57 protein-coding genes (2 of these 57 only partly in view) are annotated in these 52,713 nt (G+C 63.9%); 43 read left to right on the forward strand and 14 right to left on the reverse strand.

Annotated elements, in window-relative coordinates; all coding sequences use genetic code 11:
* Both DES43_RS04220 and hslV read right to left on the reverse strand, forming a co-directional pair.
* Positions 1-406: the 5' portion of a GNAT family N-acetyltransferase gene (locus DES43_RS04220; RefSeq protein ID WP_035027160.1), read on the reverse strand. Its footprint begins 128 nt before the window's first position; the window shows 406 of its 534 coding nt (coding positions 1-406); its start codon is at positions 404-406; its stop codon lies beyond the left edge, outside the window.
* Positions 396-947, reverse strand: coding sequence for an ATP-dependent protease subunit HslV (gene hslV, locus DES43_RS04225; RefSeq protein WP_035027159.1), 552 nt, complete (start codon positions 945-947; stop codon positions 396-398). The genes DES43_RS04220 and hslV overlap by 11 nt, the downstream gene beginning before the upstream one ends.
* A gap of 187 nt (positions 948-1,134) precedes the next feature.
* On the opposite strand from hslV, the gene hisB reads away from it, so the two are divergent.
* The 8 genes from hisB to coaA are packed head-to-tail and all read left to right on the forward strand — an operon-like array spanning position 1,135 to position 6,585.
* The gene (gene hisB / locus DES43_RS04230; protein ID WP_035027158.1) at positions 1,135-1,734 is read left to right on the forward strand and encodes an imidazoleglycerol-phosphate dehydratase HisB; all 600 of its coding nucleotides are present in this window, start codon (positions 1,135-1,137) and stop codon (positions 1,732-1,734) included.
* Positions 1,735-1,736: 2 nt separating this feature from the next.
* On the forward strand, positions 1,737-2,219 hold the full coding sequence (locus DES43_RS04235; protein ID WP_035027157.1) for a DUF2628 domain-containing protein: 483 nt from the start codon (positions 1,737-1,739) through the stop codon (positions 2,217-2,219).
* Between the two features lies 1 nt (position 2,220).
* On the forward strand, positions 2,221-2,871 hold the full coding sequence (gene hisH / locus DES43_RS04240; RefSeq protein ID WP_035027156.1) for an imidazole glycerol phosphate synthase subunit HisH: 651 nt from the start codon (positions 2,221-2,223) through the stop codon (positions 2,869-2,871).
* Positions 2,868-3,617 (forward strand): 1-(5-phosphoribosyl)-5-[(5-phosphoribosylamino)methylideneamino]imidazole-4-carboxamide isomerase, encoded by a 750-nt coding sequence (gene hisA, locus DES43_RS04245; protein WP_035027155.1) that lies wholly within the window; start codon positions 2,868-2,870, stop codon positions 3,615-3,617. Before hisH ends, hisA begins: the two co-directional genes overlap by 4 nt.
* On the forward strand, positions 3,614-4,450 hold the full coding sequence (locus tag DES43_RS04250; protein ID WP_035027154.1) for an arginase family protein: 837 nt from the start codon (positions 3,614-3,616) through the stop codon (positions 4,448-4,450). Before hisA ends, DES43_RS04250 begins: the two co-directional genes overlap by 4 nt.
* An 18-nt stretch (positions 4,451-4,468) precedes the next feature.
* Positions 4,469-5,263: an imidazole glycerol phosphate synthase subunit HisF gene (gene hisF, locus DES43_RS04255; RefSeq protein ID WP_035027153.1), complete on the forward strand. Its 795-nt coding sequence runs from the start codon at positions 4,469-4,471 to the stop codon at positions 5,261-5,263.
* Between the two features lie 8 nt (positions 5,264-5,271).
* A complete protein-coding gene (locus tag DES43_RS04260; protein WP_035027152.1) occupies positions 5,272-5,598 on the forward strand; it encodes a phosphoribosyl-ATP diphosphatase in 327 nt (108 codons plus the stop codon).
* A gap of 27 nt (positions 5,599-5,625) precedes the next feature.
* Positions 5,626-6,585 carry a type I pantothenate kinase gene (gene coaA / locus DES43_RS04265; RefSeq protein WP_035027151.1) on the forward strand — a complete coding sequence of 320 codons (960 nt, stop codon included), beginning with the start codon at positions 5,626-5,628 and terminating at the stop codon, positions 6,583-6,585.
* A 111-nt stretch (positions 6,586-6,696) separates the two neighbouring features.
* On the opposite strand, the gene DES43_RS04270 is transcribed toward coaA, so the two are convergent.
* The 4 genes from DES43_RS04270 to DES43_RS04285 form a co-directional block, all read right to left on the reverse strand.
* Positions 6,697-7,308 carry an alpha-ketoglutarate-dependent dioxygenase AlkB family protein gene (locus DES43_RS04270; RefSeq protein WP_035027150.1) on the reverse strand — a complete coding sequence of 204 codons (612 nt, stop codon included), beginning with the start codon at positions 7,306-7,308 and terminating at the stop codon, positions 6,697-6,699.
* A gap of 87 nt (positions 7,309-7,395) precedes the next feature.
* The gene (lysM, locus tag DES43_RS04275) at positions 7,396-7,854 is read right to left on the reverse strand and encodes a peptidoglycan-binding protein LysM (RefSeq protein WP_035027149.1); all 459 of its coding nucleotides are present in this window, start codon (positions 7,852-7,854) and stop codon (positions 7,396-7,398) included.
* Positions 7,855-7,925: 71 nt separating this feature from the next.
* Positions 7,926-8,363, reverse strand: a complete 438-nt coding sequence (gene arfB, locus DES43_RS04280) for an alternative ribosome rescue aminoacyl-tRNA hydrolase ArfB (RefSeq protein WP_035027148.1) — start codon at positions 8,361-8,363, stop codon at positions 7,926-7,928.
* 82 nt (positions 8,364-8,445) lie between these two features.
* The gene (locus tag DES43_RS04285) at positions 8,446-10,056 is read right to left on the reverse strand and encodes a phosphoenolpyruvate carboxykinase (RefSeq protein WP_035027147.1); all 1,611 of its coding nucleotides are present in this window, start codon (positions 10,054-10,056) and stop codon (positions 8,446-8,448) included.
* Between the two features lie 323 nt (positions 10,057-10,379).
* On the opposite strand from DES43_RS04285, the gene DES43_RS04290 reads away from it, so the two are divergent.
* From DES43_RS04290 to DES43_RS04310, 5 genes are all read left to right on the forward strand, one after another.
* Positions 10,380-11,081: a response regulator transcription factor gene (locus tag DES43_RS04290; RefSeq protein ID WP_035027225.1), complete on the forward strand. Its 702-nt coding sequence runs from the start codon at positions 10,380-10,382 to the stop codon at positions 11,079-11,081.
* Positions 11,082-11,105: 24 nt separating this feature from the next.
* Positions 11,106-12,884, forward strand: a complete 1,779-nt coding sequence (locus tag DES43_RS04295) for a sensor histidine kinase (RefSeq protein ID WP_035027146.1) — start codon at positions 11,106-11,108, stop codon at positions 12,882-12,884.
* Positions 12,881-13,351, forward strand: a complete 471-nt coding sequence (locus DES43_RS04300) for an HPr kinase/phosphorylase (protein WP_035027145.1) — start codon at positions 12,881-12,883, stop codon at positions 13,349-13,351. Before DES43_RS04295 ends, DES43_RS04300 begins: the two co-directional genes overlap by 4 nt.
* A gap of 146 nt (positions 13,352-13,497) precedes the next feature.
* Positions 13,498-13,899: a PTS sugar transporter subunit IIA gene (locus tag DES43_RS04305; RefSeq protein WP_035027144.1), complete on the forward strand. Its 402-nt coding sequence runs from the start codon at positions 13,498-13,500 to the stop codon at positions 13,897-13,899.
* Positions 13,896-14,192, forward strand: a complete 297-nt coding sequence (locus tag DES43_RS04310) for an HPr family phosphocarrier protein (RefSeq protein WP_035027143.1) — start codon at positions 13,896-13,898, stop codon at positions 14,190-14,192. Before DES43_RS04305 ends, DES43_RS04310 begins: the two co-directional genes overlap by 4 nt.
* Before the next feature lie 137 nt (positions 14,193-14,329).
* Here DES43_RS04310 and DES43_RS04315 read toward each other — a convergent pair whose 3' ends face one another.
* Both DES43_RS04315 and DES43_RS04320 read right to left on the reverse strand, forming a co-directional pair.
* Positions 14,330-14,887: an HNH endonuclease gene (locus DES43_RS04315; RefSeq protein ID WP_035027142.1), complete on the reverse strand. Its 558-nt coding sequence runs from the start codon at positions 14,885-14,887 to the stop codon at positions 14,330-14,332.
* Between the two features lie 134 nt (positions 14,888-15,021).
* A complete protein-coding gene (locus DES43_RS04320) occupies positions 15,022-15,663 on the reverse strand; it encodes a DNA-3-methyladenine glycosylase family protein (protein ID WP_035027141.1) in 642 nt (213 codons plus the stop codon).
* 91 nt (positions 15,664-15,754) lie between these two features.
* Here DES43_RS04320 and gluQRS point away from each other — a divergent pair, with 91 nt between their 5' ends.
* Together gluQRS and DES43_RS04330 are read left to right on the forward strand one after the other, a co-directional pair.
* Positions 15,755-16,630: a tRNA glutamyl-Q(34) synthetase GluQRS gene (gluQRS, locus tag DES43_RS04325; RefSeq protein WP_035027140.1), complete on the forward strand. Its 876-nt coding sequence runs from the start codon at positions 15,755-15,757 to the stop codon at positions 16,628-16,630.
* A 193-nt stretch (positions 16,631-16,823) separates the two neighbouring features.
* Positions 16,824-17,720, forward strand: a complete 897-nt coding sequence (locus tag DES43_RS04330; RefSeq protein ID WP_035027139.1) for a DMT family transporter — start codon at positions 16,824-16,826, stop codon at positions 17,718-17,720.
* Here the strand turns inward: DES43_RS04330 and DES43_RS04335 are convergent.
* A complete protein-coding gene (locus DES43_RS04335; protein ID WP_035027138.1) occupies positions 17,687-18,541 on the reverse strand; it encodes a YihY/virulence factor BrkB family protein in 855 nt (284 codons plus the stop codon). The genes DES43_RS04330 and DES43_RS04335 overlap by 34 nt on opposite strands.
* Before the next feature lie 74 nt (positions 18,542-18,615).
* Here DES43_RS04335 and DES43_RS04340 point away from each other — a divergent pair, with 74 nt between their 5' ends.
* From DES43_RS04340 to DES43_RS04375, 8 genes are all read left to right on the forward strand, one after another.
* A complete protein-coding gene (locus DES43_RS04340) occupies positions 18,616-19,455 on the forward strand; it encodes an SDR family oxidoreductase (protein WP_035027137.1) in 840 nt (279 codons plus the stop codon).
* Positions 19,456-19,491: 36 nt separating this feature from the next.
* Positions 19,492-19,683 carry a twin transmembrane helix small protein gene (locus DES43_RS04345; protein WP_035027136.1) on the forward strand — a complete coding sequence of 64 codons (192 nt, stop codon included), beginning with the start codon at positions 19,492-19,494 and terminating at the stop codon, positions 19,681-19,683.
* An 18-nt stretch (positions 19,684-19,701) separates the two neighbouring features.
* Complete coding sequence (locus tag DES43_RS04350) at positions 19,702-20,283, forward strand: cob(I)yrinic acid a,c-diamide adenosyltransferase (RefSeq protein WP_035027135.1); 582 nt, start codon at positions 19,702-19,704, stop codon at positions 20,281-20,283.
* Positions 20,284-20,449: 166 nt separating this feature from the next.
* On the forward strand, positions 20,450-21,220 hold the full coding sequence (locus DES43_RS04355; RefSeq protein ID WP_035027134.1) for a rhomboid family intramembrane serine protease: 771 nt from the start codon (positions 20,450-20,452) through the stop codon (positions 21,218-21,220).
* 211 nt (positions 21,221-21,431) lie between these two features.
* A complete protein-coding gene (locus DES43_RS04360) occupies positions 21,432-22,181 on the forward strand; it encodes an electron transfer flavoprotein subunit beta/FixA family protein (protein ID WP_035027133.1) in 750 nt (249 codons plus the stop codon).
* Positions 22,182-22,205: 24 nt separating this feature from the next.
* On the forward strand, positions 22,206-23,135 hold the full coding sequence (locus tag DES43_RS04365) for an electron transfer flavoprotein subunit alpha/FixB family protein (RefSeq protein ID WP_035027132.1): 930 nt from the start codon (positions 22,206-22,208) through the stop codon (positions 23,133-23,135).
* A gap of 102 nt (positions 23,136-23,237) precedes the next feature.
* Positions 23,238-24,116 (forward strand): 3-hydroxybutyryl-CoA dehydrogenase, encoded by an 879-nt coding sequence (locus DES43_RS04370; protein ID WP_035027131.1) that lies wholly within the window; start codon positions 23,238-23,240, stop codon positions 24,114-24,116.
* A gap of 48 nt (positions 24,117-24,164) precedes the next feature.
* Entirely contained in the window at positions 24,165-24,644 is a 480-nt protein-coding gene (locus DES43_RS04375; RefSeq protein WP_133674826.1) for a hypothetical protein, read from the forward strand.
* A gap of 69 nt (positions 24,645-24,713) precedes the next feature.
* Here the strand turns inward: DES43_RS04375 and secA are convergent, their stop codons facing one another.
* A complete protein-coding gene (gene secA, locus DES43_RS04380) occupies positions 24,714-27,440 on the reverse strand; it encodes a preprotein translocase subunit SecA (protein ID WP_035027223.1) in 2,727 nt (908 codons plus the stop codon).
* A 253-nt stretch (positions 27,441-27,693) separates the two neighbouring features.
* Here secA and DES43_RS04385 point away from each other — a divergent pair, with 253 nt between their 5' ends.
* The 6 genes from DES43_RS04385 (at position 27,694) to DES43_RS04410 (ending at position 32,034) form a co-directional block, all read left to right on the forward strand.
* Positions 27,694-28,602 carry a peptidylprolyl isomerase gene (locus DES43_RS04385; protein WP_035027130.1) on the forward strand — a complete coding sequence of 303 codons (909 nt, stop codon included), beginning with the start codon at positions 27,694-27,696 and terminating at the stop codon, positions 28,600-28,602.
* Positions 28,603-28,748: 146 nt separating this feature from the next.
* On the forward strand, positions 28,749-29,990 hold the full coding sequence (argJ, locus tag DES43_RS04390) for a bifunctional glutamate N-acetyltransferase/amino-acid acetyltransferase ArgJ (RefSeq protein ID WP_035027129.1): 1,242 nt from the start codon (positions 28,749-28,751) through the stop codon (positions 29,988-29,990).
* Positions 29,991-29,995: 5 nt separating this feature from the next.
* Positions 29,996-30,763 carry a GNAT family N-acetyltransferase gene (locus DES43_RS04395; RefSeq protein WP_425352090.1) on the forward strand — a complete coding sequence of 256 codons (768 nt, stop codon included), beginning with the start codon at positions 29,996-29,998 and terminating at the stop codon, positions 30,761-30,763.
* A gap of 4 nt (positions 30,764-30,767) precedes the next feature.
* Complete coding sequence (gene mutT, locus DES43_RS04400) at positions 30,768-31,181, forward strand: 8-oxo-dGTP diphosphatase MutT (RefSeq protein ID WP_035027128.1); 414 nt, start codon at positions 30,768-30,770, stop codon at positions 31,179-31,181.
* A 194-nt stretch (positions 31,182-31,375) separates the two neighbouring features.
* Positions 31,376-31,690 carry a hypothetical protein gene (locus DES43_RS04405; RefSeq protein ID WP_035027221.1) on the forward strand — a complete coding sequence of 105 codons (315 nt, stop codon included), beginning with the start codon at positions 31,376-31,378 and terminating at the stop codon, positions 31,688-31,690.
* Between the two features lie 167 nt (positions 31,691-31,857).
* Positions 31,858-32,034 (forward strand): Flp family type IVb pilin, encoded by a 177-nt coding sequence (locus tag DES43_RS04410; RefSeq protein ID WP_084496507.1) that lies wholly within the window; start codon positions 31,858-31,860, stop codon positions 32,032-32,034.
* Between the two features lie 62 nt (positions 32,035-32,096).
* On the opposite strand, the gene yihA is transcribed toward DES43_RS04410, so the two are convergent.
* Positions 32,097-32,780, reverse strand: a complete 684-nt coding sequence (yihA, locus tag DES43_RS04415; protein WP_035027127.1) for a ribosome biogenesis GTP-binding protein YihA/YsxC — start codon at positions 32,778-32,780, stop codon at positions 32,097-32,099.
* Positions 32,781-33,020: 240 nt separating this feature from the next.
* On the opposite strand from yihA, the gene DES43_RS04420 reads away from it, so the two are divergent.
* Together DES43_RS04420 and DES43_RS04425 are read left to right on the forward strand one after the other, a co-directional pair.
* Entirely contained in the window at positions 33,021-34,298 is a 1,278-nt protein-coding gene (locus tag DES43_RS04420) for a polyhydroxyalkanoate depolymerase (RefSeq protein ID WP_035027126.1), read from the forward strand.
* A gap of 243 nt (positions 34,299-34,541) precedes the next feature.
* The gene (locus DES43_RS04425; RefSeq protein ID WP_035027125.1) at positions 34,542-35,159 is read left to right on the forward strand and encodes a transglutaminase-like cysteine peptidase; all 618 of its coding nucleotides are present in this window, start codon (positions 34,542-34,544) and stop codon (positions 35,157-35,159) included.
* Positions 35,160-35,225: 66 nt separating this feature from the next.
* Here DES43_RS04425 and DES43_RS04430 read toward each other — a convergent pair whose 3' ends face one another.
* Positions 35,226-36,098: a methyltransferase domain-containing protein gene (locus tag DES43_RS04430; protein WP_035027124.1), complete on the reverse strand. Its 873-nt coding sequence runs from the start codon at positions 36,096-36,098 to the stop codon at positions 35,226-35,228.
* A gap of 91 nt (positions 36,099-36,189) precedes the next feature.
* Between DES43_RS04430 and DES43_RS04435 the strand changes: the two genes are divergently transcribed.
* The 5 genes from DES43_RS04435 (at position 36,190) to DES43_RS04455 (ending at position 39,532) form a co-directional block, all read left to right on the forward strand.
* Positions 36,190-36,945 carry a ComF family protein gene (locus tag DES43_RS04435; RefSeq protein WP_051520593.1) on the forward strand — a complete coding sequence of 252 codons (756 nt, stop codon included), beginning with the start codon at positions 36,190-36,192 and terminating at the stop codon, positions 36,943-36,945.
* A 29-nt stretch (positions 36,946-36,974) separates the two neighbouring features.
* Positions 36,975-37,235 (forward strand): glutaredoxin 3, encoded by a 261-nt coding sequence (gene grxC, locus DES43_RS04440; RefSeq protein ID WP_035027122.1) that lies wholly within the window; start codon positions 36,975-36,977, stop codon positions 37,233-37,235.
* Between the two features lie 18 nt (positions 37,236-37,253).
* Entirely contained in the window at positions 37,254-38,114 is an 861-nt protein-coding gene (locus tag DES43_RS04445; protein ID WP_035027121.1) for a carbon-nitrogen hydrolase family protein, read from the forward strand.
* A complete protein-coding gene (locus DES43_RS04450) occupies positions 38,111-38,536 on the forward strand; it encodes a DUF1178 family protein (protein ID WP_035027120.1) in 426 nt (141 codons plus the stop codon). The genes DES43_RS04445 and DES43_RS04450 overlap by 4 nt, the downstream gene beginning before the upstream one ends.
* 87 nt (positions 38,537-38,623) lie before the next feature.
* Positions 38,624-39,532 (forward strand): DMT family transporter, encoded by a 909-nt coding sequence (locus DES43_RS04455; RefSeq protein ID WP_035027119.1) that lies wholly within the window; start codon positions 38,624-38,626, stop codon positions 39,530-39,532.
* Between the two features lie 16 nt (positions 39,533-39,548).
* Here DES43_RS04455 and ubiG read toward each other — a convergent pair whose 3' ends face one another.
* Positions 39,549-40,301, reverse strand: a complete 753-nt coding sequence (gene ubiG, locus DES43_RS04460; RefSeq protein ID WP_035027118.1) for a bifunctional 2-polyprenyl-6-hydroxyphenol methylase/3-demethylubiquinol 3-O-methyltransferase UbiG — start codon at positions 40,299-40,301, stop codon at positions 39,549-39,551.
* 198 nt (positions 40,302-40,499) lie between these two features.
* On the opposite strand from ubiG, the gene DES43_RS04465 reads away from it, so the two are divergent.
* The 7 genes from DES43_RS04465 to DES43_RS04495 all read left to right on the forward strand — a co-directional run bounded on the left by DES43_RS04465 (position 40,500) and on the right by DES43_RS04495 (position 51,644).
* Positions 40,500-41,753 (forward strand): aspartate kinase, encoded by a 1,254-nt coding sequence (locus tag DES43_RS04465; RefSeq protein WP_035027117.1) that lies wholly within the window; start codon positions 40,500-40,502, stop codon positions 41,751-41,753.
* Positions 41,754-41,828: 75 nt separating this feature from the next.
* A complete protein-coding gene (ptsP, locus tag DES43_RS04470; protein WP_035027116.1) occupies positions 41,829-44,099 on the forward strand; it encodes a phosphoenolpyruvate--protein phosphotransferase in 2,271 nt (756 codons plus the stop codon).
* Between the two features lie 18 nt (positions 44,100-44,117).
* Positions 44,118-45,194 (forward strand): peptide chain release factor 1, encoded by a 1,077-nt coding sequence (gene prfA, locus DES43_RS04475; protein WP_035027115.1) that lies wholly within the window; start codon positions 44,118-44,120, stop codon positions 45,192-45,194.
* 10 nt (positions 45,195-45,204) lie between these two features.
* Positions 45,205-46,074, forward strand: a complete 870-nt coding sequence (prmC, locus tag DES43_RS04480) for a peptide chain release factor N(5)-glutamine methyltransferase (protein ID WP_035027220.1) — start codon at positions 45,205-45,207, stop codon at positions 46,072-46,074.
* A 342-nt stretch (positions 46,075-46,416) separates the two neighbouring features.
* Positions 46,417-47,208, forward strand: a complete 792-nt coding sequence (locus DES43_RS04485; RefSeq protein ID WP_245264715.1) for a DUF4167 domain-containing protein — start codon at positions 46,417-46,419, stop codon at positions 47,206-47,208.
* Between the two features lie 238 nt (positions 47,209-47,446).
* On the forward strand, positions 47,447-50,056 hold the full coding sequence (clpB, locus tag DES43_RS04490; RefSeq protein ID WP_035027113.1) for an ATP-dependent chaperone ClpB: 2,610 nt from the start codon (positions 47,447-47,449) through the stop codon (positions 50,054-50,056).
* Positions 50,057-50,228: 172 nt separating this feature from the next.
* Entirely contained in the window at positions 50,229-51,644 is a 1,416-nt protein-coding gene (locus DES43_RS04495; protein ID WP_133674827.1) for a L,D-transpeptidase family protein, read from the forward strand.
* Between the two features lie 134 nt (positions 51,645-51,778).
* On the opposite strand, the gene DES43_RS04500 is transcribed toward DES43_RS04495, so the two are convergent.
* A protein-coding gene (locus DES43_RS04500) for a M23 family metallopeptidase (protein WP_035027112.1) crosses the window boundary here: on the reverse strand, positions 51,779-52,713 show its 3' portion. The gene runs 1,033 nt beyond the window's last position; 935 of the gene's 1,968 nt are visible here — the last part of the coding sequence; its start codon lies beyond the right edge, outside the window — the gene reads right to left on this strand; it ends in the stop codon at positions 51,779-51,781.

A 52,713-nucleotide genomic window follows, 5' to 3' on the forward strand; every position in this document is an offset into this window, starting at 1 on the left:
CGATGACGATCGTCCTGTGTCCCTCGTCGTGGAGATGCCGGGCGAAGAGCCTCAGTGCCGCCGAGCCGATGCCTTGCGACAGGAGCGAGGCATCACCGAGCGAAAGGTCAATGCCGATGGTCTCGGGCGGCAATTCCAGCAGCCAGGGATTGTCCCTGGTCCACTCCTCGTTCTGATGGTGGCCGATGAACCAGTACTGGATGTAGCCTACCGGCTCCCCGTCGAGCAGGATCAGGAAAGGCCGGGTGGTATCGCGCCCCTCCACCATGTCGAGGATGAAGCCCAACTCCTCCTCGGGGTCGCCCCACCATTCCCGCATGTGAGGCTCGTGCAGCCATTTCCGCAGCAGAGGATAGTGGTGTGGCGCGACCGGAAAGAAGGCGATCCGGCTTTCTTCAGGCTTCATCGAGCGTTTCGACCACGAAGTTGTGGTTGGTATAGACGCAGATGTCGGCTGCGATCGCCATCGCCTTGCGGGCGATTTCCTCGGCATCCTTGTCGGTGTCCATCAGGGCGCGGGCGGCTGAAAGCGCATAGTTGCCGCCGGAGCCGATGGCCATGACGCCATGTTCCGGCTCCAGAACGTCGCCGGTGCCGGTCAGGGCCAGCGACACGCTCTTGTCGGCCACCAGCATCATGGCTTCCAGCCTGCGCAGATAGCGGTCGGTGCGCCAGTCCTTGGCCAGTTCCACGCAGGCGCGGGTCAACTGGTCGGGATATTGCTCGAGCTTGGCTTCCAGCCGTTCCATGAGGGTGAAGGCGTCGGCGGTGGCGCCGGCGAAACCGGCGATGACGTTGCCGCCCTTGCCGATGCGGCGCACCTTGCGGGCATTGCCCTTCATGATGGTCTGGCCGAGGCTCACCTGTCCGTCGCCGGCGATGACCACCTTGCCGCCCTTGCGCACGGTGATGATGGTCGTGGCGTGCATGGTCAGTTCATTCGACATATGATGCTCCGATATCGCACCGCTCCTTATGATGAAGCGAACGGTGCATGACGAGATGTTTCGCCTGCTTATTTATGTCGCCGCCACACGATTGCAAACGCCGCTTTGGCAACTGGCAATCGCTCCCTCATGCTGCTAGAAGGCAAGCGTTTTCCAGTTTGCCCTTGAGGAAAAGGGAAGAGGTTCCATGGTCGAACGTTCCGCCGAGGTCAGCCGCAAGACGAAGGAAACCGAGATCACGGTTTCGCTCAATGTCGACGGCACCGGCAAATCCGACATCTCGACCGGTGTCGGTTTCTTCGACCATATGCTGGACCAGCTCTCGCGCCATTCGCTGATCGACATGACGGTGCGCGCCAAGGGCGACCTGCATATCGACGACCACCACACGGTGGAGGATACGGGTATCGTCATCGGACAGGCACTGGCAAAGGCGCTGGGCGAGCGGCGCGGCATCATGCGCTATGCCTCGATCGATCTGGCCATGGACGAGACGCTGACCAGCGCTGCGATCGATGTGTCCGGAAGGCCGTTCCTCGTCTGGAACGTCGGATTTTCGGCCCCCAGGATCGGTACCTTCGATACCGAGCTGGTACGCGAATTCTTCCAGGCGCTGTCGCAGCATGCGGGCATCACGCTGCATGTGAACAACCGTTACGGCGCCAACAACCACCATATCGCCGAGACCTGCTTCAAGGCGGTGGCGCGGGCGTTGCGCGCTGCGACGGAGCCTGATCCACGGCAGCCGGACGCCATTCCCTCGACCAAGGGATCGCTGAAGGGGTAGCGATGGCCAGCCATGTCGTGATGCTGCCTGCCGCAGGCAGCCCGCAGAACAGAACCGATCAGGCCGTGCTTGTTCGCGACGGTTTTTCGTGGCCGGCCTTTCTCGTGCCGCCGCTGTGGCTGTTATGGCACCGGCTCTGGGCGGAAGGCATCATCGCCATTCTTCTCATGGGCGCTTTCTCCGGCCTGGGTGAGGTGGCCGGAATGGGCGCTGCGGGATCCCTGTTGGGACTGCTCGTTTCCATCTATGTCGGGCTGGAAGGGCAGGCGATGCGCATTGCGGCGCTCCGCCGTCGCGGTTACCGCCAATGGGGCGTGGTCGAGGGCGGCAATGCCGATGAAGCCTATATGCGCTATGCGCTTGAGGCTGGCGCCGAACCCGACAGGCCGGAACCGGCTGTCGCCATCGTCCCCGCAGAAACGGCAGGGCAACGTCCGGCACGGCCGGCGCCTTCGCTTGGCCTCATTCCATACGGCAGAAACTGACATGCGCGTCGCCATCATCGATTACGGGTCGGGCAATCTGCGCTCGGCGACAAAAGCCTTCGAGCGCGCCGCGCGGGAAGCCGGCATAGCGGCGGACATCGAGCTGACGGCGGATGCGGAACGGGTGCGCGACGCCGACCGCATCGTGCTGCCGGGCGTCGGCGCCTATGCCGATTGCGCGGCCGGCCTGCGCGCCGTTGACGGCATGTGGGAGGCAGTGGAGGAAGCGGCCATCGACAAAGGCCGCCCTTTCCTCGGCATCTGCGTCGGCATGCAGCTGATGTCCGAACGCGGCCTGGAGAAGACCGTCACGCAGGGCTTCGGCTGGATCGCCGGCGACGTGAAGGAGATCATGCCCTCCGATGCGGCCCTCAAGATTCCGCAGATCGGCTGGAACACGCTTGAGGTGACGCGCGATCATCCGGTTTTCGCCGGAATCCCGACCGGGCCGAAAGGGCTGCACGCCTATTTCGTCCACTCCTATCATCTGGAGGCGCAGAAGCCGGAACAGGTCATCGCCGTAACCGACTATGGCGGGCCGGTGACGGCCACCGTGGCGCGCGACAATCTCGTTGGAACCCAGTTCCACCCTGAAAAGAGCCAGACGCTGGGCCTTGCTCTCATCGCCAATTTCCTGAGGTGGAAGCCATGATCCTTTTCCCCGCCATCGACCTCAAGGATGGCCAGTGCGTGCGGCTGAAGCTGGGCGACATGGAGCAGGCCACCGTCTACAGCGACGATCCGGCCGCGCAGGCGCGCGCCTTCGAGGAGCAGGGTTTCGAGTGGCTGCATGTCGTCGACCTCAACGGCGCTTTCGAGGGACAGAGCGTCAACGGCACGGCCGTCGAGGCGATCCTGAAGGCGACGAAGAACCCGGTGCAACTCGGCGGCGGCATCCGCAGCATGGCGCATATCGAAAGCTGGCTGGACAAGGGGCTCGCCCGCGTCATTCTCGGCACCGTGGCGGTACGCGACCCTGAGCTTGTGAGGGAAGCCTGCAAGGCGTTCCCCGGCAGGATCGCGGTCGGCATCGATGCGCGCGGCGGCAAGGTGGCTGTCGAGGGCTGGGCGGAGGCTTCCGAACTCGGGGTCGTCGAGCTGGCGAAGAAGTTCGAGGGCGCTGGCGTGGCGGCCATTATCTACACCGATATCGACCGCGACGGCGTTCTGGCCGGCATCAACTGGAATTCGACCATCGATCTGGCCGAGGCGGTGTCGATCCCGGTGATCGCTTCAGGCGGGCTCGCTTCCATCGCCGATATCGTGCGCATTACCATGCCCGATGCGGCAAGGCTGGAAGGGGCGATTTCCGGTCGCGCGCTCTATGACGGGCGCATCGACCCGGCCGAAGCGCTTTCCATATTGCGCAAGGCGCGGGCGGAGCGGACCTCGCAATGAAGCTTTCCGTCATCCTCGCGCCCTATGACAGCGGGCACTATCAGTCCGGTTTCGGGCAGGGGCCGGACGCGCTCGTCACCGGCGGGCTGATCGAGGCGCTGACGCTGGCAGGGCACGATGTCAGCGTCGAGGACATCGGCAAGGTTGGCGGCGACCAGCCGCGCGAGATCGCCACCGGATTTGCCGTTTGCCGTGCGGTCTCGGCAATGGTGGACGCCGCGCTGGAGGATGGCCGCTTTCCGGTCGTGCTGGCGGGCAACTGCCTGACCACGATTGGTGCGGTGGCGGGCGAGCGGGCCGATTCCGTCATCTGGTTCGACCAGCATGGCGACATCAACACGCCGGAAACATCTGCCCACGGTTTTCTCGACGGCATGGCTCTGGCGACCGTGCTCGGCCTGTGCTGGAAGCCGATCGCGCATACGGTTCCCGGTTTCAAGACCATCGATCCTGCACGCTGCCTGCTGGTCGATGCGCGCGACCTTGACGAGGACGAGCGCAAGCTGCTCGACACGCTGCCGGTGCTGCGCGCCAGTTGTGCGAATGCGGCCGAGCAGGCAGGCAAGCTACAGGGGATGGGGGCGGTGCGCACGCATCTCCACATAGATCTCGACGTGATCGATCCCGACCTGTTGCAGGTCAACCGCTACACGACGCCCGGTGGACCAGGCCCGGACGAACTGGGACGGATCGTGTGCGCCATCGCGCGTTCCATGCCGGTTACAGGCGTGACGCTTTCCGCCTACGATCCGGCTTTCGACCCGCAAGGGGATGTGCCCCCGGTGGCCGGGCATCTGCTGACCGATCTGCTCGCGGCGCTCGAGCGCATCTGACGGACAAGGAATTTTTGCATGACCCTCAAGGCCCGCGTCATCCCCTGTCTGGACGTGAAGGACGGCCGTGTCGTGAAAGGCGTCAATTTCGTCGATCTGGTCGATGCCGGCGATCCGGTGGAGGCCGCGCGCGCCTATGACGCCGCCGGGGCGGACGAGCTTTGCTTCCTCGACATCACCGCTTCGTCCGACAACCGCGAAACCATTTTCGACGTGGTGGCGCGCACGGCCGAACAGTGCTTCATGCCGCTGACAGTGGGCGGCGGCGTGCGGCAGGTGGCCGATATCCGCAAGCTTCTTCTGGCAGGCGCCGACAAGGTGTCGATCAACACAGCGGCTGTGAAAAATCCGGAGTTCGTCGCCGAAGCCGCCGACAAGTTCGGCAACCAGTGCATCGTCGTGGCCATCGACGCCAAGAAGGTGAGCGGTGCGGGCGAGGCCGATCGCTGGGAGATATTTACCCATGGCGGACGCGAGAACACGGGAATGGACGCAATCGAGTTCGCACGGAAGGTGGTGGGCCTCGGCGCCGGCGAAATCCTGCTCACCTCCATGGACCGCGACGGCACCAAGGCCGGATACGACATTGCCCTGACGCGCGCCGTGGCGGATGCGGTGCGCGCGCCGGTCATCGCTTCCGGTGGCGTCGGCAATCTCGATCACATGGTCGAGGGCATTCGCGACGGCCATGCGACGGCAGTGCTCGCCGCCTCGATCTTCCACTTCGGCACCTATTCCATCGCCGAGGCAAAGGCGCATATGGCGGCGGCCGGTATCGATGTTCGACTCGACTCCGACCCGGTTCGGAATTAAACGGCGCCATGGCCAGTTTCACGCTCTCCGACCTGGAAGCAACGATCCGCGAGCGGGCGCGCTCGGGCGATCCCGATTCCTGGACGGCCCGGCTGTTCGCCAAAGGCATGGACAAGGCAGCCCAGAAGCTGGGCGAGGAAGCGGTGGAAACGGTGATCGCCGCAGTCTCGAAAGACCGCGCGGGTGTCGTTTCGGAAAGTGCCGATCTGCTCTATCATCTGCTCGTCGTGCTGGGGATCGCTGACGTTTCCCTCGACGAGGTTCTTGCCGAACTCGAACGACGGACCGGGCAGTCCGGCGTCGCCGAAAAGGCATCCCGGACCCAGCCGGGCTGAGGCCCGAAGTCAAGGGCAGGAGACGCGATGGATCAGCTTGCGCCGACCGCACAATATTCTCCATACCTGTTCTTTTCGGCGCAAGAATGGTCGAAATTCAGGGCCGATACGCCGCTGACCCTTACCGAGGATGAAATCAGCCGGCTGCGTTCGCTGAACGATCCGGTCGACCTCGATGAGGTCCGCCGCATTTATCTTTCGATGTCCCGGCTGCTTTCAGCCCATGTCGAGGCGAGCCAGCTTCTGGCCGCGCAGCGGCGCGTGTTCTTCAACGGCAAGACCACCACAAAGACGCCCTTCATCATCGGCATCGCAGGTTCGGTCGCCGTTGGAAAATCGACGACGGCGCGCGTGCTGAAGGACCTTCTGGCGCGCTGGCCTTCCAGCCCGAAGGTCGATCTGGTGACCACCGACGGGTTTCTGCTGCCCAATGAGGTGCTGCGGCGCGAGAACCTGATGGAACGAAAGGGTTTTCCCGAAAGCTACGATGTCGGCGCCCTGCTTCGTTTCCTCGCGCAGATCAAATCCGGCCAGCAGGACGTGCAGGCGCCACTCTATTCGCATCTGACATATGACGTCGTTCCCGGCGCCTACACGACCATCGACCGACCGGATATTCTCATTTTCGAGGGCATCAACGTCCTGCAACCCGGCAATCTGCCGAAGGATGGGAAGATCGTGCCGTTCCTGTCGGATTTCTTCGATTTCTCGATCTACATCGATGCCGACGAGAAACTGATCCACGACTGGTACATCGCCCGCTTCATGCGGCTGCGCGACACTGCCTTCCGCAATCCGGATTCCTTCTTCCACCGCTACTCGCAGCTATCGGAAGGGGCGGCGCAGGCGATAGCCGAAGGGTTGTGGATGAACATCAACCTGAAGAACCTGCGTGAGAACATCCTGCCGACACGGCCGCGCGCCGATCTCATCCTGCGCAAGGGGGCCGATCATCTGATCGAGGAAGTGGCGCTTCGCAAGCTTTAGAGCAATTCCAGCAAAAGTGCGAAGCGGTTTTGCGTTCGGAATTGCGCAAAAACAAAAGGTTAGAGAAATTCTACGCTTCGAAGAAAGGCGGAAATGATCTAGACGGATCGCTCAGGCGGTCACGCGGCGCAGGGTCAGGTTGATGCGGCCGCCGTTCTTCAGAAGCGGCGAGGTCTGCGAGTAGATGCGATCGACGCCATGATAGGCAAGGCGGCTTTGTCCGCCCAGTACCAGAACGTCGCCGCTGGCCAGCCTGACCGAAGCGGTCGCTCCGCCCCGCTTGGCAGTGCCCACGCGGAAGCGGCAGTCGTCGCCCAGCGAGACGGACACCACAGGGGCGGAAAAGTCGGTCTCATCGCGGTCCTGATGCAGGCCCATGCGGGCCTTTTCATCGTAGAAATTGACAAGGCAGGCCTGCGGCGGCTTTTCGTGACCGGAAACGTCGCGCCAGATGCCAAGCAGGGTTTCGGGAATCGGCGGCCATGGCACGCCGGTTACCGGATGGGTGGGCTGGTAGCGGTAGCCGCGCTCCCTGTCCGTGACCCAGCCAAGCTCGCCGCAATTGGTCATGCGTACGCTCATTTCCTTGCCCGTGCGGGGCATGGCCGGAACGAAGAGCGGGGCTTCCTGCACAATCTGCCTGATCTCGTCGACCAGTGCGGCCTGCCGTTGCGGTGACAGGTAGAGCGGAAAATGGCGCACGCCTTCCGGCAGGGTGGGCATCGGTCTGTCCATGGCCTTCGGTTATGAACCACTGAAAAGCAGAACGGCGACCCGAAAGCCGCCGTTCCCTCAGAGTGTTTTCCGGTCTCAGCCTTCGAGATCGGGAATGCGCAGCACCTGGCCGGGGTAGATCTTGTCCGGGTGCGTCAGCATCGGCTTGTTGGCCTCGAAGATGACGGTGTATTTCGAAGCCTTGCCCTTGCCGTAATGGGCTTCGGCGATCTTGGAGAGATTGTCGCCCTTCTTGACCGTATAGAATACGGCTTCCCTGACCGTCGCGTCCGGCGTCGCAACCGTCAGTTCGTCGGCCTGCACCTTGGAGACACCCAGCGTATTGCCGACCGCGATGATCGCCTTTTCCAGCGCAGACTGGTCCGCGACCTGACCCTTGAGCACCGCGGTGTCGCCCTGGATCTCGATCTTGACGTCATCGGTGCCGAGCTTGTGGGAGTCGAGTTCCTTCTTCAGTGCGTCCGCATCGGGGGTCTCGTCGTCACCGAAGCCAAGCTTGGCGCCGACATTCTTCACGAAGTCGAAAATGCCCATCGGGGTCTCCTTTTATTAACCATCGTTGTCTTCGCAGCTAATTGAGAAAAATGGAAGACGCGCGGGAATTTTCAATCGCTGTCGACCCTGCCCCGCATTTTTTTCACCACCGATCGGCCTGCCTTGGCCTTCAGCCGGCGTTCCACCGACCCCTTGGTGGGTTTCGTCTTCTTGCGCGGCGGGGGTGGCGGTTCGGCCGCTCTGGCGACAAGTGCCGCCAGCCGCTGTCGGGCGTCGGCGCGGTTCTGCTCCTGCGTGCGAAAGCGCGCGGCTTCGATCACGATGACACCGTCCTTGGTGGCGCGCTGTCCGGCGAGCTTCAGGGTGCGCTCGCGCACACGCTCGGAAAGGCCGCGCGCATTGGCGGCGTCGAAACGCAACTGAACGGCGGTGGCCACCTTGTTGACGTTCTGGCCGCCCGGGCCGGAAGCGCGGATGAATGCCTCTTCCAGCTCGTCGGGATAAATGACGGCTTCCCTGCCGATGACGATGTTGTCCTCGAATGCCATGGGCGCACTCATGCGGCCTGCCGATCAAAAAGAAAAGGCCCGATCGAAACCGGGCCCTTCCGCTTTTCTCATCCGTCCGCCCTTACTCGGCGGCTTCCTGCACCCGTGGAGCCGCGCTCCTGACGGTTGCGTCGACATGGCTCTCGAACTTGCCGAAATTGTCGATGAACATACCGACCAGCTTCGCGGCCTGCCGGTCGTAGCCTTCCTTGTCGGCCCAGGTCGAGCGAGGATCGAGGATCGACTGTTCGACGCCCGGCACCGAAACCGGCACCTCGAAACCGAAGTTCGGGTCGGTGCGGAACTCGACCTGCTTGAGCGAGCCGTCGAGGGCTGCCGTCAGCAGGGCGCGGGTGGCCTTGATCGGCATGCGGCTGCCGACGCCGTAGGCGCCTCCGGTCCAGCCGGTGTTGACGAGCCAGCAATCGACGCCGTGCCCTGCGATCAGCTCACGCAGCAGGTTGCCGTATTCCGACGGGTGGCGCGGCATGAAAGGCGCGCCGAAACAGGTGGAGAAGGTCGCTTCGGGCTCGGTCACCCCGCGCTCGGTGCCGGCCACCTTGGCGGTGTAGCCCGACAGGAAGTGGTACATGGCCTGCGCCGGCGTGAGTTTCGCGATCGGCGGCATCACGCCGAAGGCATCTGCCGTCAGCATGATGATGTTCTTCGGGTGGCTGGCGCGGCCGGTGGCGCTGGCGTTCGGAATGAAATCCAGCGGATAGGCGCAGCGCGTGTTCTCGGTGCGCGATCCGTCGTTGAAGTCCGGCACGCGCTTGTCATCGAGCACGACGTTTTCAAGCACCGTGCCGAAGCGGCGGGTGGTGGCGAAGATTTCGGGTTCCGCCTCGGCGGAAAGACGGATGGTCTTTGCGTAGCAGCCGCCCTCGAAGTTGAAGATGCCGTCCGGGCCCCAGCCATGCTCGTCGTCGCCGATAAGCGTGCGCTTCGGGTCGGCCGAAAGCGTGGTCTTGCCGGTGCCGGAGAGGCCGAAGAACACGGCGGCGTCGCCATCCGGTCCTTCATTGGCCGAGCAATGCATCGGCATGACGCCCTTGGCGGGCAGGATGTAGTTAAGAGCGGTGAACACCGACTTCTTCATCTCGCCGGCATATTGCGTGCCGCCGATCAGCACGATCTTGCGGGTGAGGTCGACGGCGATCAGCGTCTCGCTGCGGCCGCCGTGGCGGGCGTTGTCCGCACGGAAGGACGGCAGGTCGATGATGGTCATTTCCGGAGCGAAACCGGCAATCTCCTCGTCGGCAAGACGGATCAGAAGGTTGCGGATGAACAGCGAATGCCATGCGAACTCGGTGACGACGCGGGTGGGCAGGCAAAGCGAGCGGTCCGCACCGCCGATCAGGTCCTGCACGAACAGGTCCCTGCCGGCGGCGTGCTTCAGGAAATCGGCATAAAGCGCATCGAACTGCGCCGGGGTCATGGCGTTGTTGTTGTCCCACCAGACATGGGCCTCGGTGTTCCCGTCCCGGACGACGAACTTGTCCTTCGGCGAACGGCCCGTGTACTGGCCGGTATCGGCAACCAGCGCGCCATGGGCGGTGAGGCGGGCTTCGCCACGGCGCAGCGCTTCCTCGTAAAGCTCCGCCGGCCCGAGATTGTAATATACCTTGCCGGAGGTGCGAAGGCCGAGCGCATCGAGCCCGAGTGCAGGGTTGCGTTTGCCGATTTCCGACATGGAAGTCCTTTCAATGTCCGCAGATGCGATGAGCGCAAGGCCACCACCACCGAGGCCTTTTCCGGTCAGAAACAGAAAATCCGAATAATATCAAATAATTAATCGATTTAAAAATTTTGAAAGTTGTTTAAATCGTTTAGATGTGTGTAAAACCGTGACGGTGCGCCAGGGTGCGGACCGCTCGTGCCGGATTTTTGCCGGCTGCAAGCGGATATGGCGGCATGGCGCGGTTGAATGGATGCGCCACATTTTGTACCTAATTTGTCCGGCACAAGCCCTTCTGCTTTAGGAAGGGACAACCGCCCATGAGGGAGCCGCTCGAAATGGCAACGATCGCGCTTGTCGACGACGACCGCAACATCCTGACCTCGGTCTCGATAGCCCTGGAATCCGAGGGCTACCGGGTCGAGACCTACACGGACGGCGCGTCGGCGCTGGAGGGGCTGGCCGCCCGTCCGCCGAACCTCGCCATTCTGGATATCAAGATGCCGCGCATGGACGGCATGGAGCTTCTGCGCCGGCTGCGCCAGAAGACCGATCTGCCGGTGATCTTCCTGACTTCCAAGGACGACGAGATCGATGAATTGTTCGGCCTCAAGATGGGCGCCGACGATTTCATCCGCAAGCCGTTCTCGCAGCGGCTGCTGGTCGAGCGCGTCAAGGCCGTGCTGCGCCGCGCCGGTGCGCGCGAAACCGCTGCGAAGTCTCCCAACCAGCAGACCCGCTCGCTGGAGCGCGGCCAGCTCGTCATGGACCAGGAGCGCCACACCTGCACCTGGAAGGGGCAGCCGGTGACGCTGACCGTGACCGAGTTCCTCATCCTGCACTCGCTGGCGCAGCGGCCGGGTGTCGTCAAGAGCCGTGACGCGCTGATGGATTCGGCCTATGATGAGCAGGTCTATGTGGACGACCGCACCATCGACAGCCACATCAAGCGGCTGCGCAAGAAGTTCAAGGCGGTGGACGACGATTTCGACATGATCGAAACGCTGTACGGTGTCGGCTACCGCTTCAAGGAAGCGTAGCACCGCAACGGGGGCCGCAGGGCCATGGCCATGGAAGCACAACTGAGGAAGACGGCCGGCACCGCAAGGCGTCCGGCCCGTCGTCTTTCGGTTCTGTCGCGGGTGACGGTGCCGATTCGCCGCTTCCTCGGCCATCATTTCTTTTCCAGCCTCACGCGCCGCATCCTGTTCGTCAATCTCGCGGGCCTCGCGGTGATGGTGACGGGCATCCTCTATCTCAACACTTTCCGCGACGGCCTGATCGACGCGCGGGTCGAAAGCCTGATGACGCAGGGCGAGATCATCGCCGGCGCCATCGCCTCTTCGGCCACGATCGAAACCGATTCGATCAGCATCGATCCCGAGAAGCTGCTGGAACTTCAGGCGGGGGAGAGCCTCGCGCCCGGTTCCGATCAGCTCGACAACCTCGATTTCCCCATCAACCCCGAGCGCGTCGCGCCGCTGCTGCGGCGGCTGATCTCGCCCACCAAGGTTCGCGCCCGCGTCTATGACCGCGACACGGTGCTGCTGCTCGATTCGCGGCGGCTTTATTCGCGCGGCCAGATCCTGCGCTACGATCTGCCGCCGGTGGACGAAGACGAGCCGAACTTTCTGGAGCGGGCGGAGAAGTTTGTCTTCGATCTGTTCCGCAACCGCGACCTGCCGGTTTACCACGAGCAGCCGGGCGGCAACGGCGCGGCCTATCCCGAAGTGATGAAGGCGCTGACCGGAAGCCCCTCGACCATCGTGCGCATTTCCGAGAAGGGCGAGCAGGTGGTTTCTGTCGCAGTTCCGATCCAGCGCTTCCGCGCCGTGCTCGGCGTGCTGATGCTGTCCACGGAAGGCGACATCGACAAGATCGTGGCGGCCGAGCGCAAGGCGATCCTGCGTGTGTTCGCCATCGCGGCCATGGTGACCGCGCTGATGTCGCTGCTTCTGGCCTCCACCATCGCCAATCCGCTGCGCCGGCTGGCGGCGGCGGCCGTGCGCGTGCGCCGCGGGGTCAAGAATCGCGAGGAAATCCCGGACTTCTCCGACCGTCAGGACGAGATCGGCAATCTGTCCGTGGCCCTGCGCGACATGACCAACGCGCTTTATGCGCGCATCGACGCCATCGAAAGCTTCGCAGCCGATGTCAGCCACGAGCTGAAGAACCCTCTCACCTCGCTGCGCAGCGCGGTAGAGACGTTGCCGCTAGCGAAGAGCGAGGCATCGCGCGAGCGGCTGCTGGAGGTGATCCAGCACGATGTGCGCCGCCTCGACCGGCTGATCACCGACATTTCCGACGCCTCGCGCCTCGATGCCGAACTCGCCCGCGAGGACGCGGGCAGCGTGGACCTGAAGAACTTCCTCACCGACCTCGTCGCCGTTTCACGAGAGGCGTCGCGGCACAAGAAGCCGGTCGATATACAGCTCCACGTCGCAGCCCTGCCGCAGGGCGCGAAGGGCTATCGTGTCACCGGCCATGAATTGCGGCTGGGACAGGTCATCACCAACCTGATCGAGAATGCGCGGTCCTTCGTGCCGGACGAGCATGGCGTCATCGCCATCTCGCTCGAACGGTCGGGCGATTCCCATATCATCACCATAGACGACAACGGGCCAGGCATCCGCGCCGACGCGTTCGAGCGCATCTTCGAGCGCTTCTACACGGATCGTCCGTCCAGCGAGGCGTTCGGCCAGAACTCCGGCCTCGGCCTGTCGATCAGCCGGCAGATCATCGAGGCGCATGGCGGCACGCTCACGGCCGAGAACGTTCCGGGCACCAAGCCGGGCGAGGTAAGGGGCGCGCGCTTCACCATCACCCTGCCGGTCGAGCTGTGAGCGCATCGGGCACGTCCGCGCCGGTCAATGTTCACGGCACCGCTGTTGTGCTGGGCGACCGCGGCATCCTCATAACCGGCCCGTCGGGTTCGGGCAAAAGCACGCTGGCACTGGAACTGATCGGGCGTTTCGGCAGTCATGGGCGCTTCGCGCGGCTGGTGGCCGACGATCAGCTTTTCGTGAAAGGCATGGCCGGGCGGCTGGTTTGCCAGGCGCCGCCGGCGATCGCCGGTCTGGTCGAGGTGCGGGGCCTTGGTCCGTGCCCGATCGGGGTGGAAGCAGCGGCCGTGGTCGACCTCGTCGTGCGGCTTGTGCCCGGGGACGAACTGGCGCGGGTGCAGGAAGAGGCCGCCGAGGTGATCGCCGGCTGTACCTTGCCGGTGATCGACCTGCCTGCCCGAAACGTGATTTCCGCTGCACAAATGCTTATATGCTGGCTTGGAATGCCGCCTTTCCAGGCGGTTTAATGCTGCGCTGCGGCAAAATGGCCCGTCAAGGCGCACTTTAGGGCTTGTCAACGCGCTGCGTCTCGACAAGATAGCGCACCCATGCCGCCGGGGGTGGCGAGTATAATGAGCGCTTGTGAAGGGGCCATGACGGGAGCCATCCAACGATGATCGGACTCGTGCTCGTCACGCACGGTCGACTGGCCGAAGAGTTCCGCTACGCACTGGAACATGTGGTCGGTCCTCAGGACCATGTCGCTACGGTGTCGATAGGTGCCGATGACGACATGGAGCAGCGCCGCCGCGATATCGTCGAGGCGGTGGCCGATGTGGACACCGGAACCGGTGTGATCGTGCTGACCGACATGTTTGGCGGCACACCTTCCAACCTCGCCATTTCGGTCATGGAGGCCGGCCGCACCGAGGTGATTGCCGGCATGAACCTGCCGATGCTGATAAAGCTGTCGAGCGTGCGCAAGAACGACGACATGGATGCGGCGCTGGAGGAGGCTCAGGCCGCCGGGCGCAAGTACATCAATGTCGCCAGCCAGCTTCTGGCCAGCAAATGAGCGCCGGGCTGGACAATATGGAAGAACTGGCGCGCGACGTCAAAATCGTCAACCAGCGTGGCCTGCATGCCCGGGCTTCGGCCAAGTTCGTGCGGATGGTCAGCGCCTTCGATGCCGAGATATCCGTCGAGAAGGACGGCATGCGCGTCGGTGGCACGTCGATCATGGGCCTGATGATGCTGGCGGCAAGTCCCGGCTGTTCGGTGCGGGTGATCGCGAGGGGGCCGGAAGCTGCGGCCGCGCTCGACGCGCTGGCCGAGCTGATCTCCAACCGGTTTGGCGAAGAGTGCTGAGCGCCGATCCTTCGCTTTGACGATCCGGGCCGACGCTAGATCATTTCATCGCTTCACGGAATCGATGAAATGATCTATCTGTTTGTTTCTAATGCATTTATGCGACGCCAAACGTTTCCATTTGGCTGCAAAATGCTCTACGGCTCCAGTTCGACATCCCAGTAGAGGAAGTCCATCCAGCTTTCGTGCAGATGGTTGGGCGGGAAGAGCCGGCCGTTGTTATGAAGGTCCTGGACGGTGGGGCGGTAGGGCTTCTGCCGAGGCCACATTCTGGCCTGTGACGGCAGCATGCCCCCTTTGCGCAGATTGCAGGGGGAACAGGCGGCGACTATGTTCTCCCACGTCGTCGTGCCGCCACAACGACGTGGGATGACGTGGTCGAAAGTGAGATCCTCGGTCGTGTTGCAGTACTGGCAGCGGAAACGATCGCGCAGGAACACGTTGAAGCGGGTGAATGCCGGATAGCGCGATGGCTTCACATAGGTCTTGAGGCAGACCACGCTCGGAAGCTTCATCGAGAAGCTGGGCGACGAAATGGCCTGCTCATATTCGGCGACGATGTTGACGCGGTCGAGGAACACCGCCTTGATGGCGTCCTGCCACGACCACAGCGACAGGGGATAGTAGCTGAGCGGACGATAATCCGCGTTCAGCACCAGTGCGGGAAGCCCATCCGGAGATACGGCGACCGTCACCTGTCCAACCTCCTCTGCCCTGTCTCTGCTCTGGATGTCGCGGATAGTGTACGCCTCCCATGACAGTCATGTGAAGCGGATTATGCGCATCCAACCCTCCCAAACATGCGTGTTTGAAGCGCTTTTTTGCACTCTCAGGCTGGCGGAGCGGCCTCGCGGCCCCGCAACTCGCGATAGTAGGCCCAGAACAGGCGCGCCGCGACGCCCCGCCACGGGCGCCATGATTCGGCCAGCCTGAGAAGCTCCTTTTCGCCCGGGCGCGGGTCGATGGCCAGGGCATGGCCGACAGCGGTCTGCAAGGCGACATCGCGGGCGGGGAAGATGTCGGGATGGCCGGCGGCGAACAGCAGATAGCAGTCCGCCGTCCATGTGCCGATGCCGGCAATGGCGGTGAGGAGCCGGTGCGCCTCGCCTGCATCAAGCAGGCAGAGCCCGTCGAGGTCGAGCCCGTCCGCCACGGCCTGTGCCGCCGCCAGCAGCCCGCGCTGCTTGGGGCGCGACAGGCCGGCCGTGCGGAAGACGTCCTCGCCGGCATCCAGAACCGCCTGCGGCGTCAGGGGATCGAGCAGCGTGGTCAGCCGGCCGAATATGGCGTCGGCGCTGGCGCGCGATACCTGCTGGGACACGAGGACCGAGGCGAGGCTGCGGAAGCCGGGCTCGGACAGCCGCAGCGGAACGTCGCCTGCCTTTGCCCGAACCACCTCAAGCCGGCGATCCAGATGGCACAGCGCGTCGAGGCCCAGCGCGATATGTTCGGTCGTTTCGATGCGTTGCATATGATGCCCGTGCCTTCCGGGGAGAGCTTGTGTGCGTTGATGTCCCGGAGTAGCAATCGCCGCAAGAGCACAACAATCCGATTGCCACCGGATGACAGGATCGACATTCCGTTTCGCGCCGAGCCCCAATGGCGAACTGCATCTGGGCCATGCCTTCTCGGCATTGCTCAACAGCGATCTGGCTCGGGCCCGTGACGGACGACTGCTTCTGCGCATCGAGGACATCGACGTCACCCGCTGCACGCCCGAATATGAGGCCGGCATCTATGAGGACCTGCGCTGGCTGGGCGTTGAATGGGAGGAGCCCGTACGGCGTCAGTCCGATCATTTCGGCGAGTACGAACAGGCGTTGGCGCACCTCATCCGCGAGGAACTCGTCTATCCGGCCTTCATGAGCCGGGGCGAGATCAGGGCCCACATTGCCGCCCGGCCCGATGGCGGCCGCAACTGGCCGCGCGATCCGGATGGCGCGCCGCTTTATCCCGGTCCCGAAAGGGAACTCAGCGTCAAGGAAAGGCGGCAGCGAATGGAGGCTGGCCAGCCTTTCGCATGGCGGCTGGACGCGGCAGCGGCAATGGCGCGGATCGCCGGGCCCCTCTCATGGCGGGAATATGAGGATGACAGCCTCGCCCGGATCGGCAATGTCGAGGCCGATGCGCAAGCATGGGGCGATGTCATTCTTGCCCGGCGCGAAATCCCGACCAGCTATCACCTTTCGGTGGTGCTTGACGACGCCTTGCAGGGAGTGACCCACGTGGTGCGGGGCAGGGACCTTTACCATGCCACGGCAATCCAGCGGCTTTTGCAGGAACTCCTCGGCCTGCCGCCGCCGCGCTACCGGCATCACCGCCTGATCGTCGATGCCGAAGGGCGCAAGCTGTCGAAGAGCCTGCGGCACACCGGGCTTGCAGCGCTGCGCGCCGGCGGGAAGACGCCTGACGACGTCAGACAGTTGGTGGGCCTGTAGGGCATCGGACCGAAAAGTGGGATCCGGTTTTCGGTGGCTCCCATGCTCTGTCAATAACCCACATCGCCGTGCGTCCGAACGGACGCACGGCGATGTGGGGCCGATGGCCTACCGGTTTTCCTTTGCCTGACACGGCTTGCACCGCTAAGCGGTGGAAAAATGCTGCCGGTATCGACCGGCTGAAGGGTTTGCGATGAAGCGTCTCATTCCCCCGCTGTTCGTCGTGTTGTGGGCGACCGGTTTCATCGGCGCGCGCTATGCCATGCCGTGGGCGGAGCCATTTGCCTTTCTCGGTGCGCGTTTCGTCATCGCGGCGATCGTTTTCGCCCTGCTGATCGCGGCTCTGGGCGCGCGCAGGCTGCCGGGCCGCACGGCCCTTCATGTCGCCGGAGCCGGGGCGCTGATGCATGGCGTTTATCTGGGCGGCGTGTTCTGGGCGATCCACAAGGGCATGCCCGCGGGCCTGTCCGCGCTGGTGGTCGGGCTCCAGCCGCTCATCACGGCGGTTCTGGCAGGACAGTTCCTTGGCGAGAAGATCGAGCCGCGCCACTGGCTGGGGCTCGGCATCGGTCTGGCTGGCGTCGTCATCGTGTTGTGGCCGAAGCTCGGGGTGGCAGGCAGCGGCATCACCGCCGCGACGCTCGGCGCATCGGTGCTGTCGGTCATCGCCATCAGCGCCGGCACGATCTGGCAGAAGCGGCACGGCTCGGGCGGCGATCTGGTGACCGGAACCTTCTGGCAATATGTCGGTGGAGCGGCTGTGGCCGTGCTGGCTTCGCTGCTGTTCGAGACGCGCACGGTCGTGCTCAACGGGGAACTGGTCTTCGCCATGGCCTGGCTGGTTCTGGTGCTGTCTGTCGGCGCGATCTTCCTGCTGATGATCCTCATCCGCGACGGCGAGATGTCGAAGGTCGGCTCGCTGTTCTATCTGGTGCCGGCCGTGACCGCGTTGATGGCGTGGGTGCTGTTCGATGAGAGCCTGACGCCCGTGCAGATCGCAGGCATGGCCGTCACCATGCTCGGCGTCGGGCTGGCCACGGCCCGCTCGCCGCGAACTCAGCCCACGACCCGGGCGCGCGCCTCCAGATAGCGGCTGATGGCGGCATTCAGTTCGCCGCCGAGGATGAAGATCGCCGAAAGGATGTAGAGGAACACCACGGCGATCATGATGGAAGCAAGGCCGGCATAGGTCGAGGCATAGGACGAGAAATTGTCGATATAGGTGGCGAACACGATCGATCCGACAAACCATGCGACCAGCGTGAAGGCGATGCCGGGCAGGATGGACACGAAGGTGCGCCGCCCCGCGGGTAGCCAGACATGCACGGCGATCAGCCCGCCGATGATCACCGCGGCGGCGACCGTGTAGCGCCAGAAGGTGATCGTGCCCATGTAGGGAGCGATCCATTCGAACCGCGCCTCGGCCAGCCGCGCCAGCAGCGGCGCGAAAACCAGAAGCACGCTGATGGCGAGGAAGACGGCCGATCCGATCAGCACGAAGACGAGGCTCTGAACCCGGCGGTAGATGATGCCCCGGTTTTCCAGAACGCGATAGGCCCGGTTGAGCGAGGTGCGCAGCGCCTCGATGCCGTTGGAGGCGAAGAACGCGGCCAGAACCACGCCATAGGTGAGAAGGTCCGTGCGCTGCACGGTGAGTACGTTCAGCACCTCGCGCGCGATCGGTTCGGCAATCTGCTCCGGCCATGTGTCGAAGACCAGATGCACCGCCGTATCCGCAAAGGCCTGCGCGCCGAGAAATGAGGCCAGCGTCGTGGCGAAGATCAGGAACGGGAACAGCGCCATCAGCGCGGAGATGGCCAGGTGACTGGCCATGGCCCAGCCGTCGTCATTGTTGAAATGCCCGAGCGCGTCGTAGAGGACACGTTTGACGGCTGCGATCCTGCGTAGCAATGGTATGTCCCGCGATTGAATCGAAGCCGCGAATATGGGAAGGGTTGGCCCCGAAAGACAAGCCCCGGGGACGAATGGCCGGTCACGCAGCAGACTTACCCACCATCATCGTCACGGGGGCATCGTCCGGCATCGGGGCCCATTGCGCGCGCGCGCTGAAGGCAGACGGCTGGCGGGTGTTCGCCACGGCGCGCAAACGGCAGGACATCGAGGCGTTGCAACATGAAGGCTTCGAGGCATTCTATCTCGATTATCGCGAACCGGAATCGATCGCGGCGCTTGTGTCCGCCGTGATGGAGCGCACCGGCGGGCGGCTGGACGCGCTCTACAACAACGGCGCCCATGCGCAGGCCGGCGCGGTCGAGGATCTGCCGGTCGATGCGCTGCGCGAGCAGTTCGAGGCCAATGTCTTCGGCTGGCACGACCTCACCCGCCGTGTCCTGCCCGCGATGCGGGCGCAGGGGCATGGCCGGCTGGTCCATTGTTCTTCCATACTCGGCCTGATGCCGGCGCGCCTGCGCGGCGCCTATTGCGCGTCGAAGCATGCGGTGGAAGGGCTGATGCTGGCGTTGCGCATGGAACTGGAGGGCAGCGGCATCCATGTCTCGCTGATCGAGCCCGGTCCCGTGACCTCCGGCATTCACAGGAACGGCATGACCTGGTTCCTGAAACATGTCGACTACGGCAATTCGCATTACCGTGACGATTACCGGGCGCAGCTTGCGCAGGTCCGGGACGACGGCGAGAGGGCGCGGTCAGATCCGCAGGTGGTCTACAAGGCGCTCCGACATGCGCTTGTGTCGCGGAGCCCCCGCCCGCACTATGTGGTAACCATGCCTGCCAGGCTGGGTATGCTGATGAAACGCCTGCTGCCTGCCGGCATGCTCTATCGAATCCTCTCGAAAGCGGCCTGACCGATACTGCCCGACACAGAAACCGGACATTTTTCCATGACAACCGTCTTCAACATCATCGCCGTCATCTTCATGTTCGCTGTGGTCGTGGTCCTTATCCGCGGCCTCATCAACATGATGCGCGGCGGTTCGGGCAATACGTCCAACAAGCTGATGCAGGCGCGCATCATCCTTCAGTTCGTGGCGCTGGTTTTCCTGCTGCTCGCAGTCTATTTCGCGGGCAGGTAGCATTCCCCGGAGCATGGCATGGTCAGGCTGAACAAGATTTACACCCGCACCGGAGACAAAGGCACCACCGGTCTCGGCAGCGGCGAGCGGCGGCTCAAATGCGACCAGCGGGTGGAGGCTTACGGCGCCGTCGACGAGGCAAACGCCTGCATCGGCATGGCGCGCGTGCACACCGCCGCTTCCAGTCCCGAAATCGACGCCATGCTCGGCCGCATCCAGAACGACCTGTTCGATCTCGGGGCCGACCTGTCGACACCCGACACCGGCAGGAAGCTCGACTACGAGCCATTGCGCATCGTCGCCTCGCAGGTCGAGCGTGTGGAGCGTGACATCGATCTCCTGAACAGGGATCTCCAGCCTCTGCGCTCCTTCGTGCTGAACGGCGGCACGCCGGCTGCCGCCGCGCTGCATCTGGCCCGCACGGTCGCGCGCCGCGCAGAGCGCGAGATGGTGGCGCTGGCGCAGGTCGAGGGCGAGCATGTCAACCCGGAAGGCATCCGCTACATCAACCGCGTGTCGGACCTGCTGTTCGTGGCCGCAAGGGCGGTCAATGACAACGGAAACGCCGATGTGCTATGGGTTCCGGGCAAGAACCGCTGAGAGACCGTTCGTCGACTCTGTCGTAGCGGCAGTCCGATGGCGTTTTACGCGCTTCCGCTGCGCACCGACCGACAGCCGGCTGCTCTGCGGTTTCCGAAACCATCGCGGCATGGCTTGCCGGAGGGGGTTTCGAAACAGTCTGTGAAGCCGCGGTTGCAGGAGCCCCATGTTCATTCCGCTGCATGACACCAACCGTCTGCGCCACATCAGGTTTCCCTGCGTGACGATCGGGCTGATCGCGCTCAACATCCTCGTCTATTGTACGACCACGCTGGGCGGCGAGGATTTTTCCAACGCCGCCATGCTCGGTTTCGGCTTCATCCCTTCCGTGGTCCATCATTATGCCGAACTGGCGCCGCAGTTCGTCGTGATGCCGGAGCGCTGGAGTTACCTCACCTACTCGTTCCTGCATCTCGATATCCTGCACCTGGGCGGCAACATGCTGTTCCTGTGGGTGTTCGGCGACAATGTCGAGGATGCCATGGGGCATCTGCGTTTTCTTGCCTTCTATCTGCTGAGCGCCGCAGGCGGCGCGCTCTTGCACGGGCTGGTGGCGCCGGAATCGCAGGCGCCGCTGATCGGAGCCTCGGGCGCCGTGGCCGGTGTCGTGGCGGCCTATCTCCTGCTTTATCCGCGCAACAAGGTCTGGATACTCGCCCTTGCGCGCATACCCGTGCGCGTGCCTGCCTGGTGGGCACTGGCGGCGTGGGTTGCCTTGCAGTTCGTGATGTTCCTCGGCATGTCCGAGGATCAGATCTCATGGGCCTGCCATGTCGGGGGCGTGCTCGCGGGTGCGGCGATGGTCGTCGTTTTCAAGCGCCGTGACGTGCCGCTGCTCGCTTCACCCGAGGCAGTCGCCGAAGACGCGACGTCCGCAACGGCCGGCAATGTGGAGGTTGCCGAAAGCAAACCGGCTTCACGCTGGGGAAGACAGTAGAGCTGCGGCATTTCAACCGATTTTGTTTGCACTGCACATATTGACGGGTCTGGAGGCCCAAACTACGGTTCGGCTCGCCTGCGGAAGCCCTGCCGCCACTACAGGTCGCCGAATAGCGGTAGATTGGCGCTGGTATGTCGGCTTTGGACAATTTTGACAGGGAAAGCGCTGTTATTGCGCCCCCAATGAAATCTCGAGAGGTGAGTGCAACATGAAAGTTCTCGTCCCCGTCAAGCGGGTTGTGGATGCGAATGTGAAGGTTCGCGTGAAGGCGGACGGCAGCGGTGTTGAGCTTGCCAATGTGAAGATGGCGATGAACCCGTTCGACGAGATCGCGGTCGAGGAGGCGATCCGCCTGAAGGAAGCCGGCAAGGTGACAGAGATCGTCGTCATCTCCATCGGCCCGCAGCAGGCGCAGGAAACGTTGCGCACGGCGCTGGCCATGGGTGCAGACCGCGCCATTCTGGTGAAGGTGGACGAGACGGTCGAGCCGCTTGGCGTGGCCAAGGTGCTCAAGGGCGTGGTCGAGGCCGAGCAGCCCGGTCTCGTCGTCATGGGCAAGCAGGCGATCGACGACGATTCGAACCAGACCGGCCAGATGCTGGCTGCCCTTCTGGGCTGGGCACAGGGCACCTTCGCCTCGAAGGTCGAGCTCGACGGCGACAAGGCCAGGGTGACGCGCGAAGTCGACGGCGGGTTGCAGACGGTGGAACTGAAGCTGCCGGCAATCGTGACCACGGACCTTCGCCTCAACGAGCCGCGCTATGCTTCGCTGCCCAACATCATGAAGGCCAAGAAGAAGCCGCTGGACGAGAAGAGCCCGGCCGATTTCGGCGCTGACGTCGCTCCCCGCCTGAAGGTTGTCAAGACCGAAGAGCCGGGCGGCCGCAAGGCGGGCGTCAAGGTAGGATCCGTCGCCGAGCTGGTGGACAAGCTGAAGAACGAAGCCGGCGTACTGTAAGCGAAGCGGAAAAGGGATAACACAATGGCAATTCTTCTTATCGCCGAACATGACAACGCTTCGCTGTCGGACCAGACGGCCAAGGCGCTCTCCGCCGCTCTCCAGATCGGCCCCGACGTCGACGTTCTGGTCGCCGGCAAGGGCGCGAAAGCCGCTGCCGACGCCGCTGCAAAGCTCAAGGGCGTGCGCAAGGTGCTTCTGGCCGAGGCCGACGAACTGGCCGAGCGCCTGGCCGAGCCGTTCGCGGCGCTGATCGTCTCTCTGGCAGGCAACTACGACACCATCGTCGCGCCGGCGACCTCGTCGGGCAAGAACGTCGCCCCGCGCGTTGCCGCCCTGCTCGATGTCGCGCAGGTCTCGGAGATCATCGAGGTTGTGTCGCCCGACACCTTCAAGCGTCCTATCTATGCCGGCAACGCCATCCAGACCGTGCAGTCGACGGAGCCGAAGAAGGTCATCACCGTGCGCACCGCCTCCTTCCAGGCTGCGCCCGAAGGCGGCTCGGCCACGGTCGAGAACGTTTCCGCTGCCGCCAATCCGGGCGTGTCCTCCTTCGTGGAGAACAAGCTGTCGGAGAGCGACCGTCCGGAACTGACCTCCGCGAAGATCATCATCTCGGGCGGCCGCGCGCTTGGCTCGGCCGAGAAGTTCCAGGAGGTGATCCTGCCGCTGGCCGACAAGCTGGGTGCGGCCGTTGGCGCTTCCCGCGCTGCCGTGGACGCCGGCTATGCCCCCAACGACTGGCAGGTCGGCCAGACCGGCAAGGTGGTTGCGCCCGACCTCTACATCGCCTGCGGCATCTCCGGCGCCATCCAGCATCTGGCCGGCATGAAGGACTCCAAGGTGATCGTCGCCATCAACAAGGACGAGGAAGCCCCCATCTTCCAGGTGGCGGACTACGGCATCGTCGGCGATCTCTTCACCATCCTGCCGGAACTCGAAAAGGCGCTTTGACCGCAACACGCAGAGCGTATTAAACTGTGAAGGACGGGGTAGACGAAGTCGCCCCGTCCTTTTAGTTTGCGCTGCACAAATTTCAGTCAGACGGGGTCAGGAATGAGCAAGATCGGAACGGTCGGCATCGTCGGAGCGGGACAGATGGGTGGCGGCATCGCCCATGTCTCCGCCTTGTCGGGCTTCGATGTGCTGGTTTACGACATCTCGTCGGACCGCATAGAGAAGGGGCTGGCCACGATCAGCGGCAACATGGCCCGGCAGGTGTCGTCGGGCAAGCTCGACGAGCAGGTGCGCAAGGATGCGCTCCCGCGTATCTCCGCGGCCCACTCCATGTCCGATCTCGCCGCTGCCGACCTCGTCATCGAGGCTGCGACCGAGGACGAGGCGGTCAAGCGCAAGATCTATGCCGAGCTTTGCCCGCAATTGAACCCGACGGCGATCCTCGCCACCAACACATCCTCGATCTCCATCACCCGGCTGGCTGCGCAGACCGACCGCCCGGAGCGCTTCATCGGCATTCATTTCATGAATCCGGTTCCGGTCATGAAGCTGGTGGAACTGGTGCGCGGTATCGCCACCGCGGACCAGACTTTCGAGGCGGCCAAGGCCTATGTGAACCAGCTCGACAAGACGATCACGGTGTCGGAGGATTTCCCGGCATTCATCGTCAACCGCATCCTGCTGCCGATGATCAACGAGGCCATCTACACCCTCTATGAAGGCGTGGGTTCGGTGGAAGCCATCGATACGGCGATGCGGCTCGGCGCGAACCATCCGATGGGCCCGCTGCAGCTTGCCGACTTCATCGGTCTCGACACCTGCCTGTCGATCATGCAGGTGCTGCATGACGGCCTGTCGGACTCGAAGTATCGTCCGTGTCCGCTGCTGGTGAAATATGTCGAGGCCGGCTGGTTGGGCCGCAAGACCGGACGCGGCTTCTACGATTACCGCGGCGAGCATCCGGTGCCGACGCGCTGAGGCGTCATTCTCTCCGGATATTCGCCTGCCTTTTGGGGGGGAGGGGGCGTGGCTATTCGATGCAGATGGTTGCCGCTGGTCGCGGCGGGTCTCTGGATGTGGCCGACAGCGCCGGTCCCGGCGCAGACGAAGATCGGCGATGCCGACATGTCCGCGCTGGAGGGCAGTTGCAACAGACTTGTCATTGGCTCCCTCGATCTTACGGATGCCTGCTCCGGGAAACTGTTGAGCGTCGCCTATCCCGACGGCCGGGTGGGCTTTTATTTCGTTCTGAATGACGGCAGGATCGTTACGTTCACGGGCATGGATGGCGACAATCCAACCCCCGATACCGATGTCGTCAATCTGGACAGGTTGATCATGACGCGCAAGGACACGCCCGACCAGCCGGACGTGTCCGGTGTATCGGGGACTTGCGCATTCGGAAATCCGTTCAGGGGCGCGATGACGGTTTCATGCGAAGGCAGCCTGCCTGAGGGCATCGGCTTTACCGGCAGCTTCACGACGGACGGACAGCCGCCGAAATAAACGAAAGCGCGCATTTTCATGCGCGCTTCAGGATAACGGGGTTCGGCCGGTGGAAAGGAACTGTGCCTGTCAGGCAAAAGCGCCGTGGCAGTGCTTGTACTTCTTTCCGGACCCGCAGGGGCATGCCTCGTTGCGGCTGACCTTGCCCCACGTCGCGGGGTCGGCTGGATCGCGATCCTCGGGGGCAACCGCAGCGGTCGTCTCCGTCCGCATCAGCACAGCCGAATCACCGAAATCGTCCTCGCCGGTGGTGGCGTCGATGTGCTGCCCATGCGCCTCGGGCGCCTGCGGGGGAGGAGCATCGGCGGCCTGTCTGACCAGTTCGACCCGCATAAGCTGCGCCGTGACGGCCTGACGCAGATTGCCGAGCATGGCCTGGAACAGCTCGAAGGCCTCGCCCTTGTATTCCTGCAGGGGATCGCGCTGGGCGTAGCCGCGGAATCCGATCACCGAGCGCAGATGGTCGAGATTGACGATGTGCTCGCGCCACAGATGGTCGAGCGTCTGCAGAACGATGGAGCGCTCGACATAGTTCATCACGTCGGGGCCGAAGCGCTCGGCCCGGTCTTTTGCAGCCGCGTCGGCGGCTTCGGTGATGCGCTGGCGGATGTCTTCCTCGGCGATCCCCTCTTCCCGGGCCCATTCCTCGACCGGCAGGTCGAGATTGAGATACTGGGCGACCTCGGCCTTGAGGCCGGTCAGGTCCCATTGTTCGGGATAGGCGTTTTCGGGAATGGCCTTGTTGACGATCTCCTCGATGACGCCCGCGCGCATCTCGGCAATGGTCTCGCCAAGTCCCTCGCCGTCCATCAGTGCGAGGCGCTGCTCGAACACCACCTTGCGCTGGTCGTTGGCGACGTCGTCATATTTAAGCAGGTTCTTGCGGATGTCGAAGTTGCGGGCCTCGACCTTGGTCTGCGCCTTTTCCAGCGCCTTGTTGATCCACGGATGGATGATGGCCTCGTCTTCCTTCAGGCCGAGCTTCTGGAGCATGCCGTCCATGCGCTCGGAGCCGAAGATGCGCATCAGGTCGTCCTGGAGCGAGAGGTAGAACTTGGAGCGGCCGGGGTCGCCCTGACGGCCGGAGCGGCCGCGCAACTGGTTGTCGATGCGGCGCGATTCATGGCGTTCGGTGGCCAGGACGTAGAGGCCGCCGGCGGCCAGCGCCTGCTCCTTCAGCCGGGCCACGTCATCGCGGATGGCCTTCTCGCGCGCCTCGCGCTCGGGACCGGCGGGCATGTCGCCCAGTTCTTCCTCGATGCGCATGTCGGCATTGCCGCCGAGCTGGATGTCGGTGCCGCGGCCGGCCATGTTGGTGGCGATGGTGATCGCGCCGGGCTTGCCGGCCTGGGCGACGATGGCCGCCTCGCGCTCATGGTGGCGGGCGTTGAGCACCTCGAACTCTTTCAGCCCTTCCTTCTTCAGCCGGTCGGCCAGATATTCGGATTTCTCGATGGAGGTGGTCCCGACCAGGATGGGCTGGCCCTTGGCCCGCGCGTCTTTGATCTCCTTGACGATCGCCCGGTACTTCTCCTCGACCGTGCGATACACCTCGTCGTCCTCGTCGATGCGCTGGACGGGCAGGTTGGTCGGGATCTCGGTGACTTCCAGCCCGTAGATGTTGCCGAATTCCTCCGCCTCGGTCAGCGCCGTGCCGGTCATGCCCGAAAGCTTCCCGTACATGCGGAAGTAGTTCTGGAACGTCACGGAAGCCAGCGTCTGGTTCTCCGGCTGGATCTGGACGTGCTCCTTGGCCTCCAGCGCCTGATGCAGGCCCTCGGAATAGCGGCGGCCGGGCATCATGCGGCCGGTGAACTCGTCGATGATGACGATCTCGCCATCGCGCACGATGTAGTCCTTGTCGCGCTGGAAGAGGCGGTGGGCCTTCAGCGCGTTGTTGACGTGGTGGACCATGGCGACGTTCTCGACGTCGTAGAGCGATTCGCCCTTGAGCAGGCCGGCGCCGCGCAGCATGCCTTCCAGCTTCTCGGTGCCTTCCTCGGTGAAGATGGCGGTCTTCTGCTTCTCGTCGACCTCATAGTCTTCCGGCTTGAGCTGGATGATGAAGGTGTCGACGGTGTTGTACATCTCCGAGCGGTCCTCGAGCGGACCGGAGATGATGAGCGGCGTGCGCGCCTCGTCGATGAGGATGGAGTCCACCTCGTCGACGATGGCGTAGTTGTGGCCGCGCTGGACCATCTGCGCACGCTCATATTTCATGTTGTCGCGAAGATAGTCGAAACCAAGCTCGTTGTTGGTGGCATAGGTGATGTCGCAGGCATAGGCCGCGCGCCGTTCCTCGTCGGAGAGGCCGTGGACGATGATGCCGACGGTCAGGCCGAGGAACCGATGGAGCTTGCCCATCCAGTTCGCGTCGCGCGAGGCGAGGTAATCGTTGACCGTAACGACGTGAACGCCCTTGCCGGTAAGGGCGTTGAGGTAGGTCGGCAAGGTGGCGACCAGCGTCTTGCCTTCACCGGTGCGCATCTCGGCGATGCCGCCATTGTGCAGCACCATGCCGCCGATCATCTGGACGTCGAAGGGGCGCATGCCCAGAACGCGGCGGGCGGCTTCGCGAACGGTGGCGAAGGCCGGCACCAGAAGATCGTCGAGCGCGGCACCTTCGGCAAGCTGCTTGCGGAACTCGTCGGTGCGTGCCCGGAGCTGTTCGTCGGAGAGAGCCTTGAGTTCATCCTCGAGCGCGGCTATTGCCGCCACCCGGGCTTTGGCCGCCTTGATGCGCCGATCGTTTGATGAGCCGAAGATCTTACGGGCGAGACCGCCAAGACTGACCATGAAATGGCCCTTTCGATTGCAATCCTGAGTATCGCGGCGGAAGCCGGATTGCTCCGTCATATCCACCTTTGCGCATAGGGAATACCATAAACCGCAATGAAAACGGTTATGGACGCAAAGTCGTGGGACAGATAAGAGTCGGCACCACCGATGTCAACGGCGCGATCTTTTTCACGCGGGTGCGCGGAATTCCGCCACATTTTCGCTGACTGAAAGTGCTTAACCTGTCTGCAATCTCCACCGGAGTTCTTTCATGCCCTTTTCTTATCGCCGCGTCACGCTCGCCAGCCTCGGTCTGGCGGTGAGCCTGTCCGCTCTGGCAGCGGCTCCGCTCGCGGCCCAGGAGCAGGCTCCCGCCGCGCAGGCGACCGAAGCGCCCGCGCCTGTCGATCCGAAGGCCGTGGTGGCCACCGTCGACGGACAGCCGATCACCGAGGCCGATCTGGAACTGGCGCAGAACGAGCTTGCCCAGCAGTTCGCACAGCTTCCGGAAGCGCAGCGCCGGGCTGCGGCCCTGTCGGCGGCGATCGAGGTCAAGGTCCTGTCCAACAAGGCGGTTGCCGAAGGTCTGGACAAGGACGAGGACTTCCAGCGTCGTGCCGCCTTCCTCCAGCAGCGCGCCCTGCATGGCCAGTTTGTCGAGAAGGAAGTTGTCGGCAAGATCACCGACGATGAAATCCGCGCCCGCTACGACAAGGAAATCGCTGCCGCCACGCCGGTCAACGAGGTCCATGCCCGTCACATTCTGGTCAAGACCAAGGAAGAGGCGGACAAGATCGTCAAGGATCTCGATGGCGGTGCGGAGTTCGAGAAGCTTGCCAACGAGCACACGACCGATCCGAGCGGCAAGACCAGCGGCGGCGATCTGGGCTATTTCGGCCCCGGCCAGATGGTGCCGGAGTTCGAGAAGGCCGCTTTCGACATTGAGGTCGGCAGCTATGGCAAGGAGCCGGTGCAGACCCAGTTCGGCTGGCACGTCATCAAGGTCGAGGACAAGCGCGCCCGGCAGCCGCCGGCCTTCGACATGGTCAAGGAGCAGGTCAAGCAGCTCCTGATCCGCGACAAGTATTTCGCCGTGGTGAAGGATGCCCGCAGCGCCGCCAAGATCGACATCCCCGATGCCGAGCTGAAGAAGGCCGTGGAAAGCGCCGACGGCGAATAAGGCAGCTCCGTACACTGGAAACCGAAAGGCCGGTCACAGGACCGGCCTTTTGCTTTACAGGCATCCACAGGCCGTCAAACGCCTTGCGTGACGCTGCGCTATCGGGCAAATCCTGTCACGTTCCATCTTTACCCAGCCGAGGCCACATGTCCGCCGCCATTTCCCCGCTTGCCCCGAAGAAATACCCGAAGATGCCGGTCATCGAGGGGGTGCGAATGGCGACCGCCGAGGCGGGCATCAAGTACAGGGGCCGAACCGACCTTCTGGCCATGGTCTTCGATCCCGGCACCGCGGTGGCCGGCGTGTTCACCCGTTCGAAATGCCCTTCCGCACCGGTCGATTTCTGCCGTGAGAACCTGCCCGGCGGCAAGGCGCGCGTGCTGGTCGTCAACTCCGGCAACGCCAACGCGTTCACCGGCAGGAAGGGGCGCGAGACGACCTCCGCAACCGGCAAGGCTGCCGCGAAGGCGGCGGGCTGCAACGAGCGCGAGGTGTTCCTCGCTTCCACCGGCGTGATCGGCGAGCCGCTCGATCCGGGCAAGTTCAGCCATCTTCTGGACGATCTGGTGCGCGACGCCCGGCCCGACCTGTGGAAGGAGGCTGCCAGCGCCATCATGACCACCGACACCTATCCCAAGGTGGCGACGGCGACGGTGAAGCTCGGCGATGTGGAGGTGGCCATCAACGGCATCGCCAAGGGCGCGGGCATGATCGCGCCGGACATGGCGACCATGCTCTCCTTCGTCGCCACGGATGCGCCGATCGCCGCACCCGTGTTGCAGGCGCTGCTGTCCGGCGGCGCGGCGAAGACCTTCAACGCGGTGACCGTCGATTCCGACACTTCGACCAGCGACACGCTGCTGCTGTTTGCAACCGGGGCCGCGTCGAAACGCGGTGCCCCTTCCATCACTGATGTGAAGGATCCGCGCCTGTCGTCCTTCAAGCGGGCGCTGGGCAAGATCCTGAAGTCGCTGGCGCTGCAGGTTGTGCGCGACGGCGAGGGTGCGCGCAAGCAGATCGAAATCACTGTCGAGGGCGCCAAATCGGCGCGCTCGGCCAAGAAAATCGCGCTTTCCATCGCCAACTCGCCGCTGGTCAAGACGGCGGTGGCGGGCGAGGATGCCAACTGGGGACGCGTCGTCATGGCCGTCGGCAAGGCCGGCGAGCCGGCCGACCGCGACCGGCTGTCGATCTGGTTCGGCGGCAACCGCCTCGCCCATGAGGGCGAACGCGACCCTTCCTATTCGGAAGAGGCGACATCCGCCTATATGACGCGCGACGAGATCGTCATTCGTGTCGACCTCGGCATCGGCCGGGGCAAGGCCACGGTGTGGACCTGCGACCTGACCAAGGAATATGTGGCCATCAACGGGGACTACCGGAGCTGAGCGCATTGACCCACCCGAGCGAGCAACTGGCTGCGGTTCGCCGTTTCGAAGCTGCGGGCTTCCGCGCGTGGCCGGCTGCCGCCGTCCATTATGACGGTACATGGGTCATCCGGCTTACCGCCGGCCATCCGGCCAAGCGGCTCAACTCCGTCAACCCGCTCGACCGTGGCGATGTCGCCGATATTCCCGAGAGGGTCGCGCGCGCCGCGCGCCGGTTCGATTCCTATGGCCGGCCGCTGACCTTCCGTGTCTCGCCTTTGTCGGGCCCGGAGCTGTCGGGCTGGTTCGATGCCGAAGGCTGGACACGCTTCGACGAATCCCTGGTGATGCGGTTGCCCCTGGACGAGGCGAGGCTGGAAGACGCCATAGACCAGATACCGCTCAGGGATATCGGCCGTTTCGTTTCCGCTGCCCTCAATGTGCAGGGGGCGGACCCGTCGCTGCGGGCCGGTCTTTCCGAGATCATCGGTGCAATCCAGCCGGAAACCGGACTGTTTGCCATGGAGCGCGGGGATGAGCCGTTTGCGACCATGATCTGCGTCCATGACAGCGATCTGGTCGGCCTGTTCGAAGTGGCGACACATGCGTCCCGGCGCCGTCAGGGCCATGGCCGCAAGCTGCTTTTGTCGGCGCTGAAATGGGCGCGCCTGCGCGGGGCGCGTCAGGCGTGGCTGCAGGTGGAAGCCGCCAACGAGCCTGCCGTGGCGCTTTACCGGTCCATCGGCTTCACGGAAGTCTATCATTACCACTATCGCCGCCCGCCGGGAGCCTGACCGCGTGACCGAAAAGCCGAGACGTCTCCTGCTGGTGAGCGCCTGTGCGCTGGTCGATGCCGACGGGCGGGTGCTGATCGCGCAGCGGCCGCAAGGCAAGCAGCTTGCCGGCATGTGGGAATTTCCCGGCGGCAAGGTGGAGCCGGGCGAGACGCCGGAGGAATGCCTGGTGCGGGAACTGCGCGAGGAGCTCGGCATCGAGACGCAGATTCCCTGCCTCGCGCCGCTGACCTTCGCCAGCCACACCTATGACGATTTCCACCTGCTGATGCCGCTATATGTGTGCCGTCGCTTCACCGGCACCCCTCAGCCGCGGGAAGCGCAGGCGCTGAAATGGGTCAGGCCGCGCCAGATGCGCGACTATCCCATGCCGCCGGCCGACGCGCCGCTGATCCCCTTCCTTATCGACCTCCTGTAAGATCTGTCGGGCTGCCAAAGCCTTTCCGCTTGCATCCGAACGCGAAAAGGCCCGACGCGAGATCGCTTCATCCTTTGCCGGAACTGCTCTGCAACGTTGTTAATGCAGGATTAACCATGTCGTGGAAAATTGAAGCTGGCTTTGGATCTTTTTCGGATCCGGCGGGGGCCGGGGCAATTTTCGGGGAGGCCAGGTTGAGTCTCGACAGCGACTGGAATCCAGATCGTCGCCGCCGTGGAAGCACGGCTGCGAGGGCAGGCATGGGCATTGTGAGGCTTACGCTGCTGTTTGGAACGGTGGCGGTGGCGCTTTCCCTGTTCGCCGCCTCCTGGCTGGCGGGGCGGACGCCGGAGCAATGGTCGCGGGGGGAGCCGGCGGGGCTCGACTTCACGACGACCGGGTCGGTTGCGCGTGGCGGCACATATACGGTGCGGCGCAGCGTGTTGCAGCCCGCGCCATCGGCCGTCTGCATCATCCGTGCCGACGGTACAAGAAGCGGAGACTGCTAGAAGATCTTCTGCTCGGGCGGAGCCGCCGACGCGATGCAGCGGCAGTCCGGATTTTCCAAGCGCAGGCGCGCCGGTCGTACCGCGCCGTTCACAGGCTGTTAAGCCTGTTGCGTTAACCTTCCTTAATTCTTGCCGGATATCCTCTCAGGAAAGAGGGGAATTCGCTGATGGCGAGACTGATCCGGCATTTCCTTGTCAGCCAGAACGGTACCGCCGCAATCGAGTACAGCCTCATTGCTGCACTGATCACGCTCGCGATCGTGGTGGCGGTCGGCGGAGCGGCGGATGAGGTCGTGGCGATGTGGGACTCCAACAACGGCAAGATGGGCGAAGCCTTCCAGTAGCCTGCCATCCGCGACCGATGCCGCGGTCGCCCTGCGCTTCCGGACCTGTTGCACGCTGAGTCTTACTTTCCTTGCGCGCACTGGATGATGGCTTCGCGCAGCTCCTCCAGCCCCTCGCCCTTTTCCGACGAGGTTGCCAGAACGGCGGGGAAGGCAGCCGGTCGCCGGCGTATTTTCTCAAGCGTTTCCTCGATCAGCCGCGGCACGCCGGCAGCCTTGATCTTGTCGGTCTTGGTCAGCACGATCTGGTAGGACACGGCCGCCTTGTCGAGCAGCGACAGCACATCCGCGTCATTGGCCTTGATGCCGTGGCGGGCGTCGATGAGCACATAGACGCGCTTGAGCGTCACGCGACCCTTGAGATAGTCGAAGACGAGCTTCGTCCACTCGTCCACCTGCTGCTTGGGAGCCTGCGCATAGCCGTAGCCCGGCATGTCGACCAGCGCCAGCGGCGGCAGGTCGCTTCCCTCGCCGGAAAAACCGTCGGGCACGAAATAGTTGAGCTCCTGGGTGCGGCCGGGCGTGTTGGACGTGCGTGCAAGGCCCTTCCGGCCCACCAGTGCGTTGATGAGCGACGACTTTCCCACATTGGAGCGGCCGGCAAAGGCGATCTCCGGCGGGCCTTCCGGCGGAAGGAATTTCATGGCCGGAACGCCGCGGATGAACACCCAGGGCCGGGTGAACAGGGCAACATCGAGATCGGAAGGCGGGGCCTTGGCGGCATTATTGTCATCGGGGCCGGTCATCGCTTGCCTTTCGCGGTATCCGAAACGAGAGGCGCTTATAGGGGGCAAAGGCCGGGGCGTCCAGAACGGCTGGCGGGGGCCAGGTGTTAGCCGGCGGGCGGAATTACGCCTCGTGCACAAGAATTTGGGAGATTGTTGCATCCAATATTGCGTCGCAGCAATATATTGTTAATTTCACCATCCGACATTGATGGTCCGGCATCGCCCGTCCTCATAGGTCGTAGCCAGTAAGGACCCTTGATGTTCTACCAGCTTTACGAACTGAACCATGCCGCCTTGCAGCCCGCCCGGGCCTTTGCGGATGCAATGCGCTCACTCTACTCGAATCCCCTGAATCCGTTCTCCGGAACGCTTATCGGGCGCTCGGTTGCGGCGACGGCCGAATTGTTCGAGCGCACCACGCGCCACTACGGCAAGCCAGAGTTCGGCATCCACGAGACCAAGGTGGACTGGGAGAGCGTCGATGTGGCGGAAAGGGTGGTGTGGTCGCGCCCCTTTTGCAATCTGCTGCGTTTCGAGCGCGATCTGCCCGCACAACGCCGTCCCGACCCCAAGCTTTTGATGGTCGCGCCAATGTCCGGCCATTATGCCACGCTGCTGCGCGGCACGGTGGAGACGATGCTGCCGCATGCGGACGTCTATATCACCGACTGGGTCGATGCGCGCATGGTGCCGGCCGGCGAGGGGAGCTTCGATCTCGACGACTACATCGACTATATCATCGAGATGTTGCATTTCCTCGGCCCGGATGCCCATGTCATGGCCGTATGCCAGCCTTCCGTGCCGGTTCTGGCCGCCGTCGCGGTCATGGAACAGCGCGGCGACCCGTTCGCGCCCGCCTCCATGACCCTGATGGGCGGCCCGATCGACACACGCCGCAGCCCCACCGCCGTCAATGTGCTGGCCGAGGAAAAAGGGCTCGACTGGTTCCGCGACAACGTCGTCATGGATGTGCCCTGGCCCGCGCCGGGCTTCGGGCGCAAGGTTTATCCGGGCTTCCTGCAATTGTCGGGCTTCATGAGCATGAACCTCGACCGCCACATCATCGCCCACAAGGACTTCTTCATGCACCTCGTCAAGAACGACGGGGACAGCGCCGAAAAGCACCGGGATTTCTATGACGAGTATCTCGCGGTGATGGATTTGACGGCCGAGTTCTATCTGCAAACCGTGGATGCGGTGTTCATCAGCCATGCGCTGCCGAAGGGCGAGCTGATGCATCGCGGCGAGCTTGTCGATCCGGGTGCGATCCGCAATGTGGCGTTGTTCACCGTCGAAGGCGAGAACGACGATATCTCCGGCCTTGGCCAGACACAGGCCGCGCATGATCTGTGTGTCAGCCTTCCGGCCGCGAAACGGGCGCACTACATGCAGCCGCGCGTGGGCCACTATGGCGTTTTCAACGGTTCGCGCTTCCGGTCCGAGATCGCGCCGCGCATCGTCGATTTCATCGCCAGCAACCGCAGCAAGCAGGGTGCCGCTTCCCGTCCGCGCCTGGTCCGGTCCGACGTTTCCTGATCCCTGAAGCGTGCCGCGATCTTTCAGGCTCGCTCCTTACGCTTTAGGGGCATGTTGTTACGCATGTCGTTGTCCCGAAACCGGTTCCCATCTTCGGGCGACATGCTTCAGCGCGGGGGCAAGCCCGACTGTTGCACATTCGCCGCGCCCGGTAACCATAGCGTGAAGCAGCCTGCCCCTGTGATTGACACGAAGTGTAAATCACCGTTAACGTTTCGTTAACAAACAGGGATAGCGGGGACGATGACCTCCTTACCGGCAAGGCTGCGCCTGCGCGCCGTCATGACAGCGACGATCGGATTGGCGGCGGCAGCGATGGCTCCGGCTGTCTATGCCGGTCCGATGGTCACCGGTGGCATCAGCTCGCAACCGATCGGCCATTACGAGTTCTGCCAGGCCAACCCGTCCGAGTGCACGATCCGCCCCGCAGACCGTGGCCCGGCGCGCATGACGCCTGAACTGTGGGACATGCTGGTGGAGATCTCCACCTCGGTCAACGCCGCCGTCAAGCCCATGAGCGACCTTGAAATTTACGGCAAGGAGGAGGTCTGGGCCTATCCCGACAATGGTGTCGGCGATTGCGAGGACTACGTTCTGGAAAAACGACGCCAGTTGCATGCGATGGGCGTTCCGCTGTCAGACCTTCTCATCACCGTGGTTCGCAAGCCTGATGGCGAGGGGCACGCGGTTCTGACCGTGCGCACCAGCAAGGGCGATTTCGTGCTCGACAATCTGCGCGACGACGTGCGCTCCTGGGAGCAGACCGGCTATCGCTTTCTGAAGCGGCAGGCATCGAACCACACAGGGCGCTGGGTTTCGATACGCGACGACCAGCAGGTTCTGGTCGGTTCGGTCCGGTAGGACAATCCCGAAAGCTTCCAGACAACTGGCCGGGACGGCGGAAAGCCGTTCTGCCGGGAGACGGGGTCATTGCTTCGTCGGCTGCTCCAGCGCCCTGGCGAGCGACATTTTTGCGCTGCCGGGTTTCAGCGGCTGCTGCTGCGAGGCGTCCGGGGCCCAGCCCGACAGCCATACGATCTGGAAACTTGCCCGGATGCGGCCGTCCGGATCGGAGAATCGCTCGGCGTAGATTTCGGCCGCGCGGGCGAAAAGCGCCCGTGTGGCCGGGCGGCGGCTGCGGTCGGCAAGCACATTGGTCTCGCCCATTGCCCGAAGGTCCGCCATCAGCGCGAACATGTGATCGTAGCGCACGGTCATGGTCTCGACATCGGCGACCGGCAGCGCAAAGCCGGCGCGCTGGAGCAGGGCGCCGGCGTCGCGCACATCGACGAAGGGGCTGACGCGGGGGCTGATGCCCCCGTAAAGCTCCGTTTCGGCGGCAAGCAGGCTTTCGCGCAATTCCGCCATCGTACCGGCGCCCGCCATCGCGCCCAGGAACAGCCCATCGGGCCGCAAGGCTCGCCTGATCTGCACCAGCATGCCGGGAATGTCGTTCATCGCCTGCATCGACATCAGCGAGACGGCAAGGTCGAGGCTCTCCGGTTCGAAGGGCACGGTCTCGAAGGGCGCGAGCAGGGCCTCATTGTCGTCGCAGAAGCCCGCATCGCATTCCACCCTTGCGACATGCCCGACCTTGCCTGTTTCGGCTATGGCCTCGACCGCTGCTGGGGTCTGGCAAAACAGCGCTGCCGCTTCGCCGAAACGACGCCCGACGGCCGCAAGCCGCTCGGCCAGATCGTCGGCGACGCGACGCATCACGAAATCGCTGCCGGCAACCTTGCCGGCCAGCGCCCTGCGCTTGTGCGCCATCCACAACGTCGTGTCGAATAGGGTCTGCAAGGCGTGTTCCGATTCCGGCTTTTTCTGCTAGCTTGTCGACAGGTATCAGGTGGCCGATTGGAGGGTGGAGATCAAGAGGCCCGTCAAATCCATGTTCGAATGGCCGGCGCGAATCCTGTTTCCGCCGGTGTGCGCCGGTTGTCGCCGTCATGTAAGCCGGCCCGGTGTGCTGTGCGGCGAATGCTGGCCGCGCCTGACCTTTCTGGAGCAGCCATGGTGCCCGGTGATGGGAACGCCCTTCTCCCATGACATGGGCGAAGGCTTCCTGTCGGGCGAGGCCATCGGCGATCCGCCGCCTTTCGAGCGGGCGCGCGCCGCCGTGCTCTATGACGGGGTGGCATGCGACATGGTCCGCGGTCTGAAATATCATGACCGGACCGATCTTGCGCCGTGGATGGCCGGGTGGATGCTGCGGGCGGGCAGCGAACTGCTTTGCGAAGCCGACATGATCGTGCCCGTTCCGCTTCACTGGCGGCGCTTCTTCAGGCGCAAGTTCAATCAGTCCGCGGAGCTTGCGCGTGCCGTGGCGCGGGCGTCGGGCGTGCGCTTCGAGCCGTCCGTGGTACGGCGGGTGCGTCAGACGCGGCAGCAGGTCGGGCTGGTGCGCCGGGAGCGCGAGGACAATCTGCGCGGCGCCTTCCGGGTGGAACCGGAAGGTGCGCTTGCCATTGCCGGGCGCAGGGTATTGCTTGTCGACGACGTCTACACCACCGGCGCCACCGTCCGGGCGGTGACGCTGGCGCTGAAGAAGGGCGGGGCGGGCGCCGTCGACGTGCTGACCTTCGCGCGCGTGTTGCCGGGCGGCGGCGACGGGGACTTCCAGCCTGATACGACAATGCTTATATAAGCCGCATAAAGAGGCAGGATTGTTGACCAATGGTCGATGTAACCATCTACACACGTGCCATGTGCGGCTATTGTTCGGCGGCCAAGCGCCTGCTGGAGCGCAAGGGTATTGCCTACACCGAGCATGATGCCTCGTTTTCGCCTGAACTGCGGCAGGAAATGATTGCGCGCGCCAATGGCCGCACCACTTTTCCGCAGATTTTCATCGGCAGCACGCATGTCGGCGGCTGCGACGACCTGCATGCGCTGGAAGCCACCGGCAGGCTCGACGCTTTGCTGGTCCATGTCTGATATGAGAGGATAACCCGCATGGGCGTGTTCAGGGCGGCAGCGGTGCAGATGCGTTCGGGCATGAGCCCTGAACGCAATGCGAAGGACATGGAGGCACTCGTCCGCGAGGCGGCAGGGCAGGGCGCGACCTATGTGCAGACGCCTGAGATGACCGGCGCCATGGTGCGCGAAAAGGATGCCCGCGAAAAGCTGTTCGTATCCGAGGATCGCGATGTCGTCGTCGCGACCGCGCGCCGTCTGGCCGCGGACCTTGGCATATTTCTCCATATAGGCTCCACGGCGATCCGTCGCGCCGATGGAAAGATCGCCAATCGCGCGCTGCTGTTCTCCCCGAAGGGCGAGACACTCGCCAGCTACGACAAGATCCACATGTTCGACGTCGATCTGGATCATGGCGAGAGCTGGCGCGAATCCGCGGCCTATGAGCCCGGAACGCAGGCGGTCACCGCCGCCGTCCATGGCGCGACGCTTGGTTTTGCGATCTGCTACGATCTGCGTTTCCCGCAGCTTTTCCGTGCCGAGGCACTGGCCGGGGCACAGGTTCTGAGCGTGCCGGCGGCCTTCACCCGCCAGACCGGCGAGGCGCACTGGCATGTGCTGCTGCGCGCGCGGGCCATCGAGAACGGGGCTTTCGTCGTTGCCGCCGCACAGGGCGGGCAGCACGAAGACGGGCGCGAGACTTTCGGCCATTCGCTGATCGTCGATCCGTGGGGCCGCATCCTTGCAGAGGCCGGTCACGACCGGCCGGGGGTCATCGTGGCCGAGATCGACCCGGCCCAGTCGGCAGCGGCCCGCGCCAAGATACCCAACCTGAAGAACGCGCGGGAGTTCACGCTGGCGGATGGTGCCGGCCGGATAATCGAAAGGGCAGAGGCTTGATCCGCTTTTCCCTCGTCTGCGAGCATGATCATGAATTCGAGGCCTGGTTCCGCAGCGGTGACGACTTCGAGACGCAGAAGAAGCGCGGCTTCGTCGATTGCCCGACCTGCGGCTCGTCCACGGTCGACAAGGCGCTGATGGCGCCGGCCGTCTCCACCTCGGAGAAGAAGGAGAAGATGGCGCTGGCCATGGGCGACGCACAGCGCCGGGCGCTGCAGGAGATGAAGGCGCTGGCGGCGAAAGTGCGCGAGAATGCCGATTATGTCGGCGACAAGTTCGCCGAGGAGGCCCGCAAGATCCATTTCGGAGAGGCCGAAGCGCGCGGCATCTACGGAGAGGCGACGCTGGAGGAGGCCAGGGATCTCGCAGAGGATGGCGTCGAGTTCATGCCGATCCCCGTTTTTCCCGACGACAGGAACTGAGCCTGTTCGCGCGCTGAGGTCTGGCCCAATCGTCTCCGCCGGTGCTGACACATTTGCGTGTCCGGTCCGGCAGGCTAGCTTCCGCGGATGAAATCGCTCTGGGACTCGGCCGCCGGCCTTCTTCTGATTACCGGGTTCCTGCTCGGTGTCGGCCTTCCCCTGGGCAAGATCGCCTCTGCCGCCGGCGTCCATGCGATGGTGTGGTCTTTCATCATCTCGCTGGGGGCAGGGGGGATCCTGCTTTGCGTCCTGCTTGCGCGCCGCCAGCGGTTCAGGATGACCGCGCATCGGCTGCGCTACTTCCTGATCGCCGCCGCCATATCCTATGCGCTGCCCAATCTGGTCGTCTTCTCCATCATTCCGAAGGTCGGTGCGGGCTACACAGGCATCATGTACACGCTTTCGCCGGTGGTCACGCTGGCGTTTTCGCTATTGCTTGGCATGCAGCGCCCCAATGCGCTCGGTATGGTTGGCATCGCCGTCGGCTTTGCAGGCGCCGCGATGGTCGCGGCCACACGGGGCGAAGCGGCACAGCCCGCCGACCCTGTCTGGGTGGCATTCGGCCTGCTCATCCCCGTGCTGCTGGCAGCCGGCAACATATACCGCACCATTGACTGGCCGGCGGACACGGGGCCGACAGAGCTTGCGGTCGGCAGCCATCTGGCATCGGCTGCGATGCTGCTCGCCGGAATCGTCTTGCTTCCGGGGTTGTCCGCCTTCGCGCCGCTTGCCGATGTGCCGGGCGCGACCTTGGCCCAGGTCGTGGCGGCAGCCGCCATGTTCGCCTTCTATTTCCGGCTGCAGGCTGTGGGCGGCCCGGTCTATCTGAGCCAGATCAGCTATGTCGCCGCAGCCGTTGCGCTGTTCGCCGGCACGCTTTTTCTGGGTGAGCACTATCGCTGGGAAACCTGGCTCGGCGCAGTCATCGTCGTGATCGGGGTGGCCATAACCACCAGGGCGCAGAGAGCCGTGTTGCGGGAGCAGGCGGCCAGCTGACGCCTGCCACCCGTTTTCAGGCCGGAAGCGGCCTTTCCGCCAGCACCATGTAGTTGACGTCCATGTCCTTCGACTTCTGCCAGCGGTCCGACAGCGGGCTATAGACGACGCCGGTGCGGTCGATGACGCCGAGACCGGCGGCGGCCAGCGCGCTTTCGAGTTCGTCCGGCCTCACCAGCTTGCCGAACTGGTGGGTGCCGCGCGGCAGCCAGCGCAGGACATATTCGGCGCCGATGATGGCAAGCCCCAGTGCCTTCAGCGTGCGATTGATGGTGGCGACGAACATGATGCCGCCGGGACTGACCATCTCGCCGCACTTGTTGATGAACAGGCCGATGTCGGAAACGTGCTCCACCACTTCCATATTGAGCACCACGTTGAATTTCTCGCCGGCGTCGGCAAGGTCCTCGGCCGTGGTCGCGCGATAGTCGATCTCGACGCCCGATTCGGCGGCATGAAGCTTCGCAACCTCGATGTTGGTGGCGGAGGCATCGGCACCCACCACCTCGGCGCCCAGCCGCGCCATCGGTTCGCAAAGAAGGCCGCCGCCGCAGCCGATGTCGAGTATACGCAGGCCCTCGAAGGGGCGCGCCGCATGCGGGTCGCGGCCGAAACGCTCCGCGATCCGGTCGCGGATATAGGAAAGGCGCACGGGGTTGAACTTGTGCAGGGGGCGGAACTTGCCGTTCGGGTTCCACCATTCCGCTGCAAGCGCGGAAAAACGTTCAACTTCTCCGGAATCGATGGTCGATCGTCGGGTGTCGGACATGTCCTGTTCTCCGTGAAGGTCTACGAAGTCGGGTCTGGGGCAGCGAAAGTCAAGGCGGCATTTGCGCCGGCCTGCGGCAATCGCTTGCGCGCAAAGCATGTTTTGGCTAAGGAGACCGCGCATCGGCACAAGGGTTTCTCCTGCGTGCCAGACCGTTCATTTCGGGTCGTCCCCGGCATTCAAAGGCATTCCGCTTCCATGGCGCGTATCGTGATGAAATTCGGCGGGACTTCGGTCGCCGACATCGCCCGCATCCGCAATGTGGCGCGGCACGTCAAACGCGAGGTCGATTGCGGCCATGAGGTCGCTGTCGTGGTTTCGGCCATGGCCGGCAAGACCAACGAACTGGTGGCGTGGACGCGCGAAGCCTCGCCCATGCACGACGCGCGCGAATATGACGCCGTCGTCGCTTCGGGAGAGCAGGTCACGGCCGGATTGCTCGCCATCACCTTGCAGAGCATGGGCGTCAACGCCCGGTCCTGGCTTGGGTGGCAGATTCCGATCCGCACCGACAACTCGCACGGTGCCGCACGCATCCAGGAAATCGACGGTTCCTTTCTGATCAAGCGCTTCGGCGAGGGGCAGGTTGCGGTGGTCGCCGGTTTTCAGGGGCTGGCCCCCGACAACCGTATTTCCACGCTGGGCCGGGGCGGTTCCGACACCAGCGCCGTGGCCATCGCCGCAGCCGTCAGTGCAGACCGTTGCGACATCTATACCGATGTGGACGGCGTCTATACGACCGATCCGCGCATGGAGCCGAAGGCGCGCCGCCTCGATCGCATCTCCTTCGAGGAAATGCTGGAAATGGCGTCGCTCGGCTCCAAGGTGCTGCAGGTGCGCTCGGTGGAGCTTGCCATGGTGCACAAGGTGCGCACATTCGTGCGCTCGTCCTTCGTGGAGCCCGACGCCCCCGGCATGGACGATTTTCTCAATCCGCCTGGAACGCTCATTTGCGACGAGGATGAAATCGTGGAACAGCAGGTCGTCACCGGTATTGCCTACGCCAAGGACGAGGCGCAGATCTCGCTGCGCCGCGTCGCCGACCGTCCGGGCGTCGCCGCCGGCATTTTCGGGCCGCTCGCCGAGGCCGGCATCAATGTCGACATGATCGTCCAGAACATTTCCGAGGACGGCAAGTTCACGGACATGACCTTCACCATCCCGTCCGGCGACGTCGCCAAGGCGCTTGTGGTGCTGGAAAAGGTGCGCGACACCATCGGCTACGACGCCATCCAGCATGAAGAAGGCATGTCCAAGGTGTCGGTGATCGGCATCGGCATGCGCAGCCACGCCGGCGTTGCCGCCACGGCTTTCGAGGCGCTCTCGGAAAAGGGCATCAACATCCGCGCCATCACCACTTCCGAGATCAAGATATCGATCCTGATCGACGGACCCTATACAGAGCTTGCAGTGCGCACGCTCCATTCCGTATACGGTCTGGACAAGAGTTAAGGGCCGCGGGCCCGGAAGCGGGCCTTTTCCGGCGCGCGGGACCGGGCGGCGCGACTATTGGAGAAAGACGCCGCGATGCGCGAAACGGCGGTCGGCCCACGCGTTCTGCTGAAACGGTTGCGCGAGCTCATGCAGGAGCCGCTGGAGCCGCAGGATCGACTCGACCGGATCGTGCGCGACATTGCCGCCAACATGGTGGCCGAGGTCTGCTCGCTCTACGTGCTGCGCGCCGATTCGGTGCTGGAGCTCTACGCCACCGAAGGTCTCAATCCTTCCGCCGTTCACCTCGTGCAACTGCGTCTTGGCCAGGGTCTGGTCGGCACCATCGCAGCCAGTGCGCGGCCGCTCAATCTGTCCAATGCGCAGGAGCATCCCGCCTTCGCCTATCTGCCGGAGACCGGCGAGGAAATCTACCATTCGTTCCTCGGTGTGCCGCTGCTGCGCGCCGGGCGCACGCTCGGCGTTCTGGTCGTCCAGAACAAGACCATGCGCAGCTATCGCGAGGACGAGGTCGAGGCGCTTGAAACCACCGCGATGGTGATCGCCGAGATGATCGCCACCGGCGATCTGGCGCGCTTGTCGCGCCCGGGCCTCGAACTGGATCTCAAGCGGCCGGTCTCCTTCGGCGGCGCTTCCTTCAACGATGGCATCGGGCTCGGTCATGTCGTGCTGCACGAGCCGCGCGTCGTTGTCACCAACCTGTTCAACGAGGACAGCGAGGAAGAAATCCGCCGGCTGGAAACGGCGCTCGGCTCGCTCAGGCTGTCCATCGACGACATGCTGGAGCGCCGCGACGTCGCCTTCGAGGGCGAGCATCGCGAGGTTCTGGAAGCCTACCGCATGTTCGCCAACGATCGCGGCTGGGTGCGCCGTCTGGAAGAAGCGATCCGCAACGGCCTGACGGCCGAAGCGGCGGTCGAAAAGGTCCAGAGCGACATGCGTGCGCGCATGATCCACATGACCGATCCTTATCTGCGCGAGCGGATGAGCGATTTCGACGATCTTGCCAACCGGCTGCTGCGCCAGCTCATGGGGACGGGGCCGGAGGATATTGCCGCCGCGCTGCCCAAGGATGCGATCATCGTGGCGCGGTCCATGGGAGCGGCGGAACTGCTCGACTATCCGCGCGAGAAGCTGCGCGGGCTGGTGCTGGAAGACGGGGCTGCCACCAGCCATGTGGTCATCGTGGCACGCGCCACCGGCATACCGGTTGTCGGGCAGGTCAAGGGCGCGGTGTCCATGGCCGAGAACGGCGACGCCATCATTGTGGATGGCGACGAGGGTTCGGTGCATCTGCGTCCGCAATCCGACCTGGAGGCCGCCTATGCCGAAAAGGTGCGTTTCCGCGCCCGCAGGCAGGAGCTCTACCGGGAGCTGCGCAACCAGCCTTCGGTGTCCAGAGACGGCGTCTCTGTCGAACTGCTCATGAATGCCGGCCTGCTGGTCGATCTGCCGCAGCTTGCCGAATCCGGTGCTGCGGGCATCGGTCTGTTCCGCACCGAATTGCAGTTCATGGTCGCCTCGACCTTCCCGCGCGCCGAAAGCCAGGAACAGCTCTATCGCGATGTGCTGGACGCCGCGCGCGGCAAGCCCGTCACCTTCCGAACGATCGATATCGGCGGCGACAAGGTGCTGCCGTACTTCAAGAACAATACGCCGGAAGAAAATCCGGCGCTGGGCTGGCGCGCCATCCGTCTCACCCTCGACCGTCCGGGTCTGCTGCGTACCCAGATCCGTGCACTGCTCAAGGCTGCCGGCGGGCGCGAGCTGAAGCTGATGCTGCCGATGGTGACGGAACTGGGCGAGATCGCGCAGGCCCGCGAGATCATCGACCGCGAGGTTCGGCACCTGTCGCGTTTCGCGCATCTCCTGCCCAACAGCCTCAAGCTCGGCGCCATGATCGAGGTGCCCTCGCTGCTTTTCCAGCTCGACGAACTGATGAAGGCTGTGGACTTCGTTTCGGTGGGCTCAAACGACCTGTTCCAGTTCGTCATGGCGGTGGATCGCGGCAACACGCTGGTGGCGGATCGTTTCGATCCGCTTTCGGTACCGTTCCTGCGGGTTCTGAAGACCATCGCCGATGCGGGAAAGCGCAACCACACACCGGTAACGCTGTGCGGCGAACTGGCTGGCAAGCCGATTTCGGCTATGGTTCTGATCGGGCTTGGCTTCCGCTCCATCTCCATGTCGCCGGCCTCTGTCGGGCCCGTCAAGGCCATGCTGACGGAGCTGCCCGTGGCGGAGCTCGAGGCCTTCTTCGAGGACAACCTGTCGGCCCCGGCCAACGACATTCCGATGCGGGCCCTGTTGCAGGCATTCGCCGACGATCACTCCGTTCCTCTATAGACCGGCCACGGTAATTGTATGTCTCTTCTCCCACGTGACCGCATGGATCAGGTCGTCAAGCGTTTCGAGATGCTCGAAGCGCAGATGGCGGCAGGACCGGAACCGGACGCCTATGTAAGGATGGCGTCGGAATATTCCGAAATTCAGGATCTTGTCGGCAAGATTCGCGCCCTGCGCAGCGCCGAGCGCGAGCAGGCCGACCTTTCGGCCATGCTGGCTGACAAGGCGACCGATGCCGACATGCGCGAGCTGGCCGAGGCTGAACTGCCGGGGCTGGAAGAGCGGGTCGAGGCGCTGGAGCGCGACATCCAGATCCTGCTCCTGCCCAGGGATGCGGCCGACGAGAAGAACGCCATCCTGGAAATACGCGCCGGTACCGGCGGCGACGAGGCCGCACTTTTCGCCGGCGATCTCTTCCGCATGTACGAGCGCTACGCGGCAGCCCATGGCTGGCGCTTCGAGACGATTTCGGCCAGCGAAGGCGACGTCGGCGGCTACAAGGAAATCATCGCCAGCGTTTCCGGCAAGGGCGTGTTCGCGCATCTGAAATTCGAATCGGGCGTGCATCGTGTGCAGCGCGTGCCCGAGACCGAAGCGCAGGGGCGCATCCACACCTCCGCAGCCACCGTGGCGGTGCTTCCCGAAGCGGAGGAGGTGGACATCGACATCCGCGCCGAGGACATCCGCATCGACACCATGCGCGCGTCGGGCGCGGGTGGCCAGCATGTCAACACCACCGATTCGGCCGTGCGCATCACGCACCTGCCGACCGGCATCATGGTGGTCTCCGCGGAAAAGTCCCAGCACCAGAACCGGGCACGGGCGATGCAGATCCTGCGCGCGCGCCTGTTCGACATGGAACGCAGCCGGGCCGAGGAGGAGCGCTCCGAATCACGCAAGTCGCAGGTCGGCTCCGGCGACCGATCCGAACGCATCCGTACCTACAATTTCCCGCAGGGGCGGGTGACCGACCATCGCATCAACCTCACCCTCTACAAGCTCGACCGCGTGATGATGGGCGAAATGGACGAGATCATCGACGCGCTGATCGCCGACCACCAGTCCAAACTGCTCGCCGACATGAGCGAAAGCTGACGCCGCCATGATGGCTGACGCCTCCGCGACCCTTGGCACCTTGCTGCGCTCAGCGCGGCACAGGCTCGCCGAATCGGGAATCGCGGATGCGGCGCTCGATTCGCGGCTGCTGGTCGAGCATTTTACCGGTACCACCCGCAGCGATGCCATCGCGCGGCCGGGGATGGCTGTCGACGCAGGCGCCGCCGCCGCGGTCGAATCGGCCCTCGAGCGCCGGTGCCGGGGCGAGCCCGTCCATCGTATTCTCGGGTTTCGCGAATTCTACGGCTTGCGCCTGTCGCTGTCGCCCGAGACGCTTGAACCGCGCCCCGATACCGAAGTGCTGGTCGACGCCGTGCTGCCGTTCATGCGCGCGGTGGTTGCGCGGGAAGGCGAATGCCGGGTGCTCGACCTTGGCACCGGGACCGGGGCCATTGCGCTGGCCCTGCTTGCCAATGTGCCGGAGGCAACGGCAACTGGTGTCGACATCTCGGACGGCGCCCTGGCGACGGCCACCCGAAATGCCGAGAATCTCGGGCTTTCGGCCCGCTTCACCGCAAAAAAGTCGGACTGGTTCGCGCAAATTTCGGGTCGTTACCGTGTAATTGCCGCAAATCCTCCCTATATCGGCTCGCATGAGATCGCAGCGTTGCAGAATGAAGTGCGGCTGTTCGATCCTCTTCGTGCCCTCGATGGCGGCGAGGACGGTCTTGGTCCCTACCGGATCATCGCGGCGGGCGCCGCGTCTCGCCTCGAAGCGGGTGGGTTGGTCGCTGTCGAGATCGGCAGCACGCAGCGGCCGGATGTCACCGCCATATTCGAGGGCGAAGGTTTCCGGCTGGAACGCACCGTGGCCGATCTTGCCGGAAACGACCGGGTTTTGCTGTTCGCAACTGCGTAAGGACCCTGCGGGCGCGACGAAATAACGCTTGGCAAGGTCTGCAAATATGGATAGGGTCACCTCAACCGGATGAGTTGAAGCGGGCAGGTCTTCCCAGAGGTTCGGTTCCCTTGGACATAGCTGCCTCTCGCGCGAACGGGCGCTGAATGCTTCGCGGGGAATCATCCGGAAAGTATTATGTGACCTGAACACAAGGTGGCACGTGGCGCCAACGCAACCGATGCGGGCGAGCACCGGCGGGATAGCAGATCGGCAGGCCTTGTGAGCACTGCCGCCGCGATAGGTTTTTCTTGATTTCCAACTGAAGAGACTCGGATGAGGCCACAACAGCAGAACAGGCGCATGCGCGGCCGTAATAACAACGGCGGCAACAACAACAACAGCAACCGCAAGGGGCCGAATCCGCTCAGCCGCAACTATGAGAGCAACGGGCCGGACGTGAAGATTCGCGGTTCCGCCCAGCAGATCGCCGAAAAATATGCAGCGCTGGCCCGCGATGCCATGAGTTCCGGCGACCGCGTGATAGCCGAGAACTATCTCCAGCATGCCGAGCATTACAACCGCATCATCGCAGCCGCCCAGGCGCAGATGCCGATCCAGAACGTGCAGCCGGCGCGCGACGATTTCGACGACGAGGTCGATGAAGACCAAGAGGCCGAGGCTGCGGCCCCGGTCAACGGCGGCGAGAGCCACGCTCCGGCTGCAGTCAACGGTTCCGGCCCGCAGCCGGTGATCGAAGGCGTCCCGGCCGAAGTGGCGCTGAACACCGAGACCGAAACGTCAGGCGAGAACCGGGCCAGCCGCGAAGGCGGCAGGAACCGTGAGCGTGCAGGCGGCCGCGGTGAGCGCCGTCCGCGTGACGCGCGTCAGAAGGATAAGGACATCGTCGCGGAGACCGTGCAGGCCGAAGCGCCGGCTGCTCCCGTCCTCGCCGAGGAGCCTGTATCCGCTCCCGCAGAGCCGGCGAAGGATCTCGGCCCGGCTGCTCTGGCTGCCGCGGCAGAGGTCAAGGAAGCCGAAGCGGAAGCCCCGGCCAAGCCGCGCCGCCCGCGCAAGCCCCGCGTCACCGCGGCGGCAAAGGACGCCGCTGCCGCCGAGGCTGCATCGACCGAAGTGCCTGCCTCGGAAGGCTGACCGGTTTTCCGATCCTGAATGCAGCGGCGGGAGGCGATTCCCGCCGCTTTTTTGCGGATGAGAGCGCATGCGGCGAAAAGGCCGGAAAAATTCGCTTTCGCGCGCTGAAGAGCTTCTTGAGAGAGGCTATCCAGAGCCCCATATCTGTTGGAGAATTGAACCTGGCTCAATCGGGCGGGTTCGTCACCACAATCTGATCCGGTGCCGCAAAGCGGGCCGGTGACGGAAGGAGACAGATATGAATCTTGAGAAATATTCCGAGCGCGTGCGCGGCTTCATCCAGTCCGCACAGCAATATGCCCTCAATCGCAACAATCAGCAGTTCACTCCCGAGCATGTCCTGAAGGCGTTGATCGATGACGAGGAAGGATTCGCTTCCTCGCTGATCGAGCGGGCCGGCGGCCGGCCGCGCGACGTGGAACTCGGTGTCGATGCGGCGCTGGAGGCGTTGCCGCGCGTCGAAGGCGGCAATGGCCAGCTTTATCTGGCCCAGCCGCTGGCCAAGGTGTTTTCCACGGCCGAGGAACTGGCGAAGAAGGCCGGCGACAGCTTCGTCACCGTCGAGCGCCTCCTCCAGGCGCTGGCCATGGAGAAATCGGCCAAAACTTCCGACATCCTGACGAAGGCCGGCGTCACCTCGCAGGCGCTCAATCAGGTCATCAACGACATCCGCAAAGGCCGCACCGCCGATTCGGCGTCCGCCGAGCAGGGCTATGACGCGCTGAAGAAATATGCACGCGACCTGACTGCCGATGCGCGCTCGGGCAAGCTCGATCCGGTCATCGGCCGTGACGACGAGATCCGCCGCACCATTCAGGTGCTGTCGCGGCGCACCAAGAACAATCCGGTTCTGATCGGTGAGCCGGGCGTCGGCAAGACGGCCATCGCCGAAGGTCTGGCGCTGCGGATCGTCAATGGCGACGTGCCCGAATCGCTCAAGGACAAGCAGTTGATGGCGCTCGACATGGGGGCGCTGATTGCCGGTGCGAAATATCGCGGCGAGTTCGAGGAGCGGCTGAAGGCCGTGCTCAACGAGGTCACGGCGGCAGCCGGCGGCATCATCCTGTTCATCGACGAGATGCATACGCTGGTCGGCGCCGGCAAGGCCGATGGCGCGATGGACGCTTCCAACCTGCTCAAGCCGGCACTTGCGCGTGGCGAGCTGCACTGCGTCGGCGCCACCACGCTCGACGAGTACCGCAAGTATATCGAGAAGGACGCCGCGCTTGCGCGCCGGTTCCAGCCGGTGTTCGTGGACGAACCGACGGTCGAGGATACGATCTCGATCCTGCGCGGCCTGAAGGAGAAGTACGAGCAGCATCACAAGGTCCGCATCTCCGACTCGGCTCTGGTTTCCGCCGCGACCCTGTCGAACCGCTATATCTCCGACCGCTTCCTGCCCGACAAGGCCATCGACCTCGTCGATGAGGCGGCGTCGCGGCTGCGCATGCAGGTGGACTCGAAGCCCGAGGCGCTGGACGAGATCGACCGCCGCATCATGCAGCTCAAGATCGAGCGCGAGGCGCTGAAGGTTGAGAAGGACGAGGCGTCGAAGGATCGCCTGGTCCGGCTGGAAAAGGAGCTGGCCGACCTCGAGGAGGAATCGTCCGGTCTGACCGCCAAGTGGCAATCCGAAAAGCAGAAGCTCGGCCTTGCCGCCGATCTCAAGAAGGAACTGGACGCGGCCCGCAACGAACTGGCTATTGCCCAGCGCAAGGGCGAATTCCAGCGTGCCGGCGAACTCGCCTACGGCCGGATTCCGGAGCTTGAAAAGAAGCTGGCCGATGCCGAGGCCCATGACGGCGCACCGGGCGGCATGGTCGAGGAAGTGGTGACGCCCGATCACGTCGCGCACATCGTGTCGCGCTGGACGGGCATCCCGGTCGACAAAATGCTGGAAGGCGAGCGCGAGAAGCTGCTGCGCATGGAGGACGAGCTTGGAAAGCGCGTCGTCGGCCAGGGCGAGGCGGTGCAGGCGGTATCCAAGGCCGTCCGGCGCGCCCGTGCCGGTTTGCAGGATCCGAACCGGCCGATTGGCTCGTTCATGTTCCTCGGTCCGACCGGTGTCGGCAAGACGGAGCTTACCAAGGCGCTGGCGTCGTTCCTGTTCGATGACGAGAATGCCATGGTGCGCATCGACATGTCGGAATTCATGGAGAAGCACTCGGTGGCCCGGCTGATCGGCGCGCCTCCCGGCTATGTCGGCTATGAGGAAGGCGGAACGCTGACGGAGGCGGTCCGGCGCCGGCCCTATCAGGTCGTGCTGTTCGACGAGATCGAGAAGGCGCACCCGGACGTGTTCAACGTGCTGTTGCAGGTTCTCGACGACGGCCGCCTGACCGACGGGCAGGGCCGCACGGTCGACTTCCGCAACACCCTCATTGTCATGACCTCGAACCTTGGGGCGCAATATCTTGTCGAACTGAAGGACGATCAGGATGTGGATGTGGTGCGCGACGAGGTGATGAACGTCGTCAAGGCTTCGTTCCGGCCGGAGTTCCTCAACCGCGTGGATGAGGTGATCCTGTTCCACCGCCTGCGCCGTCAGGACATGGGCAGGATCGTCGAGATCCAGCTCGGGCGGCTGGAGAACCTGCTTGCCGACCGCAAGATCAACCTCGATCTCGACGCCGAGGCGATCGAGTGGCTGGCACAGAAGGGGTACGATCCCGCCTATGGCGCGCGTCCGCTCAAGCGCGTCATCCAGAAGGAGTTGCAGGATCCGCTGGCCGAGAAGATTCTCGGCGGCGAAATCCTCGATGGCTCGCTGGTCAAGGTGACCGCAGGTTCAGACCGCCTGAACTTCCGAAGCAAGGCGGGCGGAAGCGACGAAGCCAGGGCCGCGTAAGCCCGGCTCAAGCCGGACCGGCTAAACAGATGGCCGCAGCAATGCGGCCATCTTCATGCCCGGTTCATCTTGGAAACCTATCGTGATTGGTCGACCCTGGGGGCGACGAGGCCCCGAAAACCTTGATTCGTCCGGCAACGGGCGGCTGAAATGCATGGAGAGCTTTGCCTGCATGTCGAACATTTTCCTGTCCGCTTCGGCAATCGCCGCTCTGCTTTTTTCGGCCGATGCGATGGCGTCGCGCGGTGGAAGCCATGCCGATGTTGCACCGAAGTCCGAACAGGCTGCTGCGTCCATCGTGCTGGCGCAGTCGGGAGATCTGGAAGTCTACTATGACGGTCTCGGCAACAGGGTGATCGTCGATTCCTACACGGGCGAGGTCATCGCCGTGGAGCCGCCCGACACGCGCAGGGAAAGGCGGGCGGTGCGTCGCCAGCAGGAACGACGGTCCGAGCGACAGGAACGTTATTACAACGAAAATCCCGACGATATGGCCCGCTTCCTGCAAAGGCAGCGCGAAGAGGAAGCCAGGGTCTACGATCCCTATTCGAGCGGCGGCTACGAGATTTTTCCCGAAGCGCCGCGCGACGTCTATCGCGACCCGCCGGCGGATTTCCAGCAGGGTGGCGGGCAACGGGGAATCGAGAGGCGTCCGCTCGAGGAAGCGTCTCTGGAGCCTGCCCGCCGCGAGGAAGCGAAGCCGGTGACGCCCAGTACGCGGGTCGATTCGTCGCTTGCCCTCGGCGGCCGTGAGGAAATCGCTGCCTTGCAGGTGCTGCTCGACCGCGTCGGCGCATCTCCGGGCGTCATCGACGGCCGGTTTGGCTCGAATGTGGAAAAGGCGCTGGCCGCCTATCGCGACATCACCGGCCAGACGCTGCGCTCAACCGACGCCATCGCCATTACGGAAGCCCTTGCGAACACAGGCGGAGACGCCTTCTCCCTCTACGAGATCACCAACGCGGATGCCGCCGGTCCGTATATCGCTTCGGTGCCGGAAGATTACAGCCATAAGGCCCAGCTCGAGCACATGTCCTACACCTCCGTCACCGAGGCGCTGGCCGAGCGCTTCCACATGGATGAGGCTTATCTCAAGGCGCTCAACCCGGAAGCCAATTTCAACAGGCCGGGAACGATCATCAAGGTCGCCAATTTCGGCCGGCTGGTCTCGACGCCGGTGGCGCGCATCACCGCCGACAAGGCGGCCAAGCAGGTGCGCGCCTACGACGAAAACGGCAAGCTGGTGGCCGCCTATCCGGCCACCATCGGCTCTTCGGCTACGCCTTCACCCTCGGGCGTGCATGCGGTGACGCGCATCGCCGTGAACCCGAACTACACCTACAATCCCAAAATCAACTTCAAGCAGGGCGATAACGACAAGGTCCTGACCATTCCTCCGGGGCCGAACGGTCCGGTCGGCTCGATCTGGATCGCGCTGGACAAGCCGACCTACGGCATCCACGGCACTCCCGAACCATCCAAGATCGGCAAGACGTCCAGCCATGGCTGCGTGCGCCTGACCAACTGGGATGCGGCCGAGCTTGCCAAGCTGGTGAAGCCCGGCGTCATTGTCGAATTCATCGATTGAGCTGAAGTAGCTGCTGCGGGTCCGGGCGGAAGCTCAGAGCAGCGGACGCCCGGACAGATCCAGCCCGCCGCTCTGCCAATTTGTTTTCGCCGCATTTGTGCGACTTCAGGTGATTCCACCTGACTGCAAGATGCTCAGCCCTCGACCTTGTTGGCGCTGGCCACCTTGAGCGTGTTCCGGTCCTGTTGCCGCAACAATTCGTCGATCCGTTCGCGCTCGTGCCGGAAGGCGGTAAGCTCGTCGCCTTTCAGCACCTTGCCGACAGGCAGGCGCACGCGCATGGGGTCGACCTTGGTGCCGTTGACGATCAGTTCGTAATGGAGGTGGGCGCCGGTCGACAGGCCGGTGGAGCCGACATAGCCGATCACCTGGCCCTGCCTCACCCGCACGCCGGGGGCGATGTTCTTGGCGAAAGCGCTCTGGTGGTTGTAGGAGCTGACATAGCCGTTGGCGTGGCGGATCATGATCTGCTTGCCATAGCCGCCGGCCCATCCGGCTTTCTCCACGACGCCGTTGCCCGAAGCGATGATGGGGGTGCCGCGCGGGGCTGCCCAGTCCACGCCGGTATGCATGCGGGTGTAGCCGAGTATCGGGTGCCGGCGCCCGCCGAAACCGGACCGGAACTTTCCGTTCGGCACCGGATTGCGCAGCAGGAACTGCTGGGCGCTCGAACCGTTCTCGTCGAAATAGTCGAACGAGCCGTCCTCGGTGCGGAAGCGATAGAAATTGCGGGTCTGGCCGCCGATGCTGGCCGAGACATAAAGCAGTTCGGAGTTTTCGGAAGCCTCGTCGTCTTCATCCGGCTGCGAAAACAGAACCTCAAGGCGATCCGACGTCGTGGTGCGCGACTGGAAATCGACGTTCGAGGCAAGCAGCCTGACGAGGCGCTGGGTCATGTCTTTCGACATGCCGTAGGAATAGGCTGCGCGATAGATGCCATCATAAATGGTGGGCAGGTTGCCGCGTGACGGCACCGGCGGGGAATCATCGAAAGCCGTCAACAGTTCGGGATTGGGCTCCGGCTCGCGGGCCGGTACATACTGCCCGTCATCGCCGCGGGCGATGGTCA

It is taken from the genome of Aquamicrobium defluvii, assembly GCF_004363725.1.
Classification (GTDB): domain Bacteria; phylum Pseudomonadota; class Alphaproteobacteria; order Rhizobiales; family Rhizobiaceae; genus Mesorhizobium; species Mesorhizobium defluvii.

Excerpts from the sequence above, each read along its gene's own strand:
- clpB (WP_035027113.1), top strand. The coding sequence starts at position 47,447 with ATGAATCTTGAGAAATATTCCGAGCGCGTGCGCGGCTTCATCCAGTCC.
- DES43_RS04435 (WP_051520593.1), top strand. The coding sequence starts at position 36,190 with ATGTTCGAATGGCCGGCGCGAATCCTGTTTCCGCCGGTGTGCGCCGGT.
- DES43_RS04445 (WP_035027121.1), top strand. The coding sequence starts at position 37,254 with ATGGGCGTGTTCAGGGCGGCAGCGGTGCAGATGCGTTCGGGCATGAGC.
- hisF (WP_035027153.1), top strand. The coding sequence starts at position 4,469 with ATGACCCTCAAGGCCCGCGTCATCCCCTGTCTGGACGTGAAGGACGGC.
- arfB (WP_035027148.1), bottom strand. The coding sequence starts at position 8,363 with ATGGCATTCGAGGACAACATCGTCATCGGCAGGGAAGCCGTCATTTAT.
- DES43_RS04340 (WP_035027137.1), top strand. The coding sequence starts at position 18,616 with ATGGCCGGTCACGCAGCAGACTTACCCACCATCATCGTCACGGGGGCA.
- secA (WP_035027223.1), bottom strand. The coding sequence starts at position 27,440 with ATGGTCAGTCTTGGCGGTCTCGCCCGTAAGATCTTCGGCTCATCAAAC.
- DES43_RS04295 (WP_035027146.1), top strand. The coding sequence starts at position 11,106 with ATGGCCATGGAAGCACAACTGAGGAAGACGGCCGGCACCGCAAGGCGT.
- lysM (WP_035027149.1), bottom strand. The coding sequence starts at position 7,854 with ATGGGCATTTTCGACTTCGTGAAGAATGTCGGCGCCAAGCTTGGCTTC.
- prfA (WP_035027115.1), top strand. The coding sequence starts at position 44,118 with ATGTCTCTTCTCCCACGTGACCGCATGGATCAGGTCGTCAAGCGTTTC.
- DES43_RS04345 (WP_035027136.1), top strand. The coding sequence starts at position 19,492 with ATGACAACCGTCTTCAACATCATCGCCGTCATCTTCATGTTCGCTGTG.
- DES43_RS04420 (WP_035027126.1), top strand. The coding sequence starts at position 33,021 with ATGTTCTACCAGCTTTACGAACTGAACCATGCCGCCTTGCAGCCCGCC.
- argJ (WP_035027129.1), top strand. The coding sequence starts at position 28,749 with ATGTCCGCCGCCATTTCCCCGCTTGCCCCGAAGAAATACCCGAAGATG.
- hisH (WP_035027156.1), top strand. The coding sequence starts at position 2,221 with ATGCGCGTCGCCATCATCGATTACGGGTCGGGCAATCTGCGCTCGGCG.
- hslV (WP_035027159.1), bottom strand. The coding sequence starts at position 947 with ATGTCGAATGAACTGACCATGCACGCCACGACCATCATCACCGTGCGC.
- DES43_RS04465 (WP_035027117.1), top strand. The coding sequence starts at position 40,500 with ATGGCGCGTATCGTGATGAAATTCGGCGGGACTTCGGTCGCCGACATC.
- DES43_RS04305 (WP_035027144.1), top strand. The coding sequence starts at position 13,498 with ATGATCGGACTCGTGCTCGTCACGCACGGTCGACTGGCCGAAGAGTTC.
- ubiG (WP_035027118.1), bottom strand. The coding sequence starts at position 40,301 with ATGTCCGACACCCGACGATCGACCATCGATTCCGGAGAAGTTGAACGT.
- DES43_RS04270 (WP_035027150.1), bottom strand. The coding sequence starts at position 7,308 with ATGCCCACCCTGCCGGAAGGCGTGCGCCATTTTCCGCTCTACCTGTCA.
- gluQRS (WP_035027140.1), top strand. The coding sequence starts at position 15,755 with ATGACAGGATCGACATTCCGTTTCGCGCCGAGCCCCAATGGCGAACTG.
- DES43_RS04310 (WP_035027143.1), top strand. The coding sequence starts at position 13,896 with ATGAGCGCCGGGCTGGACAATATGGAAGAACTGGCGCGCGACGTCAAA.
- DES43_RS04290 (WP_035027225.1), top strand. The coding sequence starts at position 10,380 with ATGGCAACGATCGCGCTTGTCGACGACGACCGCAACATCCTGACCTCG.
- ptsP (WP_035027116.1), top strand. The coding sequence starts at position 41,829 with ATGCGCGAAACGGCGGTCGGCCCACGCGTTCTGCTGAAACGGTTGCGC.
- DES43_RS04370 (WP_035027131.1), top strand. The coding sequence starts at position 23,238 with ATGAGCAAGATCGGAACGGTCGGCATCGTCGGAGCGGGACAGATGGGT.
- hisB (WP_035027158.1), top strand. The coding sequence starts at position 1,135 with ATGGTCGAACGTTCCGCCGAGGTCAGCCGCAAGACGAAGGAAACCGAG.
- coaA (WP_035027151.1), top strand. The coding sequence starts at position 5,626 with ATGGATCAGCTTGCGCCGACCGCACAATATTCTCCATACCTGTTCTTT.
- DES43_RS04235 (WP_035027157.1), top strand. The coding sequence starts at position 1,737 with ATGGCCAGCCATGTCGTGATGCTGCCTGCCGCAGGCAGCCCGCAGAAC.
- DES43_RS04455 (WP_035027119.1), top strand. The coding sequence starts at position 38,624 with ATGAAATCGCTCTGGGACTCGGCCGCCGGCCTTCTTCTGATTACCGGG.
- DES43_RS04360 (WP_035027133.1), top strand. The coding sequence starts at position 21,432 with ATGAAAGTTCTCGTCCCCGTCAAGCGGGTTGTGGATGCGAATGTGAAG.
- DES43_RS04320 (WP_035027141.1), bottom strand. The coding sequence starts at position 15,663 with ATGCAACGCATCGAAACGACCGAACATATCGCGCTGGGCCTCGACGCG.
- DES43_RS04285 (WP_035027147.1), bottom strand. The coding sequence starts at position 10,056 with ATGTCGGAAATCGGCAAACGCAACCCTGCACTCGGGCTCGATGCGCTC.
- DES43_RS04260 (WP_035027152.1), top strand. The coding sequence starts at position 5,272 with ATGGCCAGTTTCACGCTCTCCGACCTGGAAGCAACGATCCGCGAGCGG.
- prmC (WP_035027220.1), top strand. The coding sequence starts at position 45,205 with ATGGCTGACGCCTCCGCGACCCTTGGCACCTTGCTGCGCTCAGCGCGG.
- DES43_RS04410 (WP_084496507.1), top strand. The coding sequence starts at position 31,858 with ATGGCGAGACTGATCCGGCATTTCCTTGTCAGCCAGAACGGTACCGCC.
- grxC (WP_035027122.1), top strand. The coding sequence starts at position 36,975 with ATGGTCGATGTAACCATCTACACACGTGCCATGTGCGGCTATTGTTCG.
- DES43_RS04495 (WP_133674827.1), top strand. The coding sequence starts at position 50,229 with ATGTCGAACATTTTCCTGTCCGCTTCGGCAATCGCCGCTCTGCTTTTT.
- hisA (WP_035027155.1), top strand. The coding sequence starts at position 2,868 with ATGATCCTTTTCCCCGCCATCGACCTCAAGGATGGCCAGTGCGTGCGG.
- DES43_RS04385 (WP_035027130.1), top strand. The coding sequence starts at position 27,694 with ATGCCCTTTTCTTATCGCCGCGTCACGCTCGCCAGCCTCGGTCTGGCG.
- DES43_RS04365 (WP_035027132.1), top strand. The coding sequence starts at position 22,206 with ATGGCAATTCTTCTTATCGCCGAACATGACAACGCTTCGCTGTCGGAC.
- DES43_RS04485 (WP_245264715.1), top strand. The coding sequence starts at position 46,417 with ATGCGCGGCCGTAATAACAACGGCGGCAACAACAACAACAGCAACCGC.
- DES43_RS04355 (WP_035027134.1), top strand. The coding sequence starts at position 20,450 with ATGTTCATTCCGCTGCATGACACCAACCGTCTGCGCCACATCAGGTTT.
- yihA (WP_035027127.1), bottom strand. The coding sequence starts at position 32,780 with ATGACCGGCCCCGATGACAATAATGCCGCCAAGGCCCCGCCTTCCGAT.
- DES43_RS04250 (WP_035027154.1), top strand. The coding sequence starts at position 3,614 with ATGAAGCTTTCCGTCATCCTCGCGCCCTATGACAGCGGGCACTATCAG.
- DES43_RS04330 (WP_035027139.1), top strand. The coding sequence starts at position 16,824 with ATGAAGCGTCTCATTCCCCCGCTGTTCGTCGTGTTGTGGGCGACCGGT.
- DES43_RS04425 (WP_035027125.1), top strand. The coding sequence starts at position 34,542 with ATGACCTCCTTACCGGCAAGGCTGCGCCTGCGCGCCGTCATGACAGCG.
- DES43_RS04350 (WP_035027135.1), top strand. The coding sequence starts at position 19,702 with ATGGTCAGGCTGAACAAGATTTACACCCGCACCGGAGACAAAGGCACC.